The organism is Candidatus Accumulibacter phosphatis (assembly GCF_012939955.1).
GTDB lineage: Bacteria > Pseudomonadota > Gammaproteobacteria > Burkholderiales > Rhodocyclaceae > Accumulibacter > Accumulibacter delftensis.
The window spans coordinates 1-42,184 of sequence record NZ_SPMY01000042.1 but is presented as its reverse complement, the minus strand read 5'-3'; the positions used below and the strand labels follow the sequence as shown (position 1 = coordinate 42,184).

The window sequence follows — 42,184 nt, the reverse complement described above, 5'->3', positions numbered from 1 at the left end:
ATCGCGCACGCTGGGAAATCGAGATCCTCTTCCACATCCTCAAGAACGGCTGCCGCATTGAGGCTCTGCAACTGGGAACCATCGCTGGTCTGCAACGTGCCATCGCACTCTACCTCATGGTCTCCTGGCGGATTGCTGTGCTGATGCGATTCGGCCGAACCTGCCCCGAATTGCCCGCCGACTTGTTCTTCCACGAAGATGAATGGCATGCCGCCTACCTCCTTCACAAGAAGAAACCACCCGCTGACCTCCCAACTCTCAACCAGGTCCTGAGATTGGTCGCCATGCTCGGCGGCTTCCTTGCACGCAAAGGCGACGGAGAACCGGGCGTCAAAACCATCTGGCTCGGTTTGCAGCGTGTCATGGATTGCGCTATCGGCCTCCAGTTCATGCGTCAGGCAGATCCTGGGTAAGTTGTGTATAAGGCTATGGGTTGAACCCACGCGATCCAGGAGATCGCTGCAAACCCTCCGGAAGTGTGTCGCAGACCGCTCCATGCCTCGAATCCTGCAGCAACAACCGCCTTGGTAGCAGGTCTACAAGCCCGTATGACGAAATGCCCAGTTGCGAGGTTTGGCCCCCGAGGGCGGGTGGGGAAGTCCTCTCCGCCGGACGGGCGGGGGAGCTAGCCGTAACAGTGAACGGCCGCAATCAGCCCAAGGACCTTGCGGGTATGAGCGTTTCGGATGCCGTAAAAGCTTTGCTTCGCCGGGCTCCGCCCTTGACAGCGCCCTCGACGCTCACGGCGCTCCCCTTGCTGGATGGCGTGTGTTGGGGATGGTAGGGAAGTTTTTCTGGCGGTTTCTGACGCTTTCATGTCCTCAATCCGTGAAGTGATTGACCGCGGCGCCTTGCGTCGGTAATACTTGCCGGTGAAGCTGGCATGCGCGTCCATTCGCAGGTTCATTCAGACCGAAAAAAAAGAGGAATATCAACATGTACAAGACTATTCTGGTACCCATCGACATGGCGCACGTCGTCGAAGGTAAGGCCAACGTCGATCTTGCCGCGAGCCACTGCGCGCAGGGCTCGAAGGTCATTTTGCTGAATGTGGTGGAAGACATTCCGAACTGGGCAGCAATCGACCTGCCGGCAGGTCAGTTCGAGAAATCAGTCGAATTGACGACAACGGAACTGAAAGCGATAGCCAAAGCCAGCGGCATGCACATGGATGTTGATGTAAGAGTCGGCCATTCCTACGATACCATTCTCAAGGTGGCCAAGGAGAGAAATGTCGATTTGATCATCATCGCGTCACATCGACCCGGCTTCCAGGATTACTTTCTCGGCTCGACCGCGGCCAAGGTAGTGCGTCACGCGAACTGTTCGGTACTGGTGGTTCGCTAGACCCGTTTCCTGTCCTTGCGTCGCCCCCGGATCTCGAGAGCCGGCTCCCGACCTACTGAAATCCGGAGCCCGGTTTGCTGTCTTCGTCTCGCGGGGGGCAAACACATCAAAGCTAACAGTAACCTCCGAAGCTGCGCTTAGGCGATTGCCGGAAAGGAACCTACCAGATTGCGCCGGATTTTCGGTCGGCTTCAAGGCGCGACAACAGGCGCATAGTCGAACTATGTAACTGTTGTCGCAACACAGAAGGCGGGCGAAAAGACAAGCAAGATGGTAGGTTTTTTGACAGAAATCGCCTTGGCCCCCTGGCGGCTCAGGCGGAAGGTCGTAGCTACGACGGCTCAGGCAACAACCTGGCCAACCCGAGTTGGGGAGCTGCCGGGACCACGCTGGTGCGGGCGGTTGCCGCGGCCTATGACGATGGTCTCTCGGCTCCGCGCGGCAGCAGTGGCTCCGGCCTTCCCAATCCGAGGCTGATCAGCAACTTGGTCGTCGCCCAATTGACGATGCTGCCCAATACCCACCAGATGAGCGACTGGGTTTTTCAATGGGGGCAGTTCGTCGACCACGATCTCGATTTGAGCAACGCGGCTTCTCCGCCGGAGCCGTTCAACATCATCATCCCGGCCGGCGAGCCGATGTTCGATCCGCTTCCACGGGAACGCAGATCAAGCCTTTTCTGCGCTCGAATTACGATTCATCGACCGGCATCAGCAGCCCTCGCGAGCAGATCAACGAAATTACGTCGTATCTCGACGCGTCGATGATTTATGGTTCGGACGAAGCGCGCGCGCTGGCGCTGCGAACGCTCGGCGGCGCCGGAAAACTCAAGACCAGTTCGGGAAATCTTCTACCGCTCAATACCTTCGGCCTGGACAATGGCACCGGTGGGTCCGTTGATCCGACAAAGTTCTATGTCGCCGGCGACCTGCGCGCCAACGACGAGATCGGACTCACTGCCGTGCACACCTTGATGATGCGCGAGCATAACCGCCTGGCGGAACAAATCGCCATCGTCAACCCCAGTTGGGATGATGAGGCGATTTATCAACGAGCCCGTAAACTGGTTGCCGCCGAAATCCAGGTCATCACGTTCAACGAGTTCCTGCCGGCGCTCCTGGGCGATGCCGCACCGAGCATCACCGGCACCTACGATGCGAACAGCAGTGCGGCGATCCTCAGTGAGTTTTCGACGGCATTGTTCCGGGTCGGTCATACCATGCTCTCGCCGCAATTGATGCGTGTGCAGACCGACGGAACGACGGAACGGCAGCACCCGGTGGCCACGTGCTCTTGCGAGATGCCTTCTTCCAGATGGAAAACCTGAGTGGCGCGGGCGAACTCGAATTCTTTCGCAAAGGGCTGGCCTCCGACAAACAACAGGAAGTTGACATGCACGTGGTCGACGACGTCCGCGACTTTCTCTTCGGCGAACCCATCCCGGGCGGGTTCGACCTGGCATCTCTCCTGGCCGCTATGCGTCGTCGACGGCTGGACGGAAAAGGCTGAGCCGAGAAGGCTCCTGTTGACTGGCCAACGCCAGCCTGGTTTTGGCAAGGCAAGGCAAGGGCAAGTGGCCACTTTTTTGTGTGGGCTTGCGGCGTGAAAGCGGCGCGAGGCCGCTCAGCAGAGTATTCCTGGATGGACAAGGCGAGCCCGGCGCGGGGAGCCATCCGGCGGCTGTGCTATCATGCGTGGTTTACGATTTTGCGCTGCCTGGGCCTATCTTCTGCCGTGTTCAACTGCGATCTTCATTGCCATTCCACTTGCTCCGACGGCCTTCTGGCGCCAGCTGATGTCGCCGCGCGGGCGGCCGCCAACGGCGTCGACCTGCTGGCGCTGAGCGACCATGATTCGCTCGACGGTTTGCTGGCGGCGCGGTCGGCAGCAGCAGCGGCGGGAATGGGTTTCGTTAACGGCGTCGAGATTTCGATCGAGTGGCAGGCGCTGCAGATTCATATTCTTGGCTACGCCTTCGATAGTAGCCATCAGGCGCTCAACGCCGGCCTGGAAAGTATTCGCGCAGGGCGCGTGGATCGCGCACAGCAGATGTCGTCCGAACTCGAGAAAGTCGGCATTGCGGGCGCTTTCGACGGTGCGATGCGCTACGCGGCCAATCCCAGCCTGATCAGTCGTGCGCATTTCGGCCGCTTCCTGGTCGAGACCGGAGTGGCCAAGGATCTGCGCAGCGTCTTCGAGTCCTACCTGGTTCCCGGTCGACCGGGTTATGTCGATCACCGCTGGGCGACTCTCGCCGATTCTCTGGCCTGGGTCCATGCCGCCGGGGGGCTGGTGGCGGTGGCGCATCCCGGGCGCTACAAGCTTTCGCGCGCCGAAATGCGTCGCTTTCTGGCCGAATACAAGGATCTTGGCGGCGAGGCGATCGAGGTGGTATCCGGCAGCCACACCCAGGAGCACGTCGATACTTTCGGGCGTTACGCCAGGGAGTATGGCTTTCTGGCCTCGCGGGGCTCCGATTTCCATGGGCCGGGCGAGAGCTATTTTGATCTGGGGCAACTGGCCGCCTTGCCGGATGGGTTGAAACCCATCTGGAAAGCGTTCTGAGCCGGGGAGAGAGCGATGGCGCAGTACGTTTCGATACATCCCGATAACCCGCAACAGCGACACCTGAAGCGGGCGGCGGAGATCGTTCGCCAGGGCGGCGTCATCGCCTTGCCGACCGACTCCAGCTACGCCCTCGGTTGCCAACTCGGCGACAAGGCGGCGGTCGAGCGAATTCGCAGTATCCGTGGTGTCGATGAGCGCCATCTGCTGACGCTGATGTGCCGCGACCTGTCGCAGATTGGTCAGTTCGCACGCGTCGACAATGCCACCTATCGCTTGCTCAAGGCGACGACGCCGGGCAGCTACACCTTCATTCTCGAAGGAACGCGCGAGTTGCCACGGCGTGTCCTGCACCCGAAACGGAAGACCATCGGCCTGCGCGTGCCGGCGCATGCCGTCACCCTGGCATTGCTTGAAGCGCTTGGCGAGCCGCTGCTGACTTCGACGCTGATTATTGCCGGCGACGAGGGACCGCTGACCGAAGGCTGGGAAATCCAGGAACGGCTCGAAAGCCAGCTCGAATTCATCCTTGACAGCGGCAATTGCGGCATCGAGCCGACGACCGTTGTCGATCTGACCGCTGCGCTGCCGACGCTGGTCCGCGCCGGACTGGGGCCCTTGGCGCCTCTCGGCCTCGATTGAGGAAGGCGACTACATGCAAGAAATCATCCAGACTGTCGCCATCGCCGCCTTGCCGGTGATCCTGGCGATCACCCTGCACGAGGCGGCGCACGGCTACGCGGCGCGCTACTTCGGCGATCCGACGGCCTGGCAAGAGGGCCGCATCACCGCCAATCCGCTGAAGCACATCGACCCCGTCGGAACGATCCTGGTGCCAATCATCATTTTGGCGCTGTCGTGGTCTTCGGGCGCGGGCGGCATCCTGTTTGGCTGGGCCAAGCCGGTGCCGGTTAATTTCGGCCGCTTGCGCCACCCCAAGCAGGACATGCTGTGGGTCGCCGCCGCCGGGCCGGCCGCCAATCTGGCTATGCTATTGTTCTGGGCGATGCTGATGAAGCTGACCGTGACGCTGCCGATCCATTTCTTCAGCGTAGCGATGGCGCGAATGGCCGAAATCGGCATCCTGGTCAATCTGGCCTTGATGGTGCTCAACCTCTTTCCATTGCCACCGCTCGACGGTGGCCGTATCGCGGTCAGCCTGCTGCCGCCAAAAGCCGCCTGGCGCTTCGCGAAGCTCGAGCCCTTCGGCTTTCCGATCCTGCTGCTATTGTTGTTTACCGGCATCCTGAGCAAGCTCCTGATGCCGGTGATGAGTGCGGTGATGGGCATGATTTATTTCATTTTTCAATTTTCCGGCTGAACGTCCAGAGAGCGAACATGTACGCAGAACGAGTCCTCTCCGGTATGCGCCCGACCGGCAGCCTGCATCTTGGCCACTACCACGGCGTGCTCAAGAACTGGGTCGCGCTGCAGCACCAGCATCCCTGCCTGTTCTTCGTCGCCGACTGGCACGCGCTGACCACCCAGTACGACGATCCACAAGGCATCGTCGCCGCGTCCTGGGACATGGTCATCGACTGGCTGGCGGCCGGTGTCGATCCGCATCGAGCGACGCTGTTCATCCAGTCGCAGGTTCCCGAACACGCCGAATTGCATCTCTTGCTGTCGATGATGACGCCGCTCGGCTGGCTGGAACGGGTGCCGACCTACAAGGACCAGCAGGAAAAGCTGGAGAGCAAGGACCTGTCGACCTACGGTTTTCTCGGCTATCCGCTGCTGCAGTCGGCGGACATCCTGATCTATCGTGCCGACAAGGTGCCGGTGGGCGAGGATCAGGTGCCGCACATCGAGTTCTCGCGGGAGTTGGCGCGGCGCTTCAATCACCTCTACGGACGCGAAGCGGGCTTCGAGGACAAGGCCAGGGAGGCGGTCAAGAAGCTGGGGTCGAAGCGCGCCCGCTCCTATACGCAGCTACGCACCTATTTTCAGCAGAACGGTGACAAGACGGCCATCGAGCGTGCTCACGCGCTGCTCGACGAAGTTCCCGGCCTCGAGCACGCCGACCGTGAGCGGCTCTGTGGCTATCTCGAAGGCACCGGCAAAATGATTCTCGTCGAGCCCGGCGCGTTGCTTACCGCCGCGTCACGGATGCCCGGCCTCGACGGCCAGAAAATGTCGAAATCTTATGGCAACACGATCACTCTGCGCGAGGATGCGGCGTCGGTGACACACAAGGTCCGGCGCATGCCGACCGACCCGGCGCGCGTGCGTCGCGATGACCCGGGCGATCCGGACAAGTGTCCGGTCTGGCAATTGCATCAGGTGTATTCGGACGAGGCCTGCCAGGCCTGGGTGCAGCAGGGTTGTCGCAGCGCCGGTATTGGCTGTCTGGACTGCAAGCAGCCGGTGATCGATGGCATTCTCGCCGAGCAGGCACCGATGCGCGAGCGCGCGCAACCGTACCTGGACGACCCGCGCCTGGTGCAGGAGATCATCGCCGAAGGTAACCACAAGGCGCGCCAGCTCGCTCGCGAGACGATGCGCGACGTGCGCGACGCGATGGGCTTGAACTACAGCTGAGCACGGTTTCGAGGCGCACGGAAATGAGCGATAGCGCGACCATGGGCGCAGCAGAACAGCCGCCGCCTCCTGAAGTGGTGAGTCCGCTGGCCCGCATCTACGGCCAGCCGCTGACGCAGTTGCCGCTCGACCTGTATATCCCGCCAGATGCCATGGCGGTGATGCTCGACGCCTTCGAGGGGCCGCTCGACCTGCTGCTGTACCTGATTCGCAAGGCCAACGTGAATGTCCTCGACATTCCGATGGCGCCGCTGACTGCACAGTATCTGCTCTACGTCGAAGCGATGCGCACGCACAATCTCGAACTGGCTGCCGATTATCTGGTGATGGCGGCCATGCTGATCGAGATCAAGTCGCGCATGTTGTTGCCACGCCCAAAGATCGATGCCGATGATGAGGCCGACGATCCGCGCGCAGAACTGGTGCGCCGCCTGATTGAGTACGAGCAGATGAAATTGGCAGGGCATGGGCTCAATGAACTGCCACAGGCCGAGCGCGATTTCGAGTGGGTCGAGGTGTGGGTCGAGAAGACCTTGTTGCGGCGCCTGCCCGAGGTCAGCGTGCTGGATTTGCAGAATGCCTGGCGGGGCATTCTCCGCCAGGCCAGGCTGCACTCGCATCACCGGGTGCAGCGCGAGGAATTGTCGGTGCGCGAGCACATGACGATGATCCTGCGTCATCTGCGCGATGCCGGCGGCTTCGTCGAGTTCGTTGATCTCTTCGACCCGCAACAGGGGGCCCCGGTGCTGGTGGTGCACTTTCTGGCGCTGCTCGAACTGGCGCGCGAGCACCTGCTCGAAATGACGCAGGTCGAAGCCTTCGCGCCGATTTACCTGAGGTTGAGCGATGAGCGCCACGAATCTCGATAAGCCGCTGCGCGCTGAAGCGCTGCCGGGCACTCACGCCGATCTCAAGCGGGTGCTCGAGGCGGTGCTTTTGAGCACCCGTACGCCCTTGTCGATTTTTGAACTAGGCAAGGTATTCGACGAGCGGATTGGCGCCGACCTTCTGCGCGCCTTGCTCGACGAGTTGCGCCAGGAATGGAGCATGCGCCCCCTGGAGTTGCTGCAGGTGGCAAGTGGCTGGCGCTTTCGTACGCGCGCCGAGTTCATGCCCTATCTCGAGCGGCTGAACCCGGAAAAGCCACCGCGTTACTCGCGTGCAGTCCTCGAAACGCTGGCCATCATTGCCTATCGTCAGCCGGTGACGCGCGGCGACATCGAGGATATCCGCGGTGTCACCGTCGCCACGCAGGTCATCCGGCTGCTCGAGGAGCGTGGCTGGGTCGACGTCGTCGGTCATCGCGACACCCCGGGGCGGCCAGGATTACTGGCGACGACCCGTAAATTTCTCGACGACCTCGGCTTGCGCAGTCTGGCCGAGTTGCCGCCTCTGCAACAAATCAATTCAACCCTGGACCTCGCTGATGGCCAATAGCAAGCGCAGATTGCCTGCCGCCCCTTCTCGTTCCCCGCGCCCGGCGGCAGCCGGCGCCCCCCGGCGACGTCCGATCGATGCTCCTTCCCCCGAGCCTGCGGCCACGGAGGAGGGCGCTCGTCGCCGGGCTGCGCCGAGCCCGACCGTTGATCCGTCAAAACGTGGCCGGCACCAGGACGTTCCCAGCAAGCCTGAGCGCCTGCACAAGGCGTTGGCGCAAAGCGGCATCGGTTCGCGGCGGGAGATGGAAGAGCTGATCGTCGCCGGGCGGGTCAACGTCAATGGCCAGCCAGCGCACGTCGGGCAGACGGTCAGCCCCGGCGACCGGGTCAAGGTCAACGGCAGACTCGTAAGTCTGCGCTTTTCCAATCGTCTGCCGCGGGTGATCCTCTATCACAAGCCCGAAGGCGAAATCGTTTCGCGCAACGATCCCAATCATCGCCCGACGGTGTTCACCTCGATGCCACGCCTCTCGGCCGGACGCTGGGTGGCGGTTGGCCGGCTGGACTTCAACACCAGTGGTCTGCTGTTGCTGACCACCTCGGGAGAACTCGCCAACCGCCTGATGCATCCGCGCTATCAGTTGGTGCGCGAGTACGCGGTGCGCATTCTCGGCGAAATCACCGACGAGTCACGCCAGCGTTTGCTCGAGGGTGTCGAACTCGACGACGGGCCGGCACAGTTTGCCAGTTTTCAGGAGGCCGGCGGCGAAGGCGCCAACCGCTGGTATCGCGTCTCGCTCTTCGAAGGCCGCAACCGTGAGGTGCGGCGCATGTTCGAAGCCGTCGGCGCCTTCGTCAGTCGCCTGATGCGCGTTCGCTACGGTCCTGTTGCGCTGCCGCCGAACTTGAAGCGCGGGCAGGTCCTGGAGCTTGCCGAAGACGAGGTGAAGCGCTTGCTGGCGGGATTCGACATGGAGAACCCGGAAGGCGATCGCCCCCCGCGGCGCAGCCGCGAGCGATGAGCGCGCAGCGCGAGAGCTCTGTCAGCGCGCAGGCCGATTTACGTCGGCGACTATTTTCGCTATAATCCAGCGGTTTTCCGGTCGCCCCTTGTGGGCACAACTTTTCGGGGATGGGCGTTTCGCCCATTTTTTTATTTGCAGCCATGGATGTGCACGAAGTTCTTGAAAAAACGGTGTCCGGCCTCGGCTACGAGTTGGTCGATGTCGAGCGCAGTCCGCGTGGCCGCGTGCTGCGCGTCTTCATCGACAAGCCGGACAAGCCGCGCGGCGTCGATGTCGAAGACTGTGCGCTGGTCAGCAATCAGTTGTCGCGGGTATTGATGGTCGAGAACTTTGATTACGATTGTCTCGAGGTCTCCTCGCCGGGGATCGACAGGCCGTTGAAGAAAGAGGCTGATTTCGAGCGTTTCGCGGGGTCCGAGATCACTCTCAAGCTGCGCTTGCCGGCGAACGGCCAACGCAACTTCAAAGGTGTCCTGCAGGGTGTGCACGAAGGCAAGGTGCGCTTGCAGATCGATTCGGGCGAGGTGCTGTTCGACCTGGTCAATGTTGACAAGGCGCGTTTGGTGCCCAACTTCGACTTGGCAAAATCGACTGATAGGCTGGTTTAGGAGGTAATGAGCAAATGAGCCGCGAAATCTTGCTGCTGGTAGATGTCCTGGCACGTGAAAAGAACGTCACCAGAGACATCGTCTTCGGCGCGCTGGAAATGGCGCTGGCGTCGGCTACCAAGAAGCGCATCCACGACGACGCGAATGTTCGCGTGGTGGTCGACCGCGAAACCGGCGATTTCGAGACCTTCCGCCGCTGGGAGGTCGTTGCCGATCCTGACTTTCTTGACGAGGAGGAACAGCTCCCCTTGTCCGAAGCGCAGGTGCAGGATCCCGAGGTCGAGGTCGGTGACTTCCTGGAAGAGGCGCTGGAGCCGATCGATTTCGGTCGTATCGGCGCGCAAGCTGCCAAGCAGGTGATCCTGCAGAAGATCCGCGACGCCGAGCGCGAACAGATTCTCAATGATTTCCTGGCGCGCAAGGAACATCTGGTGATCGGTGCCATCAAGCGCATGGAGCGTGGCAACGCGATCATCGAAACCGGCAAGATCGAAGCCTTGCTGCCGCGTGACCAGATGATTCCACGCGAGAACCTGCGTGTCGGCGATCGCGTCAAGGCCTATCTGCTGCGTATTGATCGTGCTGCCCGCGGGCCGCAGTTGATTCTCTCGCGAACGGCGCCGGAGTTCATCATCAAGCTGTTCGCGCTGGAAGTTCCCGAAGTCGATGACGGCTTGCTGGAGATCAAGGCGGCTGCCCGTGACCCCGGCATGCGCGCCAAGATCGCGGTGAAATCCAATGATCAGCGTATCGATCCAATCGGCACCTGCGTCGGTATGCGTGGCATGCGGGTCACCGCGGTGACCAATGAACTGGCCGGCGAGCGCGTCGATATTGTCCTTTGGTCGCCAGATCCGGCACAGTTTGTCGTCGGTGCGCTGGCGCCGGCGGAAGTCAGTTCGATCGTCGTCGATGAGGAAAAGCATTGCATGGACGTGGTGGTCGACGAGCAGAACCTGGCGATTGCCATTGGTCGTGGCGGCCAGAACGTTCGTCTCGCTTCGGAAATGACCGGCTGGACGATCAATCTGATGACCGAAGACGAGGCGCAAACGATGGTCGAGGCCGAGGCGGCAGCGATTCGCGTCTTGTTCATGGAAAAGCTCGATGTCGACGAGGAAGTGGCCAATATCCTGATCGAGGAAGGATTCTCGACGCTCGAGGAAGTTGCCTATGTGCCGGTCCACGAAATGCTGGAAATCGAGTCCTTCGACGAGGCGACGGTTCAGGAGCTGCGCGAGCGTGCGCGAAATGTTCTACTTACCGAAGCGATTGCTACCGAAGAGAAGATCGAGGATGTCGCCGAGGATATGCTGAGCCTTGAAGGGATGGACAAGTCCCTGGCCGGAAAGCTGGCGGGAAGCGGTATCAAGACGCGCGACGATCTCGCCGATCTGGCGGTCGATGAACTGACCGAATTGACCGGCATGGATACCCAGCGGGCTAAACAACTGATCACCACGGCGCGTGCGCACTGGTTCGAGTAAGCGGGAAAAAGGAATTCATATGGCGCAAACGAGTGTTGCCCAATTTGCTACCCAACTGAAGATGCAGGCGGGTGCCCTGCTCGAGCAGCTGAATCGCGCCGGCGTTACCAAGAGCGAGGCGGATGATCTGCTTTCGGAGCAGGACAAGTCCAGGCTTCTGGAGTACCTGCGGCGGTCGCATGGTGGTGAGGCCAAGACCAAGATTACCTTGACGCGCAGAGAAACCAGCGAGATCCGCTCGCAGGATTCGCACGGAAAATCGCACACGGTCCAGGTCGAAGTGCGCAAGAAGCGCGTGCTCGTCAAGCGCGAGCCGACCGAGGCGCGAGGAGCCGCTGCCGCAGTGCCGCCGCCAGTGGCTGCCGTAGCTGCTGGAGCGGGTGAGGAAATGGCCGAGGCAGTCCTGGCGTCGGTGTTTGAGCCGGTGGTCGCGGACAATGCCACGCCGGAGCTTGTTGCCGCTGTCGAGCCGGTCGCCGAGCCGGCTGTCGAGGAAAAGGCCGAGCCAGTGCGCGAAGTGCCCGCCGAACTGCTCATCGAGACGCCGGTCGAAGCGGCGCTTGAAGTGAAGGCCGAAGCAGTGGTCGATGCGGCGGTCGAAGCGAAGCCCGAAGCGGTGGTCGAAGCGGCGCAAGAAGCGAAGGCCGAGCCAGTGGTCGCGGAAAATGCCAAGCCACCTGCCAAGAAAGCCAAGGTCGAAGCCGGCGGCAGAAAAGTGGTGACGCGGGCATCGATCATCGGCGAGGAGCAGCAGAAACTGCGCGCCGAGGAAGAGCGGCGTAACGCCGAGTTGCGTGCGCTGCAGGAAGCCGAGTTCAAGAACAAGCAGCAACGCGTTGTCGACCTGGCGCGGGCCAAGCAGGATGCCGAAGCCAAGGCCGTCGCGGCCAAGGCCGCCGGGGTTGCCAAGCAGGTCGCCGCACAAACCGCCAGCGAACGGCCGGCGGAAGACAAGACCTTGCACAAGCCGGTTGGCAAGCCTGCCAGCACCGACAAGAAAATACCGGAGAAGAAGGCCGCTCCCGACAAGAAGGGGCAGTGGAAGAACGAAGGTGCCAACAAGCGGGCGGGGCTGCGCACGCGCGGCGCAACCGGTGCTGCCGGCTGGCGGGACAACAAGCATGGCAAGCGCGGCGGTCGCGGTAGCACTGCCGATGAAGAACATTCCTTCCAGGCACCCCTCGAGCCGGTGATGCACGACGTTTCTGTCCCGGAGACCATCTCGGTCGCCGACCTTGCCCACAAAATGGCCGTCAAGGCCACCGAGGTGATCAAGGCGCTGATGAAGATGGGCTCGATGGTGACCATCAATCAGGTGCTCGATCAGGAAACGGCGATGATCATCGTCGAGGAAATGGGCCACAAGGCGTTTGCCGCCAAGCTCGACGATCCGGATGCCTTCCTCCTTGATGACGAAGGCGTCGACCACAAGGATGCACCGCTCGAACCGCGTGCGCCGGTGGTGACCGTCATGGGCCACGTCGACCACGGCAAGACTTCGCTACTCGACTACATTCGCCGTACTCGTGTTGCCAGCGGTGAAGCGGGTGGCATCACCCAGCACATTGGTGCCTATCACGTTGAAACAGCGCGCGGGATGGTGACTTTTCTCGATACGCCGGGTCACGAAGCGTTTACGGCGATGCGTGCCCGCGGCGCCAAGGCCACCGACCTGGTTATCCTGGTCGTTGCTGCTGACGATGGCGTCATGCCGCAGACGCGCGAGGCGATTCACCATGCCAAGGCCGCCGGCGTACCGCTGGTGGTCGCCGTGAACAAGATCGACAAGCCCGGCGCAGAACCTGAACGCGTGAAGCAGGAACTGGTTGCCGAACAGGTCGTACCCGAAGAGTATGGCGGCGACGTGCCGTTTATCCCGGTTTCGGCGAAGACCGGGCAGGGTATCGACGAGTTGCTCGAAAACGTCCTGCTGCAGGCCGACATGCTCGAACTCATGGCGCCGAAGGATTCGCCGGCCAAAGGTTTGATCATCGAAGCGCGGATCGACAAGGGTCGCGGACCGGTGGCAACGATGCTGGTCTTGTCCGGAACGCTGCGTCAGGGCGACGTCGTGCTGGCCGGCCAGGTCTTCGGTCGGGTGCGCGCCATGCTTGACGAAAACGGCAAGGTGATCAAGGAGGCCGGACCGTCGATCCCGGTCGAAATCCTGGGTCTCTCCGATGTCCCGACGGCCGGGCAAGAGGCCGTGGTGCTGGCCGACGAACGCAAGGTGCGCGAAATCGCGCTCTTCCGTCAGGGCAAGTACCGCGACGTCAAATTGGCGACCAAGCAGGCGGCCAACCTCGAGAGTATCCTCGATACGATGACCACCGCCGAAGCCAAGGTGTTGCCGTTGATCATCAAGGCCGACGTGCAGGGATCTCAGGAAGCGCTGGTGCAGTCGCTGCAAAAGTTGTCGACCGCGGAAGTCAAGGTCAACGTCATCCACGCAGCTGTCGGTGCCATCAGCGAGTCCGATGTCCATCTGGCGCAAGCATCGAATGCGGTGATTATTGGTTTCAATACTCGTGCCGACGCCGGTGCGCGCAAGGGAGCCGAGCATTCGGGTGTCGATATTCGCTACTACAACATCATCTACGATGCGGTAGACGAGGTGAAGAACGCGCTTTCCGGCATGCTGGCGCCCGAGAAGCGCGAACACATCACCGGCCTGGTCGAGATCAGACAGGTTTTCCATGCCACCCGAATTGGCACCATTGCCGGCTGCTACGTCCTCGAGGGGGTCGTCAAACGCAACTCGCGCGTCCGCCTGTTGCGCAACCATATTGTCGTTTGGGACGGCGAACTGGATGGCCTGAAGCGCTTCAAGGATGACGCCAAAGAAGTGCGTGGCGGTTTCGAATGCGGTCTGTCGCTGAAGAACTACAATGCCTATGAAGAGGGCGACCAGCTCGAAGCCTACGACGTTACCGAAGTTGCACGGACACTCTAGCCATGACCGCCGCCCTCTTCTCCTGGCCCTTCTCCCGCAAGGGGAGAAGGGAGTTTCGTGAGTCGCTTGCGCGACTGGCCAATTAAATGCCTGCCAACAAAGGTTTTTTGCGCCGGGACCGGATCTGCGAGCAGATCCGCCGCGAGCTCGCCGAAGTCATCCGAACCGAGCTGCGGGACCCGCGCGTGGGCATGATCAGTTTGACCGAGGTGCATATCAGCGCCGATTACGCGCATGCCAAGGTCTACTTCAGCAGCCTGGCCGGTAGCGAACATCTCGATTCGGTGATGCTCGGTCTGCAGAAGGCATCGGGTTTTCTGCGTAGCGAACTCGGCAAACGGATCAGCATTCACAGCACTCCGCAGCTGCACTTCATTTTCGACGAGTCCCTGGAGCGTGGCGAGAAAATGTCCAAGCTGATCAGCGAGGCAGCGGCGATCTCGGATCAAACCGATCCTCCAGAACAGGTTTGAGTATCCGCAAGAGCTGGCGACGCGTTGACGGCGTTTTGCTCCTCGACAAGCCGACGGGGATGACTTCCAACACGGCGCTGCAAGCTGCCCGGCGCCTGTTCTCAGCGGCCAAGGGTGGTCACACTGGCACTCTCGACCCAATGGCCAGCGGCCTGCTGCCGCTTTGTTTCGGCGACGCTACCAAGTTCGCGGTCGATCTGCTCGCCGCCGACAAGACCTACCAGGCGGATCTCCTGTTCGGCGTCACGACTGATACCGGTGACGCCGATGGCAGTGTCGTCGAGCGTCGCCCGGTCGCTTTTCAGCGCAACGAACTCGAGCCTGCTCTGGCCGGCTTGCGCGGGCCGATTCGCCAGATCCCACCGATGTACTCGGCCTTGAAGCGCGACGGAAAACCGCTTTACGAGCTGGCGCGCCAGGGCATTGAAGTCGAACGCGAGGCACGCGCGGTGACGATTCACGAGCTACGCTTGCTGGATTACAGTGGCGAGCGTTGCCGGTTGTTTGTCGCCTGCAGCAAAGGCACCTATATCCGCAGCCTGGCCGAGGATCTCGGTCGGGTGCTCGACTGCGGCGCGCATCTCACCGCTCTGCGTCGCGTCGCCGTCGGCGCACTCGCCGTTGCCGACGCCGTGACCCTTGATGAGTTGGCGGCACTCACTGAAGAGGGGCGTGAACGCTGGCTGTTGCCTCCCGACGCTTTACTGCAGAGTCTGCCAGCGGTCAGTCTCGACGACGAGGCCGCGCTGCGTTTCACGCACGGCAATCCGGTGGGCAGCGCTGCGGCGCCCGGAAAGTGCCGCGTCTATGGGCAGGGTCGGCTCCTCGGTCTCGGCGAAGTCGATGGCCAGGGCAATGTGCAGCCGCGCCGGGTGATTGGTTCGGCGTAGCGCGGGTCCGCGGGGCAGGATTCGGCGCCGCCGGTCCGCCGTGCACGCGGGCCGCTCACAGCGCAGGCGTGCTGTTCTGTTGAATTAGCCCGTCGACCAGGTGCAGCCGACGCCGGTCGGCCAGGGCAATCATGTCGCGATCATGGCAGGCAATGACCGCCGTGGTCTCTGGCCCGCAGAAGGCCTGCACCAGATCGATCGTCTGCTGGCGTGATTCGGCGTCGAGGTTGGCGGTGGGTTCGTCGAGCAATAGCACTTTCGGTGCCAACACCCAGGCCCGTGCCAGCGCCACGCGCTGCCTTTCGCCGCCCGACAGCTTCTGCGGCGGTGTCCGCAGGAGGTGGCCGAGGCGCGCCCAGGCAATTGCCGCGGCGACCCGGCGTTCGCGCTCGCCCGCTTCGACACCCCTGGCGCGCAGCCCGTAGGCGATATTCTCGACCACGCTGGTATGGAAAAGATAGGGCTGCTGATGGACGTAGATCACTTCCTGGCGCAGCCAGTTCGGATAGGGCGACCAGTCGAAATGGCGTTTGCCGAAGTGGCCGACACCGCTGTCCGGTGCATCGATGCCGGCCAGAATGCGCAGCAAGGTCGACTTGCCGCTGCCGTTTTCGCCGGTCAGAACGTAACGCTCGCCGGCGCTCAGGCTCAGTGCGTCGATCGCCAGCAAGCGTCGTTCGCGGAAGGATTTGCTCAGCGCAGTCACTGCCAGCAGGTTCATCGGCGCGATTCCCCTTGAAAGAAGGCGAAAGCCGAATTGACGCCGAGGGCGACCACCAGCAGCACAATGCCGAGGGCAATTCCCTGCGCAAAATCTCCCTTGCTGGTTTCCAGGGCAATCGCCGTCGGAATGTTGCGGGTCACCCCCGCGATGTTGCCGCCGACCATCAAGGAGCAGCCGATTTCCGAGACGATGCGACCGAAGGCATTGCACACCGCTGCCAGCAGCGCGAAACGTACCTCGACGAGCATCGTCCAGCCAACGCGTGTCGCCGACGCCCCGAGCGCCACGGCAGTTTCGCGTGCGCGCGGGTCAGCGCCCTGGATCGCCGCCAGTGAGAAGGCGATGAGTACGGGCAGGGCGATGAGCACCTGGCCGATGACCATTGCCGTCTGCGTAAACAACAAATTCAGTTGCCCGAAGACGCCCTGGCGTGAAAGCAGCAGGTAGAGCAGCAGACCGACGACCACCGTCGGTGAGGCCAGTAGTCCCTGGATGACCACGATCAGCGCACGCCGCCCCGGGAAGCGCAGGGTGGCCAGGAGATAGCCGCAACCAACCCCGACCGGCATGGCGATCAGCATGGCGCGCAGGGTCACCGATAGCGAGACGCCGACGATGGTCCACAGCTCAGCATCTCCGGAGAGCAGTAGCCGCAGTGCCGCGCGAGTGGCGTCGAGGAGGCCCAAAGAGTGGGCCGCTACTGCTTGCTGGCCGGCGCCACGAAGAACAACTGTTCTCCTTTTGGCTTGAAGGCGCCGATTGCCGCCCGCCCGGCGGCGCTGGTCAACCAGTCGATCAGCGCCAGCGCGTCGCTGAAGTTGATGTCCGGGTACTTGCTGCGGCTGACGGGCATGATTCCGTAGGGATTGAACATGCGCGGATCACCTTGCACCAGGATCTCCAGTCCGGTCTTTGCCTGATAGCTGGCAAAGGTGGCGCGATCGGAAAGGGTGTAAGCCTGCATTTCGCCAGCCATGGTCAGCACCTCGCCCATGCCGAGACCCGCCGATAGGTGCCATGGCCTTCCCCGGGCGGTGATGTCGAGTGCTCGCCAGTAGCTGTGCTCCATGCGCTCGGTTCCGGAATCGTCGCCGCGCGAGACGAAGCGCGCCTGCGTGGCGGCGATTTGCCGCAGCGCCGCCAGTACGTCGTCGCCACCGCGCACCCCGGCCGGATCGCTGTTCGGGCCGACGAGGACAAAGTCGTTGTACATCACGTCACGCCGTTCGCTGCCGTGGCCGGCGGCGACGAAGGCCTCTTCGGCCTCGCGGTCATGGACCAGAACGACGTCGACATCGCCGTTTTCCGCCAGCTTGAGGGCTTTGCCGGTACCTACCGAGATGACATGCACCTTGATCCCCCGTTGCCTTTCGAACTGCGGCAGGATGGCGCGCAGGAGACCCGAATTGTCGGTGCTGGTGGTCGTCGCCAGGCGCAGATCGCGCGCTTCGATGGCGCTCGAATGCACGACGAAGAGCAGGATGAATGCTGTTGCCAGGCGGTAGAGGCTAACGGTCATGATGGGACTCCATTTGTTTTTTTGTCCCCCGCTTGCCGCCGACAAGCGCTGGGCCGCGCTTTGTCGATGCCGGCACCACGGCCTTGGTCAGGAGCATGCCGCTGCCGTAGTCAAGCGACCCGAGAGGGCTGCTGGAAAGCGAGTTTATCGACAAACTCGAGCCCGACCAAGCCCTATTCGTGCTTCCGGCGACTGCCCCGGACGACCCGCCGCGCCTCCTGGCAATGACGCTGGCTGCGGGATGATGGATAGCGCTTGATTCCCGCTCGCCGCTGCACGCGCCGGATGCTGCCATGCGGTAAAATGCGGCGATGATCTATCCGCTGCTACGCAAATTTTTCTTCGCCCTCGACGCCGAGACTGCTCATGGCGTCGGAATGGCCGGTATCGACTTCGCCAAGGCCACTGGGATCGCGTGCTTGCTGGCGCGCCCGGTCGCTCCCGACCCGGTGACGGTGATGGGGCTGGAGTTCCCGAACCCGGTCGGCCTGGCTGCCGGTCTTGACAAGAACGGCGAGCACGTCGACGCACTGGCTGCGCAGGGCTTCGGTTTTATCGAGATCGGTACGGTGACGCCGCGTGCGCAGCCGGGAAATCCCAAACCTCGCCTCTTCCGCATCCCGGAAAAGCAGGCCATCATCAACCGCATGGGCTTCAACAATGACGGCGTCGAGAAACTGCTGAGCAACATCGCTGGCGCCAGGTTTGCGCGCGAGGGCGGCGTTCTTGGCATCAATATCGGCAAGAATTTCGATACGCCCATCGAGAAAGCAGCCGACGACTATCTGCTTTGCCTCGAGCGCGTCTATACCGCCGCGAGTTACGTGGCGGTGAATATTTCCAGTCCGAATACCAAGAACCTGCGCGAACTGCAGCGCGACGACGCGCTGGACGCCTTGCTCGGCAGCCTGAAAGCCGCGCAGGCCAGGCTTGCCGACCGCCACGGCCGCTACGTGCCGCTGGCGCTGAAGGTCGCCCCGGACCTCGAAGACGCGCAGATCCAGGCGATCGCGGCGCTGCTGCGCCAGCACCGTATGGACGGCGTCATCGCCACCAACACCACGCTGTCGCGAGCCGGCGTCGAGGGAATGCCGAATGCCGAGCAGGCGGGCGGCCTTTCCGGCGCACCGGTGCTGGCCCTGTCGACGGCCGTGATTGGCAAGCTGGCGGCAGCCCTGGGCGGCGAAGTGCCGATCGTCGGCGTCGGCGGGATCATGAACGGGGACGATGCCGCAGCCAAGATCGCCGCCGGCGCCAGTCTGGTTCAGTTCTACACCGGCTTTATCTACCGCGGCCCGGAACTGGTCGCCGAGGCCGCCGCCGCAATCGCCAAGCAGCGCACGCTGCACTCGCCGCGCACGGCCTGAGCCGGGAAGGCGCTACTGACAAGGTGGTTGTACGCACGCTTTCGACACGCGATAATCGCTGCGCCCCGGATTGCGCCGCCCACCGCCTACGCACATCATGACCCACTACCTGTTCATCATCATCGGCGCGGTCCTCGTCAATAACGTCGTGCTGGTGAAAATCCTCGGCCTTTGCCCGTTCATGGGCGTTTCCAAGAAACTGGAGACGGCTTTCGGCATGGGTGCGGCGACGACTTTCGTGCTCACCGTGGCCACCGGTGCCAGCTACATCATCGACCATTACCTGTTGATGCCTTTCGGCCTCGAATACCTGCGCACCCTGTCGTTCATCGTTACCATCGCCGCCGTTGTGCAGCTCACCGAAATGGTGATCCAGAAAACCAGTCCACTGCTGCATCAGGTGCTCGGCATTTATCTGCCGTTGATCACCACCAATTGTGCGGTTCTCGGAGTGCCCTTGCTGAACATTGCCAACAAGAATGACTTCGTCGAATCGCTGCTTTTCGGTTCCGGCAGCGCCGTTGGTTTTTCGCTGGTGCTGGTGCTCTTTGCCGGCATCCGCGAACGCGTCGAAGGCGCCGACGTTCCGGTCTACTTTCGGGGCACGGCGATTGCCATGGTCACGGCCGGGCTGATGAGCCTGGCGTTCATGGGTTTTGCCGGGCTGGACCGCTACCAGTGAGAGTGGACAGGCAATGATCACTGCCCTGGTAATCATGGCGCTCGGGGCCATCGTCCTCGGCGCGGCGCTCGGCTATGCGTCGATCAAGTTCAAGGTCGAGGGCGACCCGGTGGTTGACAAGATCGACGCCATCCTGCCGCAGACGCAGTGCGGGCAGTGTGGCTACCCGGGTTGCAAACCCTACGCGACGGCCATTTCGGCGGGCGAAGCCGACATCAACCTCTGTCCGCCGGGCGGTATGGATGGGGTGCGCAAACTCGCCGACCTGCTCGGCCGCGAAGTCAAACCACTGGACGCCGAGGAAAAGCCGAAACAGCTGGCGATCATCATCGAAGAGACCTGCATCGGCTGCACCCTGTGCATCCAGGCCTGCCCGGTCGACGCCATCGTTGGCGCCGCCAAGCAGATGCACACGGTCATCGAGTCCCTCTGCACCGGTTGCGAGCTGTGCGTCAAACCGTGCCCGGTCGAGTGCATCGAAATGCGGCCGATCACCGAAAACCTCGAGAACTGGAAATGGAAATACCCGGTGATCGAAATAAAGCCCGTCAAGCGTGCGGCCTGACGGTCATGAAAGTCATGACCGTCCCCCTCTTTCCCGACCCTTCTCCCGCAGCGCGGAGAAGGCCGATTCGTGAGTCGCGTACGCGACTTTCACGGTAAAGCGACGGCAATGCTGCAGCGACTGTTCAGCTTCAAGGGAGGCGTCAAACCGCAGACCCACAAGACGCCTTCGGTGCAGGAGCCGATCGCCGTGGCGCCGCTACCGTCGCGCCTCTACGTGCCGCTGCATCAGAGCATCGGGGGTGTGGCCAACCCGCTGGTCGAAGTCGGTGAGCGGGTACGCAAGGGGCAGGCGATAGGCGGTGCCGACGCCTGGCTGTCGGCGGCGGCACACGCCTCCACTTCCGGCACGGTCCTTGCCATCGAGGAGTATGTGGCCGCGCATCCCTCGGGTTTGCCGACGCTGAGCGTGGTCATCGAGCCCGACGGCCGCGACGAATGGGTGCAGCGGACGCCGCTCGATTACCGCAGTCTGCCGCCCGAGCAGGTCCGCGAGGCGCTCCGTGACGCCGGCGTCGTTGGCCTCGGCGGGGCGGTTTTTCCGAGTCACGCCAAGCTCACGGCGGCCGCAGGCGTGGCCGTGGAAGAACTGGTCATCAACGGCGCCGAGTGCGAGCCCTACATGAGCTGCGACGACGTCCTGATGCGCGAGCGCGCCGAGGAAATCGTCCGCGGCATTGCCATCTTCCGCGATCTGCTGGCGGCGCGGCGGGTGCTGATCGGTATCGAGGACAACAAGCCGGAAGCCGTCGCCGCCATGCAGCAAGCGGTGCAGGACGTTGGCGAAGACTATCAGGTCGTCGCCGTCCCGACCCGCTATCCGGCTGGCGGCGCCAAGCAGTTGATTCGCGTTCTGACCGGCAAGGAAGTCCCGGCCAGCAAGCGCTCGACCGAACTCGGCGTGCAGTGCTTCAACGTTGGCACGGTGTACTCGGCGTATCGCGCACTGGCCTTCGGTGAGCCGGTGATCTCGCGCATCGTCACCCTGGCCGGCAATATCGAGCGACCGCGCAATTGGGAAGTGCGACTCGGCACGCCGCTGCGCGATCTGGTCGCGCTCGGCGGGCCGAAAGCCGACACTGATCGCTACCTGATGGGCGGGCCGATGATGGGCTTCGCCTTGCCGAGCCTGGACGCGCCGGTGGTCAAGGCGAGCAACTGCATCATCGCCGCGTCGCCGACGCTGTTCGCGCCGAGCCCGCCGGAGATGCCGTGCATTCGTTGCGGCGCCTGTGCCGAAGTCTGTCCGCATGAGCTGCAACCTTTCGAGTTGTACTGGTTCTCGCGGGCGCGCAACTTCGGCAAGACGCAGGAATACCACCTCTTCGACTGTATCGAGTGCGGCTGCTGCAGCTATGTCTGCCCTTCGCATATCCCCCTGGTGCAGTATTTTCGTTTCGCCAAGAGCGAGATCTGGTCGCGCGAGCGGGAAAAGAAAGGCGCCGACGCCGCCAAGGCGCGCTTCGAACTGCGCAACGCGCGCGAGGAGCGCGAACAGGCGGAGAAAGCGGCACGGCTGGCCAAAGGCGCTGCCGCGCGCGCAGCCGAGAAGCAGGCGCGCGCGGTAGCGGCGGTCGAGCCTGCGGTCGCTGACTCGGCTTTTAGTGTCGCCAGTCCGCAGCTGAAACCGGCCGACGCGCCTGCAGCAGTGGCCTCGACCGCGCTCGCCAGCCCTGCGCCTCCCGAAGCTCCCGAGCTTGATGCCGAAGCGATCAAGAAAGCAACCATCGTCGCGGCGATGGAGCGTGCGCGCGCCCAGCGCGCGGCGGTGCAACCGAGAAACACCGATCAACTGACTTTCGAGCAGAAGCGCCAGCTGGCTGCCGTCGATGCGAGGCGGGCCGCGTTGCAGGCAGAAGAGCGAGAAGGGGCGGCAGAGGCGGGCGCGGCGAGGGCATCCGTCGAAACGCCTAACGGTCATGACATGTTGAGACACCCCTGATCATGAAAGTCATGACCGCCCCCTCTTCCCCCGGCCCTTCTCCCGCGAGGGAGAAGGGAGTTTCGTGAGTCGCATACGCGACTTTCACATTAAACAGGTCGAAAAACAAGGGCCGATGGCCGAATGATGGATTTCAGTACGCCCCCCTATCTGTTGCAGGAGCGCATCAGCGTGCGCCGCGTCATGGTGCAGGTGTTGCTGGCCCTGTTACCCGGTGTTGCCGCCTACGTCTGGCTGATCGGCCCGGGCATCGTCGTGCAACTGGTGATCGCGACGCTGACGGCACTCGCCGGCGAGGCTTTGATGCTTGGCCTGCGGCGCAAGCCCCTGGCCCTGTTCCTGAGCGATGGCAGCGCCATCGTCAGCGCCTGGCTGATTGCCTTGAGCTTCCCGCCGCTGGCGCCGTGGTGGTTGATCGTCGTCGCTACGCTGTTGGCCATCGTCGTCGCCAAGCATCTCTATGGCGGCCTGGGCCAGAATCCGTTCAACCCGGCGATGGTCGCCTTTGCCGCCTGCATCGTCTCCTTTCCGGCGCTGATGTCGCAATGGCCGGCGCTCGGCCTGAAGCTTGGTTTTCTCGAGCAGTTGCAGATCATTGCCGGCCTGGCGCCACGCATCGACGTGATGAGCGGCGCGACGCCGCTCGATGCGCTCAAGACGGCGCTGAAGCTCTCCGATGGCAGCATTGATGTGCCGATGCTGCTGGCGACGCAGGAGGTTTTCGGCAATTTCGCCGGTCGTGGCTGGGAGTGGGTGGCCACCGGCTATCTGCTCGGCGGCCTGTGGTTATGGCAGCGCAAGCTGATCAGCTGGCACGCGCCCTTCGGTTTTATCCTCGGCTTGAGCTTGCTGGCGGCTGCGCTCTGGGCGTGGAACCCGCAGCAGTTCGCCAGTCCGGTCTTCCATCTCTTCTCCGGTGGCGCGTTGCTCGGCGCTTTCTTCATCGTCACTGACCCGGTTTCCGGTTGCACGACGCCGAAAGGCAAGCTCATCTTCGGTCTGCTCGCCGGCCTGCTGGCGTACATCATCCGCGTCTTCGGCGGTTTTCCGGATGGCGTCGCTTTTGCCGTATTGCTGATGAATCTTTGTGTGCCGCTGATCGACATGTATTCGCAGCCGCCGGTCTTCGGTCTGAAGAACGAGCCATGACGCCGCCACTCAAGACGCTCAGCGCCGCATCGATGGCCGTGCGCACGGCCATCGTCCTGTTCATTTTCGTCGTCGTCTTTACCGGCCTGCTGGCAGCCGCTTACCAGGCGACCGAGCCGGCCATCGGAGCCGCGGCAGCGGCCGAGAAAATGAAACTGATCGGCGAAGTTCTGCCGCGCGAGTTCTACGACAACGACCTGCTCAACGACCAGCGGCAGCTGCCGGCAAACGCCGGGCTCGGCCTCGACGAGCCGTCGACGGCGTATCTGGGGCGCAAGAGCGGCAGCGCCAGCGCGCTGATCTTCGAAGCCGTCGCTGCGGATGGCTATTCCGGAAAGATTCGCCTGCTGCTGGCGGTGGCCGCCGACGGCAGGCTGCTTGGCGTGCGCGTCACGCAGCACAAGGAGACGCCCGGCCTCGGCGACTACATCGACCCGCGCAAGGACAAGAACAAGGAGCGGCCGTGGATCACCCAGTTCAACGATCTCTCTTTGGCGACCGTTTCCGAGCGCGAATGGGCGGTCAGGAAAGATCACGGTCGTTTCGACTCGCTCGCCGGCGCGACCGTCACGCCGCGCGCGGTGATCAAGGCAGTGCACAAGGCAATGCAGTACGTCGCCGAAAACCGCCAGCAGCTCTTTGCCAACCCTGAAGTGCCTGTACCCCCCTCAGCCAGCCCAGGAGGAAGCAAGTGATCGATCGCGAACAATTCCGCCAGATCGTGGACAACGGCGTCTGGCACCAGAACGCCAGCCTGATACAGCTGCTCGGACTATGCCCGCTGCTGGCGGTGACCACGACCCTGGTCAATGGGGTGATGCTCTCGCTGGCGACGATCATGGTCATGGCCGTGGCCAATGTCGCCGTTGCTGCACTGCGCAATCTGATCCCGCACGAGATTCGCATTCCTGTCTTCATCCTGGTCGTGGCCGCGCTGGTGACCGTCGTCGACCTGCTCTTCAACGCCTATTTCCACGAGCTGTATCTGGTTCTCGGTATCTTCATCCCGCTGATCGTCACCAACTGCATCGTCCTGGCGCGGGTCGAAGCTTTTGCCAACAAGAATCCGCCTCTGCAATCGCTGCTCGACGGCATCTTCATGGGCGTCGGCCTGCTATGGACCCTGGCCCTGCTCGGCGGCCTGCGCGAACTGATCGGCGGCGGCACGCTGTTTTCGGGGATCGACATGGTTTTCCCCGGCGCGCAGGGGCTGCAACTACTGCCGGCCGACTATCCCGGATTCCTGCTCGCCATTCTGCCGCCAGGTGCTTTCATTCTTCTCGGCTTCCTGATCGCCTGGAAGAACTGGGTCGAAGCGCGCGCCGCGGCGCGCAAGCCCGATTCCGGATCGGACCAGGCGTCGCCGCTGCCTCTTGCCGACGGCGCCTGAGCGCCAGCGAATCGTGCGCGGATGAATATCCAGCAGCGGCAACAACTCTTCGCGCGCCTACGCGCGGCCAATCCCGAGCCGACTACCGAGCTTGAGTACGGCACGACTTTCCAGTTACTGATTGCCGTCATCCTGTCGGCGCAGGCCACCGACAAGAGCGTCAACCTGGCGACGCGCAAGCTTTTCGCCGACGCGCCGACGCCGCAGGCGATGCTGGCGCTCGGCGAGGCGGGCCTGGCCGCGTACATCAATCGCATTGGTCTCTATCCGGGCAAGGCCAGAAACGTCACTGCCACCTGTCGGCAGCTGATCGAGCTACACGGCGGCGAAGTGCCGTCCGCGCGGGCGGCGCTCGAAGCTCTGCCGGGAGTTGGTCGCAAGACGGCCAACGTGGTCCTCAATACGGCTTTCGGCGAAGCGACGATTGCCGTCGATACGCATATTTTCCGGGTCGCCAACCGCAGCGGGCTGGCGCCTGGCAAAACGCCGCTGGCGGTTGAACGACAGTTGCTCAAGCGAGTTCCCGAGGAATTCCTGCAATCGGCACATCACTGGCTGATCCTGCACGGACGCTACGTGTGCAAGGCGCGCAAACCCGAATGCTGGCGTTGCGACATCGCCGATCTCTGCGCCTGGCCCGCGAAGACCGACCCCTTCGGAGCGCAGCTGCGATGAGCGTTGCCAGCGCGCTGGTCGCCGGCAACGATCCGCGGCCCGCTCTGGCGGAAGAAGCCTTGGCGCAGGCGCTGGCCAGGACCGGTGCCTGCCACGCCACGGGTGTGCTGTTGTTTCTGACGCCGGACTTTGCCCGGCACGCGCAGCAGACGGTCAGCGCAGTGGCCCGGGCAGCCCAGTGCACCGAGGTGGCCGGGGGCATCGCGGCGGGGGTCTTCAGTGAGTACGGCTGGGTACTCGACCGACCCGCGGCGGCGGTGATGGTCTTTGCGGGCGATCTTTCGCTGCATCATGGCCAAGGCGGCCTTGCCCTTGGCCACGCGGATCGGCAGGCCGTCCTGAGCTATGCCGGCGGCAGCTTCCCCTACCCGTGGGGCGACGCGACGAACAAGCGTTTCGGCGGCAGCTTCGCGGGTAGCGGCGGCGGCAGCGCTCCGACCGCCTGGCAGCACAGCCGTCTGGCGCCGAGCTGCAGCGTGCACCTGTGCGGCGCACAGGTCGACGTCGCTGTATCGAGCGGCTGGAGCCTGCTCGCCGAGGCACGGCCGATCGAGCGCAGCCGCGCCTATGACTTGCTGCAACTGGGTGGCGAAACTGCGCTCGACAGCCTCCTCGCCGCCTTGCCCGCAGACCTGCGCGAGCAGTCACCGCTGCCACTTGGCGCCCTGTCGGCCGTGCTCTTTGACGAGGACGGTGCGGGCAGCGCTGGCGCGGTCGCCAGCCTTGGCAGCACGCTCGCCAGTGAGGACGCTTTCGCGGCGGGTGCCTGGCATTCGACCGCCATTCTCTCCGCCAACGCGGCTGATCGCTCGGTGAGCCTGGCCGAAGGAAGCAAGCCGGGGCAGCGGCTGGCGTGGGCGATTCGCCGGCCGCAGTCGGCCGTAGACGATATGCGCCGCAGTGTCGGGCAACTGGCCGCTGTGGTTGCGAAACCCCTTGCCGGCCTGGTTTTCTCGTGTTTCGGTCGCGGCCCCTATTTTCATGGGGGCGACGACCGCGAGCTCGACTGCCTGCGGCAAAGCTTTCCCGGTCTGCCGCTGCTCGGTGTTTACGGAACCGGGCAGATCGCAGCCTGCGTCGCGGGTGGCAACCGTTCGCTGCACAACGCCGTGGTCACTGCCCTGATCAGTCACCCACCCCGGAGGCCCAATGTTCAATCCCAGTCGTGAGCAGGTACGGCAGTTCTTCTGTGGCGCCTGGCGCAAGCATCGCGAGCGCGCCGTCCTTGAAGGTGCAGAAGTGACTGCCGCCGATCTGATCGTCGAACACCCCGAATATCACGCGCTGCTCGAAAACCCGGAGCTGGCGGTGGCGCAGGATTTCACGCCGGAAAGCGGGCAGATGAATCCCTTCCTGCACCTCTCCCTGCACCTGGCCGTCGCCGAGCAGATCAGCATCGACCAGCCGCCGGGCATCCGTGCCGCCTACCAGGTGCTGCGCGGACGCCTCGAAGTCCATGCCGCCGAACATGCCATCCTCGAGTGTCTCGGTGAGGCGCTGTGGCGTTCGCAACGTGACGGCAGCGCCATCGATGGCATCGCCTACCTGGATTGTGTGCGGCGTGCCGCGGGCGCCTGAGGTCTGCCACGGCGGGCGCGCAAAGCGCGGCAGCAAACCCCGCTCAACGCTTTGCGGGTAGAATCGGCCAGTTGCTTCGCGAGGAACATCCCCCATGCGCTTTTCCGGCTCCGACAAATACGTCACCACCGGTGACCTGACGCTGGCGGTCAATGCCGCCGTTACCCTGCAGCGGCCGCTGCTGATCAAGGGGGAGCCGGGTACCGGAAAGACAATGCTCGCCGAAGAGGTCGCCGCCGCGCTCGGGCGGCCACTCTTCCAGTGGCACATCAAATCGACGACCAAGGCGCAGCAGGGCCTTTACGAATACGACGCCGTTTCGCGCCTGCGCGACTCGCAGCTCGGCGAGGCCAAGGTCGCCGATATCGGCAGTTACATTCTCAAAGGCGTGTTGTGGCAGGCCTTCGAATGTGAAACGCCGTCGGTGGTGCTGATCGACGAAATCGACAAGGCCGACATCGAGTTCCCCAACGATCTGCTGCGCGAACTCGACCGCATGGAGTTCTTTGTCTACGAGACGCGTCAGAACGTTCGTGCCCGCCACCGGCCGGCGGTGTTCATCACCTCGAACAATGAAAAGGAACTTCCCGACGCTTTCCTGCGCCGCTGCTTCTTCCACTACATCAAGTTCCCCGACAGGGAGACCATGAAGCGCATTGTCGACGTCCATTTCCCGGGCCTGAAGCCCGCCTTGCTGCGTGAAGCGCTGGAAGTGTTCTTCGAACTGCGTGAAATCCCCGGCCTGAAGAAGAAGCCTTCGACCTCGGAATTGCTCGACTGGCTGAAGTTGCTGCTCGCCGAGGACATCCCGCCGGAAGCCTTGCACAGCAAGGACAACAAGAGCGCCATCCCGCCGCTGCACGGGGCACTGCTCAAGAACGAGCAGGACGTGCATCTCTTCGAACGCCTGATTTTCATGGCCCGCCAGAACCGCTAAGTGGCGATGCGCGAATGCAATAGGCGCTAGCGACGATGCTGATCGATTTCTTTCTTCACCTCAAGGAGAATCGCCTGCCGGTGTCGATCAAGGAGTTCCTGGCCTTGCTCGAAGCGCTGCAGCAGCACGTCATCGAGCACAGCCTCGATGACTTCTACGTCCTCTCGCGCGCGATTCTGGTCAAGGACGAGACGCACTTCGACAAGTTCGATCGCGCCTTCGGTGAGTACTTCAAGGGCGTCGAAGCGCTGCCCGGGATGGAGGCACTGATTCCCGAAGAGTGGTTGCGGCAGGCGGTGAAGAAACACCTCAGCGACGCCGAACGCGCCAAACTCGAGAAACTCGGCTGGGACAAGCTGATGGAGACGTTCAAGAAGCGTCTCGCCGAGCAGAAGGAACGTCATTCAGGCGGCAGCAAGTGGATCGGCACAGGTGGCACTTCGCCCTTCGGGCACGGCGGCACGCATCCCGAGGGCATCCGTGTTGGCGGCAAGAGCGAGAACCGCTCGGCAGTCAAGGTCTGGGAAAAGCGCGAGTATCGCAACCTCGACGACAGCGTCGAGATTGGTACGCGCAATATCAAGATTGCCCTGCGTCGCCTGCGCCGCTTTGCTCGCCAGGGTGCGCCCGAGGAACTGGACCTGGAAGGCACCATCGCCGGTACCGCGCGCAACGCCGGCTGGCTCGACCTGCGCCTGCGGCCCGAGCGCCACAACGCCGTCAAGGTGCTGCTGTTTCTCGATATCGGCGGCTCGATGGACGATCACATCCGCGTCTGCGAGGAACTCTTCTCGGCCTGCCATAGCGAGTTCAAGCACCTTGAGTACTACTACTTCCACAACTGCGTCTACGAATACCTGTGGAAGGACAATCGCCGCCGTCACAGTGAGCGCATCGCCACCCGCGACGTGTTGCACAGGTACGGCAATGACTACAAGCTGATTTTTGTTGGCGATGCAGCGATGAGTCCCTACGAGATCCTGCAGCCCTGGGGTAGCGTCGAATACAACAACGCCGAACCCGGCGCCACCTGGCTGCGCCGCTTGACCGACACCTGGCCGCACGCCATCTGGCTCAACCCGGAATCGGAACACGCCTGGCAGTACCGGCAATCGACCTCGCTGATCCACAACCTGATGGGCGGGCGCATGTTCCCGCTGACGCTCGACGGGCTGGAGCGCGGGATGCGTCTGCTCAGCAAGTAGGCGCGGCGACGGCGTCCTCGACGGCGTTTGTCGCGCCTGCGGGAGGAGGCCTGATGGTCGGCCCAAGGCGATCGACTCCCTCTGCGCTCGCCTTTTCCTTGCCTGCCTGCAACGGCGGCTGCCGTTCTTACGCGCCTATTGGCGGCGCTGCGCCTTTCCTTCCGACCCCTACCAATCGCCACCTTGTGTCGCCTTGAAGTGCGCTGTGTTCAATGTTTTTTCGCATGATTTGCGTTTCCGGAAAAGTCGAAACGTGGGCTCAACGATGCAGGCTTCCCGTGACTGCCGCAGAACGTTCCAATGTCATGATTCTTGAATAATCTGCGAGAAATCGCGGGCATCGGGCAGATCTCTGGGAATGGCCTGTAAGCCCATGAACAAGAAGCTTTAGATATCCGTAGTGACGATTAAATAGAGTCCGTTTCGTGGCCGCGGCACTGCTTCCCGTGCGGAAAGCGTTCTGGCCGCGGCCTGCCGTTTACAGTATTTTGTCAGTTAAAGTAGTTAATCAGATGTGGGATGAGCTGCTCCTCATTTATTGTATTTTGTAAATGATCATAACATTTGTGTAGTTACGAAAAAATATTGTGTCAAAACAATGCGGTAGATGTTTATAACTGCATATGAAGATATTCTGTCCGCAGCATAAAATGCGCTGAGCATTAATCTTTCGCCGCTGCTGCTTGCAGCAGGCTGGCCAATTTTTTATTATTATTTGCTGCCTCTAGGGGGCTTGTCAGATCGAATTTTTTCTGATAATTTTTCGTCGCGCAAATGCTTCGCGTCACCTCTGAAGTCTTTGATCTGCATCGAAAGACTTCAAAAAAATTTCCCACCCTTGGAGAGTCCCAAATGACTTCGAAATCGATGTTTTTTGAGCGTCAGTCTTGCCGTCGCCGCTGCCCTGGCGTCAGGTGCCGTTTCTGCACGAACCGAGATCCAGAACAAGGGCTCGGACACCCTGGTCAACGTGGCCCAGTCGTGGGCCGAGCAATACGGCAAGATCAATCCGGATGTGGCCGTCGCGGTTTCCGGCGGCGGGTCGGGTACCGGCATCGCAGCCATGATCAACGGCACCGTGGACATCGCCAACTCCAGCCGCAAGATGAAAGACAAGGAAATTGCCGAGGCCAAGGCCAAAGGTCACGATCCGGTCGAGCACGTGGTCGGCTACGATGCCCTGGCTATCTTCGTACACAAGAACTTTCCGCTCAATACCTTGAGCGTCCCGGAACTGGCCAAGATCTACGGACGTGACGGTGGGGCGACCAAGTGGAGCGATCTGGGGATCACCATTCCAGGCTGCAAGGACGAGATCGTCGTCGTCAGCCGGCAGAACAACTCGGGCACCTACGCCTACTTCCAGGAGGCCGTTCTCGGTGAGAAGGGCAAGTTCCGCCAGGGGACGCTGGACATGCACGGCTCCAAGGATGTCGCCGACCTGGTTGAGAAGACGCCTTGCGCGATTGGTTACAGCGGCCTCGCCTACGCTACCGATCACCTGAAGGCATTGTGCATCGCGCCCGAGAAAGGCAAGCCCTGCGTCATGCCGACCGAGGATACCGCTTTCGACGGCACCTATCCGATCGCCCGTCCGCTGTTCATGTACACCGATGGTCAGCCGAAAGCCGACACCAAGAAATACATGGACTGGATCAAGAGCGACGTTGGCCAATGCATCGTTGCCAAGGAAGGCTACGCGCCAATCAAGAAAGTCAGCTGCAAGTAAGTCATACGCCATCGCGGGCGCGGGGACGGGGAGTCCTTCGCGCCCGCTCTGAAATCTGTGTTCCGTTAGCGCTGTGGGGAGCCGCAAGCAATGAGCCATTACGAAGAACGTCTCGAGAGAGACCTGTCCCTGATCAAACAACAAGCGACCCTGCTGGCCAAGCGCGTCGACGCTGCCCTCGCTGCTGCGGTACGTGCCCTGCTGAGCGGTGATGACAAGCTCGCCTATGCGACAGTCCTGGGAGATCAGCGGATCAACGCGGAAAATCGCAAGCTGGACAAGATGTGCCACGCGTTCATCGGCGTGCACCTGCCGAGCGCCGGGCATTTGCGCCTGATGACGGCGATGATTCACGCCAACGTCGCGCTGGAGCGCGTCGGCGACTACGCGGTGACCATCGCCCGCGAATCGGTGCATCTCGCCAAGCGCCCCGACGCGTTGATCAAGCGCGAGGTCGAATTGCTCGCCGGCGAGTCGCGGCAGATGTTCAAGCAGGCGATGTGCGGCTTCATCGACGGCAATGCCGAGAAGGCCAGGGCGACGATGATCATGGCCGATCAGGTCGAGCGCACTTTTGATGTGGTTTTTGCCGACCTGGTCAATGAGGGGGGGAACTTCAGCATCGAGGATCTCTTTGCCTACCTCGGCGTTTTCAATTCGCTCGAACGGGTGTCGGATCAGGCGAAGAACATCTGCGAGGAAACGGTGTTTGCGGTTACCGGCCAGACCAAGGCGGCCAAGGCTTTCCGGATCCTCTTCCTTGACGAGGACAACACCCTGCTCGGACCGATCGCCGAGACCGTTGCTGGCAAGATTGCTTCCGGAGGTGGTGAGTTCCGCAGCCTGGGCCGTCAGGCTGGCGCGATGCTGCCGGAGGTGGTCGGCTTGCTCCAGGAGTCGGGGGTCGACCTGGCTCGCCACCGACCAAAGGCGATGAATCTGAGCCTTCAGGATCTCGCCGATTTCCACGTCATCGTCAGCCTGCAGGGGCCAGTCAAGTCATACGTGGACAACGTGCCCTTCCACACCGCGGCGCTGGAGTGGGATGTCGGCGGCGTGGTTGCGGCGGAACTTCCCGAGGATCAGCGACGCGAGCGCTACGCAGCGCTGAGTCGCGAGATCGCCGTGCAGGTGAGCAATTTGATGACCACCCTGCGGGGCGAGGAGGCCGACTGAGATGGCCAACAGCAACACTGTACCCGGCGCCGCAATGGCCGCCGGCGGGGCTGGCACGTTCGATCGTCGCGATCTCGACTGGTATGTAGACAAGGCCGTCCAGGCCATCGTCTTCCTCTGCGGTATCTCGGCGATCGTCTTCGTCCTGGGAATCTTCATCTTCGTCTTCAAGGAAGGCATCGGCTTCATCCTCCACCACATGAACGTCCGGGAGTTCTTTCTCACGCCGTACTGGTTCCCGAGCGACGCCGACGCCCCCGAGTACGGGATCCTGGCGCTGATGGCCGGTACCGCCAGCGTCACCGGTCTGGCGATGCTGGTCGCCGTGCCGTTTTCGCTCGGCGCGGCCATCTACATTGCCGAGTTTGCCAGTGGCAAGACCCGTGAAACCTTGAAAGTGCTGGTCGAGTTGCTGGCGGCCATTCCGTCGGTGGTCTGGGGCTTCATCGGCCTGGTGATCATGAACCCCTTGATCATCAAGTGGTTCGACGTGCCGGTGGGTCTCTGCGTGCTCAACGCCGGCATCATCCTTGGTTTGATGGCTGCGCCGATCATGACCTCGATCGCCGAAGATGCGCTCAAGGCGGTTCCCGATCGCTACCGTGAAGCCGCCGAGGCGATGGGCGCGACGCGCTGGCAGGTGACCTACAAGGTGGTGCTGCCGGCGGCCAAGAACGGCCTGCTCGGTGGCGTGCTGCTCGGGGTCGGACGGGGCTTCGGAGAAACGATGGCCGTGCTGATGGCTACCGGACACGCGGTCAATATTCCCGACAGCGTCTTCGACTCGGTGCGCGCGCTGACCGCCACCATCGCCGCTGAGTTGGGTGAAACGGTGGTCGGCGGCGAGCATTATCAGGCGCTGTTCACCATCGGCATTCTGCTTTTCCTGGTTACCTTCACCGTCAACCTGACCGCCGATCTGATCGTGCGCGGCATTCGCAAGGGATAGAAAATGACAACTGCCAATGCAGCCATGTTCCAGGCGAGCAGCCTGAACCACCGCAATGCCAGGGTTCAGAGCCTCTATAGAATGCTCTTCGGCTTGATGACCCTGATGTTGATTGCGCCGGTACTGATCATTCTCGGAACCCTGATTCACAAGGGTGGCGGGGCGATCTCCTGGGAGTTTCTGTTCACCGCGCCAACCGACGGCATGCGTACCGGCGGCGTCCTGCCGGCGCTGCTGGGCACCGTCTGGCTGGTGACGGTGGCGCTTCTGCTGTCGGTCCCGATCGGCATCTTCGCGGCGATCTACCTCAGCGAGTACGCCGGCGACAACTGGTTCACGCGGGTGATCAATCTGGCGATCATCAACCTGGCCGGCGTGCCGTCGATCGTGCATGCCCTGTTCGGGCTCGGCGCCTTCGTCATCTTTTTCAAGTTCGGGACGAGTATCCTGGCGGCCAGTCTGACCCTGGCGGTGATGACCATGCCGGTGGTCATCGTTGCTACCCGAGAATCGCTGCAGTCGGTACCGCCGGCGTTTCGCGAGGCTTGCTGGAACATGGGTGCGACGCGCTGGCAGACCATTCGCAAGGTGGTGCTGCCGAACTCGATCACCGGCATTCTGACCGGCGTGATCCTCGAGGTTTCGCGTACCGCTGGCGAGACCGCGCCGATCATGTTTACCGGGGCGGTGTTCTTCACGCCATTCCTGCCGCAAAGCGTTTTCGACCAGACCATGGCCTTGTCGTTGCACCTGTTTGTTGCCGCGACCCAGGTTCCGGGGATCGCCGAAGAGGTTCCGTTCGGTATCGCTCTGGTACTCATCGGACTGGTGTTGTTGATGAACAGCGCGTCGATCGCGTTTCGCATGTGGCTCAGGGGGAAGAAGAAATGGTAAGTCAAGGCGCGCAAAGCGCTCTCGAACGGGCCCCGGTGGCTGCTGGCCAAACCAACGCCGCTTCCGGTGAGCCGCGGATCAAGTTGGCGGTCAAGGATCTGACTATCAGTTACGGCAAGGCGGTGGCCCTGAAGGACGTCAACCTGGAGATACGCGAGCACGAAATTTTCGGCATCATTGGCCCCGCCAACGCCGGCAAGACCTCCTTCCTCAAGGCGGTCAACCGCATGGACATGTTCACTACAGGGATGCGCGTGGCCGGCGAGATCCAGTTCAACGGTCTGGATACCCGCCACCTGAAGAACGTCTATGCGCTACGTAGCCGGATTGGCGTCGTCTTTCCCTTGCCGGTCGGTCTGCCGATGACCGTCTATGACAACGTTGCCCTGTCGCCGCGCCTGCGCGGGATCAAGGAAAGAGCCGAGCTGGACGTAATCGTGCAACGCTGCCTGACCCGTGCGGCCCTCTGGGACGAAGTCAAGGATCGTCTGAGTGCGCTTGGCAGCCTGCTCTCCGGCGGCCAACAGCAGCGGCTGACGATTGCCAGGGCCTTGTCGCAGGAGCCAGACCTGTTGATGCTCGACGAGTTCTCGATCGCCGTCGACCCGGTCACCACGATGCGCATCGAAGATGTGCTCAAGGAGCTGCGCAAGGAAGTGACCATCATCCTGGTTACCAACCTGGTGCAGCAGGCGCGGCGTTTGGCCGACCGCACCGCGTTCTTCCTGAACAGCGAGTGCGTCGAGATCGGGGTCACCGAGGATTTGTTCACCGGCGAGGTGAAGGACCAGCGGACGCGTGATTACGTAGAGGGACGCTTCGGCTGAGCCCAATACCGCGCCACGCTGCTTGCCACTGTATTGACTGAATGCCAACGAAGGACACAACGAGATGACCGCCGTTCAAGCCGCTGCTTTGCAGCAGCCAGCTCCAGAATACGCCATTGATACCAAAAAACTGAACCTCTGGTACGGGACTTTCCAGGCCCTGTACGATGTCGACCTGCGCATCCGCCAGGGCATGATCACCTCGATGATCGGGCCTTCGGGATGCGGCAAGAGCACCTATCTGCGCAGCGTCAACCGCATCAATGAGCGCCTCGGCTACGTGCGCATCGAAGGTAGCATCGATGTCATGGGCCAGAACATCTACGACCCCGGCGTCGAGTTGATACAGGTGCGCAAACAGGTGGGGATGGTCTTTCAGCGCCCCAATCCGCTACCCGTTTCGATTCGCGACAATATCCTCTTCAGTCACCGTCTGCACGCCAAGGGTGGTGGTGACGTACACCAGGGCACTCCCGACGAAATCGTCGAGGAGTCGCTGCGCACCGTGCTGTTGTGGGACAAGGTCAAGGATCGGCTCAAGCGCAAGGCTACCGAGTTGTCGCTCGAAGAGCAGCAAAAGCTCTGCATCGCGCGTTTGTTGCCGGTGAAGCCGAAGTTGCTGCTGATGGACGAGCCGTGCTCGGCGCTCGACCCCAAGGGTACCGAAGCGGTCGAGGAACTGCTCTGGGAGCTGCGTGGCCAATACACGATTCTCATCGTCACCCACAACATGGCGCAGGCGCGCCGCGCCAGCGAGGAATGCATCTTCATGCTGATGGGCAAGGTCGTCGAGCACACGCTGACCGAGGAGATGTTCGTGACCCCGATCCACAAGGAGACTTCCGACTACATCGAAGGCCGTTACGGCTGAGCGCGCAGGCCCGGCACCCATTATGACAACGCCCGCTCTGCCGGGCGTTGTGCCGTTGGGGCTCACCGCTGGCAAGCCCCTGCTTGCCAAGTCCGGGGAAACTGCTAGACTCGAGGCGGTTTACAGACCATCGTCAAACAGCCGTCAAGTCACTTTCCGGCGCCAGACGGCGCCAACCTACCGGAGGAAACCGCATGGGCCTATTCGATTTCGTCAAGGAAGCAGGCGAGAAGCTTTTTCGCTCCGGAGACGCGCAAGCTGCGTTGGACGCGGTGAGCAATGCGCCGGATGACAATGCGGCGAAAGAAAAGCTGGACGTTATGAACCGTGCCGCCGGTGATGCGATCGAGGCTTACATCAACAGCCAGGGCTTGACGGTCACCGGGCTGACCGTGACTTTCGATGGCGCAGCAGGTGCGGCAAGCGTTTTCGGGGTCGCCGGCGATCAGAGCAGCAAGGAGAAGATCCTGCTCTGCTGTGGCAATGTGAATGGCGTTACCCGGGTCAACGACATGCTGTCTGTTGACCAGAGCGCGCCGGAAGCGCTCTTCTATACCGTCGTCGCCGGCGACAACCTGTCGAGAATTGCAAAGCTGCACTACGACGATCCGAACAAATACATGGTCATTTTCGAGGCCAACAAACCGATGCTCGGTCATCCGGACAAGATCTATCCCGGTCAGATGCTGCGCATTCCTCCCCTCTGACTTGAGCGAATTGCGCGCTGGCGGCTAGGGCAGGCGTCCTGCCGCAGCGTCTGCCTGCGCCTGGCGGGGGGCGGCCAGGCGCTCGAGCATGGCGCGCACCGCTTTGATCTGCACGCCGCCCTGCGTGGCGTAGTCGCTGCCCGCATAGCCCCACCAGTCCCAGCAGCCAAAGGGATTGTTCAGCCACCGCCAGGAGCCTATGGTCAGGCCATAGCGCGCTTGTACCTGCGGGTAGAGGACGACGATCCGATTGCTGTCTGCCCAGCGGTTGTAGCCGGCGCCATCGACGAAGCGTCGGCCGATCTGCGCCGCCGTCTGACGACAACCATGAAAGACGACATGTACCCGGCAGGCGCTACCGAGGCAGGCCTGCGGCACATAAAGGTAAGCCTCGTCGGCCAGTCCCGCGTCGATCGGCTTGCCTTCTACAAACGGGCTCTGGTCGAAGCGTAGCGGCTCGCCTTTGGCGGTCGCCGCTGGCGACTGCAAGGGGCCAAGCAGGTGCTGGAGAATTTCGCCGGCCGCGTCGAGCTCGCCGCAGCGATTGATGAACGGTGTTTGCTCGCTGCTGCAGGCATTGGCCTGGGGGTCGGCGACCGAGATCATGGCGTGCCCGGCGTCTGGCAGCTGGACGAAGCGAATCGCCGTCGGAGCGAGCCACTGGCCGTAGAAAGCGGCCAGCCGCTCCATCACCGCGCTGTCGACGACCGTGTCCTTGCCTCCTGAAAACAGCCACACGCGGTCGTCGCGCAAGCCGTCCAGCGGATCGATGCGGCCCGCCTTGGCGAGCGCTTCCGCCTGGGCGCGCAGTTCGGCTACGGAAGGAGCTGCGGCCCACCAGGAGGGCGACATGCAAGCCGTGAGTGCCCGCCGGATCGATCCTTCGGCACAGTTATAGGGGCCGCCAGCAAGCACGCCGGCGCCGCGCACCAGCTTCGAGTGAGCGACCTGGAACTGCACCGCCATGTAGGCACCCGAGGAGATGCCGGAGACGGTGAGCTCGCTCAATTCGGCGCCCAGCGCTGGCAGTGGCTGCACTGCTGGCTGGGGTTCGGCTGCGCGGGCGTTTCCGGTGCTCAGCAAGAAAACGAGAGCCGCGCCGGCGAGGCTGCACAAGACGGATTTTGCTGTGGTCATGGTGGCGGCCCGACGATGACGATCGGAGCGATAATGAACAATGGGGTGAATGCTAGCAGCTCGTCTTGCCGAGGACCAGACGGGCGGGCGGGCAACGCCTGCTCTTCTCGGCTGCGTGGCTGCATGCTTGCCGATTCGCGGGATTCGCAGCAGCCTTGTTTGAACGCCGGGGCGCCCCTAAACTAGGCGCTTGCTCACTCTCCACCGCGCTTGTCGCGGATCGCCATGCGCCAATCCTCAGTCGCCATCGACTCCAAGCTTCCCTGGGTCGGGACCACCATCTTCACGGTGATGTCGAAGCTCGCCGCCGACTGCGGTGCAATCAATCTGTCGCAGGGCTTTCCTGATTTTCAGGCCGAGCCGGCACTCTTTGAAGCCACTTCACGGGCCATGCATGCCGGTCGTAACCAGTACCCGCCGATGGCCGGCGTGGCCGAACTGCGCGTGGCCATCGCCGACAAGGTGGCCGCGCTCTATGGCGCGGACTACGACGTCGAAGACGAGATCACGGTCACCGCCGGTGCCACGCAGGCCATCTTCACGGCGATTGCCGCCTTCGTGCGCAGCGCCGACGAGGTGGTCGTGTTCGAGCCGGTCTATGACAGCTACGTGCCGGCGATCGAAACGGTGGGTGGCAAAGCCGTTTACGCGGCGCTGCGCTCGCCGGACTACCGGCCCGATTGGCAGCAGCTGCGCTCCCTGCTCAGTCCGCGCACGCGGATGATCATCATCAATTCGCCGCACAACCCGAGCGGCAGCCTGTTCGACGCCGACGATCTGGCGGCACTGGCCGAACTGACGCGCGACACTCCTATCGTCGTACTCGCCGACGAAGTTTACGAACACATCGTTTTCGACGGTGCGCAGCATCAAAGCGTCGCTGCGCATCCCGAACTGGCCGCACGCAGCATCGTTGTTTCGTCCTTCGGCAAGACCTATCACATCACTGGCTGGAAGGTCGGCTACGTGCTGGGGCCTCGCGAACTGATGCGCGAGTTTCGCAAGGTTCATCAGTTCAACGTGTTTACGGTCAATACGCCGTGCCAGCTGGGGATTGCCGAGTACATGCGCGACGCCTCGCGACATCTCGGTCTGGCGGCGTTCTACGAAGGGAAGCGGGAGTTCTTTCGCCGCCAGCTGGCTGCGTCACGCTTCGAACTGCTCCCCTGCCGCGGCACCTACTTCCAACTGGCGCGTTACAGCGCCATTGCCGACCTGCCTGACCAGGAGTTTGCTCGCTGGCTGACCAGGGAGGTCGGTGTGGCGGTGATTCCGGTGTCGGTATTCAACCACGATGGCTGTGACGAACGCGTCGTACGCTTCTGTTTCGCCAAGCAGGAAGCAACCCTGGCCGCCGCCGGTGAAAAACTGCGCGGCATATGACCGGCGCCACGATGACTTCACCGTGGCACGGGAGCCGGTGTCCTTCGGGTCAAACACCAAGGAGAAATGATGAGCATGATGCAGGAGTTCAAAGAGTTCGCCATGAAGGGCAACGTGATGGATCTTGCCGTTGGCGTGATCATCGGCGGTGCCTTTGGCAAGATTGTTGAATCCGTCGTCGCCGATTTGATCATGCCGGTGGTCGCCTTCATCATGGGCGGCAAGTTTGATTTCTCGGGCCTGTTCCTGGTGCTGGGCACGGTGCCCGAAGGGACGGCGAAGACGCTGGATGCGCTCAGGAAGGCGCAGGTTCCCGTTTTCGCCTATGGCAGTTTCCTGACCATCCTGGTCAACTTCATCATTCTTGCCTTTATCATCTTCATGATGATCAAGCAGGTGAATCGTCTGAAGCGGAGCGAGCCGCCGGCAGCACTTGCCGCGCCGCCCGAGGATGTGCTGCTCTTGCGCGAGATTCGCGACAGCCTGAAGAAGTAGTCAGCGGCCCGGGGGCCAGGACGGCGCGTCATGGCCAATCCCTGGCCAGCCGCGTATCGCCGACAGGGCTGCCGTGACGAATCGCCCACTCTGCAGTTCGCCAGGATGCGCGGCAGTTACCGCCATCGTCAGTTCGCGTTTCCCTTGCTGGCGTCGCCGGCGACGACCAGGGTCAGCTGCTCGGGGTCGATGTATTTGCGGAAAGCGGCGTTGACCTGTTCCGGGGTCAGCGCCATGACTCGCGTCTCGAAGTTCTTCGAGTACAGCCAGTCCTGACCGAGGTCGAGCAGGGAGATCCAGCGCGCGGCAACGGCGCTGTCCTGTGAGCGAGCGACGGCGCGTGCTTCGAGGATTCCCTTCTTGGCCTCGGCAACCTCTTCAGCCGTGAAGCCGTCGCGGCGCGCGCGCGTCAGCTCCTCGAGGAAGGCCTGCTCGGCGCGATCCAGGTTCTGCGGTGCTGCCATAGCGGCAAAGGACCAGCTCGACAGATCTTTGCGCATACCCATCGACAAGGACGAAGACGCGCTGTAGCTGAGGCCGTCTTTCTGGCGCAGGCGATCCATAAGGCGGCTCGACAGTCCGCTACTGCCGCCAAAAATACTGTTCGCCACGTACAGGGCAGGTGTGTCGTCGTCGTCGAAACTCAGCTTCAGATCGACACGCGCGCGCAGGAAGGCGTTCTCCTTGTCGGGGGTGTCGATGACGATGCGTTGCGGCGTCACGGCGCGATACTCGCGATCAACGCGGGCGTACGGCGATCGCGAGACGTAATCGGGAAAGAGTTGCTTGAGCTCGGCGCTGATCGCCGCTTCATCGAAATCGCCAACGATGGCTATTTCGCCACGCGCCGTGCCCATCAGCTCGCGGTGATAGGCGACAAGCTGCTCGAGCGTCGTCGCCTGGATCTGGGCGAGGCGTTCGGCGAGTTGCGCATGGTAGCGCGGGTCACCGGGCGGGTAGGTGTTGAAGTGCGAGGCCAGAGCGTCACTGGAGAGCGTCTGCGGGTTGTCGAGCTGGGCCTGCAGCGCAGTCAGCGTCTGTCGTTTCAGTTCGTCGAATTCGCTCGCCGGGAAGCTCGGCTCTTTGAGCAACCGGGCGACCAGCCTGAGCGCTTCCGGTAGCTGCTCACGGGTGGTTTCAAACTGCGTCAGGTCGCCGCGGATTTTCAGGCGAGTGAATTCGTCGGCGATCTGCTGGCGGTTCAGTTGGCCACTGCCGCGGCTGAGCATGGCCATCGTCAGTGTGCCGGCCATATCCCGATTGCGCAGCGAGTCTTCATCCCCCCAGCGGAAGCTCATGGCCACGTTGACTGTCTGGCCGCGGTTCTTTTTCGCGAGCAGCGCCACTTGCAAGTCGCCGACGCTCGGCCGTTGCGAGCGTTGGTTGATGTTCTCATGCGACGCTTCGAAGGTTTCACCGGCGTCTCCCTTTTCACTGCCCTTGAAGTTCGCCAGTAGTTCCACCGCGGTCGGGGCGGGCGGAATCTCGGCGCGCTGCGGTGAATCTTCGGGAATGAAACTGCCGAGAACGCGGTTGTCACGCACAAAATACTTCGCCGCGGCGGCGTCGACCTGCGCCGGCTTGATCTGGTCGAGCTGATCACGGGCATAGAAGAACAGCCGCCAGTCACCGAGCGCGATGTACTCGGAAAGCATGACGGCGAACACTTCCGGGTTGGCCAGCGCACGTTCGTAGGCGGTGCGCGCCTGTTCGACGACGCGGCCGAGCTCGTTGGCGGTCGCCGTCTGGCGAGCGAAACCGCCTTCAATGACTTCGATCATCTTGTCGCGCACGCGCTCCAGCGATTCGCCCTTGTTCACCATCGCGCCAAAAACCACGAAGCCGGGTTCGCGGGCGTCGATGGCATAGGCAAAGACCTGTGCTGCCAGACCGGGTTGGACCAGCTCCTGGTAGAGGCGACCATTCGGAGTGTCGCCAAGTATCTCGCTGGCCATGCTCACGGCTTCGGAGTCGGCGTGCAGGCTGGATGGTGTGCGATAGGCGAGGGTCAGCAGTTGCACCTCGCCCTTGCGGCGAACGACGAAGCTGCGCTCGCCGTCGGCCGTCGGCTCGACGGTCCATTGTTTCGCCAGCTGGCGCGTCGGCTTCGCCAGCTGGCCGAAGCTGGCGGCAATCCATTGCAGCGTTTGTTGCTCATCGAACTTGCCGGCGACCGTCAGCACCGCATTGTCGGGCTGATAGAAATTCCGATAGAAGGCCTGCAGATTCTCGATTTTGACGTTTTCGATATCGCTGCGCGCGCCGATGGTGTTGTTGCCGTAATTGTGCCAGTCAAAGAGCAGCGACTGCAGGCGCTTCATCATGACCCGGCTCGGGCTGTTTTCCCCCATCTCGAATTCGTTGCGTACGACGCTCATCTCGCTATCGAGGTCCTTCCGGGCGATGAAGGAGTTCACCATGGCGTCGGCGCTCCAGCCAAGTGCCCACTTGAGGTTGGCGTCGCTGGCCGGAAACGTGACGTAGTAATTGGTGCGGTCGAGCCAGGTTGTACCGTTGATCCGGAATCCGCGCGTCTTGAACTCTCTGGTCGGGTCGGGAAAGCTCTTCGATCCCTTGAAGATCAGGTGTTCGAGCAGGTGGGCCATGCCGGTCTCGCCGTAGTTCTCGTCGCGCGAACCGACCAGATAGGTCACGTTGACCGTGGTCGTTGGTTTGGCGGCGTCGGGAAAGAGGATGAAGCGCAGACCGTTGGCCAGTCGATACTCGCTGATGCCTTCAACGGTACCCAGCTTTTCGACACCCGCCGGCAGTTTCTCTGCGGTGGCTGGTCGGGCGGCGGCGCTTGCCGGTGTGACGCTCAGCAGCGACCACAGCAGGCATACGACTACGCTTGTCCATCGGTTCATCATCATCACTCCACGAGGTTAATGTGAAAGTCGCGCCAGCGACTCACGAAACTCCCTTCTCCTCTGCGGGGAGAAGGGGGCAGGGGGAAGAGGGAAANCGGTCATGACTTTCATGATTTGGGGTGTCTCCACGTGTCCATGACCGTTAA

General features: G+C 62.4%; 41 protein-coding genes and 1 pseudogene. 37 read left to right on the top strand and 5 right to left on the bottom strand.

The window, feature by feature from the left end; translation table 11 throughout:
- The 16 genes and pseudogenes from E4Q23_RS14830 to truB all read left to right on the top strand — a co-directional run.
- A partial coding sequence (locus tag E4Q23_RS14830; RefSeq protein ID WP_272873689.1) for an IS4 family transposase occupies positions 1 to 413 on the top strand: 413 nt, incomplete at its 5' end.
- A 523-nt stretch (positions 414 to 936) separates the two neighbouring features.
- On the top strand, positions 937 to 1,347 hold the full coding sequence (locus E4Q23_RS14825; RefSeq protein WP_169067354.1) for a universal stress protein: 411 nt from the start codon (positions 937 to 939) through the stop codon (positions 1,345 to 1,347).
- Between the two features lie 131 nt (positions 1,348 to 1,478).
- Positions 1,479 to 2,674: pseudogene (locus E4Q23_RS25270) on the top strand (peroxidase family protein).
- Positions 2,662 to 2,856: a hypothetical protein gene (locus E4Q23_RS14810; RefSeq protein ID WP_291998037.1), complete on the top strand. Its 195-nt coding sequence runs from the start codon at positions 2,662 to 2,664 to the stop codon at positions 2,854 to 2,856. Before E4Q23_RS25270 ends, E4Q23_RS14810 begins: the two are co-directional and overlap by 13 nt.
- A gap of 225 nt (positions 2,857 to 3,081) precedes the next feature.
- Complete coding sequence (locus tag E4Q23_RS14805) at positions 3,082 to 3,912, top strand: 3',5'-nucleoside bisphosphate phosphatase (protein WP_336511701.1); 831 nt, start codon at positions 3,082 to 3,084, stop codon at positions 3,910 to 3,912.
- 15 nt (positions 3,913 to 3,927) lie between these two features.
- Positions 3,928 to 4,554, top strand: a complete 627-nt coding sequence (locus tag E4Q23_RS14800) for an L-threonylcarbamoyladenylate synthase (protein ID WP_169067350.1) — start codon at positions 3,928 to 3,930, stop codon at positions 4,552 to 4,554.
- A 13-nt stretch (positions 4,555 to 4,567) separates the two neighbouring features.
- A complete protein-coding gene (locus tag E4Q23_RS14795) occupies positions 4,568 to 5,233 on the top strand; it encodes a site-2 protease family protein (protein ID WP_169067349.1) in 666 nt (221 codons plus the stop codon).
- 17 nt (positions 5,234 to 5,250) lie between these two features.
- Positions 5,251 to 6,453, top strand: coding sequence for a tryptophan--tRNA ligase (locus E4Q23_RS14790; protein WP_169067348.1), 1,203 nt, complete (start codon positions 5,251 to 5,253; stop codon positions 6,451 to 6,453).
- A gap of 23 nt (positions 6,454 to 6,476) precedes the next feature.
- Complete coding sequence (locus E4Q23_RS14785) at positions 6,477 to 7,322, top strand: segregation and condensation protein A (protein ID WP_169067347.1); 846 nt, start codon at positions 6,477 to 6,479, stop codon at positions 7,320 to 7,322.
- Positions 7,300 to 7,890 (top strand): SMC-Scp complex subunit ScpB, encoded by a 591-nt coding sequence (scpB, locus tag E4Q23_RS14780; protein WP_169067346.1) that lies wholly within the window; start codon positions 7,300 to 7,302, stop codon positions 7,888 to 7,890. The genes E4Q23_RS14785 and scpB overlap by 23 nt, the downstream gene beginning before the upstream one ends.
- A gap of 244 nt (positions 7,891 to 8,134) precedes the next feature.
- Positions 8,135 to 8,854, top strand: coding sequence for a pseudouridine synthase (locus tag E4Q23_RS14775; RefSeq protein WP_336511700.1), 720 nt, complete (start codon positions 8,135 to 8,137; stop codon positions 8,852 to 8,854).
- Between the two features lie 143 nt (positions 8,855 to 8,997).
- A complete protein-coding gene (gene rimP, locus E4Q23_RS14770) occupies positions 8,998 to 9,465 on the top strand; it encodes a ribosome maturation factor RimP (RefSeq protein WP_169067344.1) in 468 nt (155 codons plus the stop codon).
- A 14-nt stretch (positions 9,466 to 9,479) separates the two neighbouring features.
- Positions 9,480 to 10,952 (top strand): transcription termination factor NusA, encoded by a 1,473-nt coding sequence (nusA, locus tag E4Q23_RS14765; protein ID WP_169067343.1) that lies wholly within the window; start codon positions 9,480 to 9,482, stop codon positions 10,950 to 10,952.
- 19 nt (positions 10,953 to 10,971) lie between these two features.
- The gene (gene infB / locus E4Q23_RS14760; protein ID WP_169067342.1) at positions 10,972 to 13,905 is read left to right on the top strand and encodes a translation initiation factor IF-2; all 2,934 of its coding nucleotides are present in this window, start codon (positions 10,972 to 10,974) and stop codon (positions 13,903 to 13,905) included.
- 86 nt (positions 13,906 to 13,991) lie between these two features.
- Positions 13,992 to 14,378: a 30S ribosome-binding factor RbfA gene (rbfA, locus tag E4Q23_RS14755; RefSeq protein WP_169067341.1), complete on the top strand. Its 387-nt coding sequence runs from the start codon at positions 13,992 to 13,994 to the stop codon at positions 14,376 to 14,378.
- The gene (gene truB, locus E4Q23_RS14750) at positions 14,375 to 15,268 is read left to right on the top strand and encodes a tRNA pseudouridine(55) synthase TruB (RefSeq protein ID WP_169067340.1); all 894 of its coding nucleotides are present in this window, start codon (positions 14,375 to 14,377) and stop codon (positions 15,266 to 15,268) included. The genes rbfA and truB overlap by 4 nt, the downstream gene beginning before the upstream one ends.
- 55 nt (positions 15,269 to 15,323) lie before the next feature.
- Here the strand turns inward: truB and E4Q23_RS14745 are convergent, their stop codons facing one another.
- From E4Q23_RS14745 to E4Q23_RS14735, 3 genes are read right to left on the bottom strand one after another with little or no spacing between them, the layout of a single operon-like run.
- The gene (locus E4Q23_RS14745; RefSeq protein ID WP_169067339.1) at positions 15,324 to 15,989 is read right to left on the bottom strand and encodes an energy-coupling factor ABC transporter ATP-binding protein; all 666 of its coding nucleotides are present in this window, start codon (positions 15,987 to 15,989) and stop codon (positions 15,324 to 15,326) included.
- The gene (locus E4Q23_RS14740) at positions 15,986 to 16,678 is read right to left on the bottom strand and encodes an ABC transporter permease (protein ID WP_169067338.1); all 693 of its coding nucleotides are present in this window, start codon (positions 16,676 to 16,678) and stop codon (positions 15,986 to 15,988) included. The genes E4Q23_RS14745 and E4Q23_RS14740 overlap by 4 nt, the downstream gene beginning before the upstream one ends.
- A gap of 11 nt (positions 16,679 to 16,689) precedes the next feature.
- On the bottom strand, positions 16,690 to 17,511 hold the full coding sequence (locus E4Q23_RS14735) for a substrate-binding domain-containing protein (RefSeq protein ID WP_169067337.1): 822 nt from the start codon (positions 17,509 to 17,511) through the stop codon (positions 16,690 to 16,692).
- 311 nt (positions 17,512 to 17,822) lie between these two features.
- Here E4Q23_RS14735 and E4Q23_RS14730 point away from each other — a divergent pair, with 311 nt between their 5' ends.
- From E4Q23_RS14730 to lysM, 19 genes are all read left to right on the top strand, one after another.
- Positions 17,823 to 18,878, top strand: coding sequence for a quinone-dependent dihydroorotate dehydrogenase (locus E4Q23_RS14730; protein ID WP_169067336.1), 1,056 nt, complete (start codon positions 17,823 to 17,825; stop codon positions 18,876 to 18,878).
- A 97-nt stretch (positions 18,879 to 18,975) separates the two neighbouring features.
- A complete protein-coding gene (rsxA, locus tag E4Q23_RS14725) occupies positions 18,976 to 19,560 on the top strand; it encodes an electron transport complex subunit RsxA (protein ID WP_169067335.1) in 585 nt (194 codons plus the stop codon).
- 13 nt (positions 19,561 to 19,573) lie between these two features.
- A complete protein-coding gene (rsxB, locus tag E4Q23_RS14720) occupies positions 19,574 to 20,125 on the top strand; it encodes an electron transport complex subunit RsxB (RefSeq protein ID WP_169067334.1) in 552 nt (183 codons plus the stop codon).
- A 108-nt stretch (positions 20,126 to 20,233) separates the two neighbouring features.
- Positions 20,234 to 22,066: an electron transport complex subunit RsxC gene (rsxC, locus tag E4Q23_RS14715; RefSeq protein WP_169067357.1), complete on the top strand. Its 1,833-nt coding sequence runs from the start codon at positions 20,234 to 20,236 to the stop codon at positions 22,064 to 22,066.
- A gap of 123 nt (positions 22,067 to 22,189) precedes the next feature.
- The gene (locus tag E4Q23_RS14710; protein ID WP_169067333.1) at positions 22,190 to 23,215 is read left to right on the top strand and encodes an RnfABCDGE type electron transport complex subunit D; all 1,026 of its coding nucleotides are present in this window, start codon (positions 22,190 to 22,192) and stop codon (positions 23,213 to 23,215) included.
- Positions 23,212 to 23,910 carry an electron transport complex subunit RsxG gene (gene rsxG, locus E4Q23_RS14705; protein WP_169067332.1) on the top strand — a complete coding sequence of 233 codons (699 nt, stop codon included), beginning with the start codon at positions 23,212 to 23,214 and terminating at the stop codon, positions 23,908 to 23,910. Before E4Q23_RS14710 ends, rsxG begins: the two co-directional genes overlap by 4 nt.
- Positions 23,910 to 24,605 carry an electron transport complex subunit E gene (locus E4Q23_RS14700; RefSeq protein ID WP_169067356.1) on the top strand — a complete coding sequence of 232 codons (696 nt, stop codon included), beginning with the start codon at positions 23,910 to 23,912 and terminating at the stop codon, positions 24,603 to 24,605. The genes rsxG and E4Q23_RS14700 overlap by 1 nt, the downstream gene beginning before the upstream one ends.
- A 21-nt stretch (positions 24,606 to 24,626) precedes the next feature.
- Entirely contained in the window at positions 24,627 to 25,280 is a 654-nt protein-coding gene (nth, locus tag E4Q23_RS14695; RefSeq protein ID WP_169067331.1) for an endonuclease III, read from the top strand.
- A complete protein-coding gene (locus E4Q23_RS14690) occupies positions 25,277 to 26,449 on the top strand; it encodes an FIST C-terminal domain-containing protein (RefSeq protein ID WP_169067330.1) in 1,173 nt (390 codons plus the stop codon). Before nth ends, E4Q23_RS14690 begins: the two co-directional genes overlap by 4 nt.
- Entirely contained in the window at positions 26,430 to 26,858 is a 429-nt protein-coding gene (locus tag E4Q23_RS14685) for a DUF1841 family protein (protein ID WP_169067329.1), read from the top strand. The genes E4Q23_RS14690 and E4Q23_RS14685 overlap by 20 nt, the downstream gene beginning before the upstream one ends.
- Before the next feature lie 94 nt (positions 26,859 to 26,952).
- Complete coding sequence (locus tag E4Q23_RS14680) at positions 26,953 to 27,795, top strand: AAA family ATPase (protein ID WP_169067328.1); 843 nt, start codon at positions 26,953 to 26,955, stop codon at positions 27,793 to 27,795.
- A gap of 35 nt (positions 27,796 to 27,830) precedes the next feature.
- Positions 27,831 to 29,000: a vWA domain-containing protein gene (locus tag E4Q23_RS14675; RefSeq protein WP_169067327.1), complete on the top strand. Its 1,170-nt coding sequence runs from the start codon at positions 27,831 to 27,833 to the stop codon at positions 28,998 to 29,000.
- Between the two features lie 874 nt (positions 29,001 to 29,874).
- Entirely contained in the window at positions 29,875 to 30,729 is an 855-nt protein-coding gene (locus E4Q23_RS14670) for a phosphate ABC transporter substrate-binding protein (RefSeq protein WP_169067326.1), read from the top strand.
- Positions 30,730 to 30,819: 90 nt separating this feature from the next.
- Positions 30,820 to 31,905, top strand: coding sequence for a PhoU domain-containing protein (locus tag E4Q23_RS14665; RefSeq protein WP_169067325.1), 1,086 nt, complete (start codon positions 30,820 to 30,822; stop codon positions 31,903 to 31,905).
- Between the two features lies 1 nt (position 31,906).
- Complete coding sequence (gene pstC, locus E4Q23_RS14660) at positions 31,907 to 32,854, top strand: phosphate ABC transporter permease subunit PstC (protein WP_169067324.1); 948 nt, start codon at positions 31,907 to 31,909, stop codon at positions 32,852 to 32,854.
- Between the two features lie 3 nt (positions 32,855 to 32,857).
- Positions 32,858 to 33,748, top strand: a complete 891-nt coding sequence (pstA, locus tag E4Q23_RS14655) for a phosphate ABC transporter permease PstA (RefSeq protein WP_169067323.1) — start codon at positions 32,858 to 32,860, stop codon at positions 33,746 to 33,748.
- A complete protein-coding gene (locus tag E4Q23_RS14650) occupies positions 33,742 to 34,575 on the top strand; it encodes a phosphate ABC transporter ATP-binding protein (protein ID WP_169067322.1) in 834 nt (277 codons plus the stop codon). Before pstA ends, E4Q23_RS14650 begins: the two co-directional genes overlap by 7 nt.
- Before the next feature lie 64 nt (positions 34,576 to 34,639).
- On the top strand, positions 34,640 to 35,446 hold the full coding sequence (locus E4Q23_RS14645; RefSeq protein WP_169067321.1) for a phosphate ABC transporter ATP-binding protein: 807 nt from the start codon (positions 34,640 to 34,642) through the stop codon (positions 35,444 to 35,446).
- 194 nt (positions 35,447 to 35,640) lie between these two features.
- Positions 35,641 to 36,153 carry a peptidoglycan-binding protein LysM gene (gene lysM / locus E4Q23_RS14640; protein WP_169067320.1) on the top strand — a complete coding sequence of 171 codons (513 nt, stop codon included), beginning with the start codon at positions 35,641 to 35,643 and terminating at the stop codon, positions 36,151 to 36,153.
- Between the two features lie 24 nt (positions 36,154 to 36,177).
- Here lysM and E4Q23_RS14635 read toward each other — a convergent pair whose 3' ends face one another.
- Positions 36,178 to 37,290: a PHB depolymerase family esterase gene (locus E4Q23_RS14635; protein WP_248595464.1), complete on the bottom strand. Its 1,113-nt coding sequence runs from the start codon at positions 37,288 to 37,290 to the stop codon at positions 36,178 to 36,180.
- Positions 37,291 to 37,515: 225 nt separating this feature from the next.
- Between E4Q23_RS14635 and E4Q23_RS14630 the strand changes: the two genes are divergently transcribed.
- Both E4Q23_RS14630 and mscL read left to right on the top strand, forming a co-directional pair.
- Positions 37,516 to 38,673, top strand: coding sequence for a pyridoxal phosphate-dependent aminotransferase (locus E4Q23_RS14630; protein WP_169067319.1), 1,158 nt, complete (start codon positions 37,516 to 37,518; stop codon positions 38,671 to 38,673).
- A 69-nt stretch (positions 38,674 to 38,742) separates the two neighbouring features.
- Positions 38,743 to 39,168 carry a large conductance mechanosensitive channel protein MscL gene (mscL, locus tag E4Q23_RS14625; protein ID WP_169067318.1) on the top strand — a complete coding sequence of 142 codons (426 nt, stop codon included), beginning with the start codon at positions 38,743 to 38,745 and terminating at the stop codon, positions 39,166 to 39,168.
- A gap of 128 nt (positions 39,169 to 39,296) precedes the next feature.
- Here mscL and E4Q23_RS14620 read toward each other — a convergent pair whose 3' ends face one another.
- Positions 39,297 to 42,035 (bottom strand): M16 family metallopeptidase, encoded by a 2,739-nt coding sequence (locus tag E4Q23_RS14620; RefSeq protein WP_248595463.1) that lies wholly within the window; start codon positions 42,033 to 42,035, stop codon positions 39,297 to 39,299.
- Positions 42,036 to 42,184 lie beyond the last annotated feature (149 nt).

Bases quoted from the DNA above. Each gene is read 5' to 3' on its own strand.
- rsxA (WP_169067335.1), top strand. From the start codon at position 18,976: ATGACCCACTACCTGTTCATCATCATCGGCGCGGTCCTCGTCAATAAC.
- scpB (WP_169067346.1), top strand. From the start codon at position 7,300: ATGAGCGCCACGAATCTCGATAAGCCGCTGCGCGCTGAAGCGCTGCCG.
- E4Q23_RS14825 (WP_169067354.1), top strand. From the start codon at position 937: ATGTACAAGACTATTCTGGTACCCATCGACATGGCGCACGTCGTCGAA.
- pstA (WP_169067323.1), top strand. From the start codon at position 32,858: ATGACAACTGCCAATGCAGCCATGTTCCAGGCGAGCAGCCTGAACCAC.
- E4Q23_RS14785 (WP_169067347.1), top strand. From the start codon at position 6,477: ATGAGCGATAGCGCGACCATGGGCGCAGCAGAACAGCCGCCGCCTCCT.
- rsxC (WP_169067357.1), top strand. From the start codon at position 20,234: ATGCTGCAGCGACTGTTCAGCTTCAAGGGAGGCGTCAAACCGCAGACC.
- rsxB (WP_169067334.1), top strand. From the start codon at position 19,574: ATGATCACTGCCCTGGTAATCATGGCGCTCGGGGCCATCGTCCTCGGC.
- rimP (WP_169067344.1), top strand. From the start codon at position 8,998: ATGGATGTGCACGAAGTTCTTGAAAAAACGGTGTCCGGCCTCGGCTAC.
- E4Q23_RS14685 (WP_169067329.1), top strand. From the start codon at position 26,430: ATGTTCAATCCCAGTCGTGAGCAGGTACGGCAGTTCTTCTGTGGCGCC.
- nth (WP_169067331.1), top strand. From the start codon at position 24,627: ATGAATATCCAGCAGCGGCAACAACTCTTCGCGCGCCTACGCGCGGCC.
- E4Q23_RS14790 (WP_169067348.1), top strand. From the start codon at position 5,251: ATGTACGCAGAACGAGTCCTCTCCGGTATGCGCCCGACCGGCAGCCTG.
- E4Q23_RS14665 (WP_169067325.1), top strand. From the start codon at position 30,820: ATGAGCCATTACGAAGAACGTCTCGAGAGAGACCTGTCCCTGATCAAA.
- E4Q23_RS14735 (WP_169067337.1), bottom strand. From the start codon at position 17,511: ATGACCGTTAGCCTCTACCGCCTGGCAACAGCATTCATCCTGCTCTTC.
- E4Q23_RS14710 (WP_169067333.1), top strand. From the start codon at position 22,190: ATGATGGATTTCAGTACGCCCCCCTATCTGTTGCAGGAGCGCATCAGC.
- pstC (WP_169067324.1), top strand. From the start codon at position 31,907: ATGGCCAACAGCAACACTGTACCCGGCGCCGCAATGGCCGCCGGCGGG.
- infB (WP_169067342.1), top strand. From the start codon at position 10,972: ATGGCGCAAACGAGTGTTGCCCAATTTGCTACCCAACTGAAGATGCAG.
- E4Q23_RS14745 (WP_169067339.1), bottom strand. From the start codon at position 15,989: ATGAACCTGCTGGCAGTGACTGCGCTGAGCAAATCCTTCCGCGAACGA.
- E4Q23_RS14650 (WP_169067322.1), top strand. From the start codon at position 33,742: ATGGTAAGTCAAGGCGCGCAAAGCGCTCTCGAACGGGCCCCGGTGGCT.
- rbfA (WP_169067341.1), top strand. From the start codon at position 13,992: ATGCCTGCCAACAAAGGTTTTTTGCGCCGGGACCGGATCTGCGAGCAG.
- rsxG (WP_169067332.1), top strand. From the start codon at position 23,212: ATGACGCCGCCACTCAAGACGCTCAGCGCCGCATCGATGGCCGTGCGC.
- mscL (WP_169067318.1), top strand. From the start codon at position 38,743: ATGAGCATGATGCAGGAGTTCAAAGAGTTCGCCATGAAGGGCAACGTG.
- E4Q23_RS14690 (WP_169067330.1), top strand. From the start codon at position 25,277: ATGAGCGTTGCCAGCGCGCTGGTCGCCGGCAACGATCCGCGGCCCGCT.
- lysM (WP_169067320.1), top strand. From the start codon at position 35,641: ATGGGCCTATTCGATTTCGTCAAGGAAGCAGGCGAGAAGCTTTTTCGC.
- E4Q23_RS14645 (WP_169067321.1), top strand. From the start codon at position 34,640: ATGACCGCCGTTCAAGCCGCTGCTTTGCAGCAGCCAGCTCCAGAATAC.
- E4Q23_RS14635 (WP_248595464.1), bottom strand. From the start codon at position 37,290: ATGACCACAGCAAAATCCGTCTTGTGCAGCCTCGCCGGCGCGGCTCTC.
- E4Q23_RS14630 (WP_169067319.1), top strand. From the start codon at position 37,516: ATGCGCCAATCCTCAGTCGCCATCGACTCCAAGCTTCCCTGGGTCGGG.
- E4Q23_RS14620 (WP_248595463.1), bottom strand. From the start codon at position 42,035: ATGAACCGATGGACAAGCGTAGTCGTATGCCTGCTGTGGTCGCTGCTG.
- E4Q23_RS14795 (WP_169067349.1), top strand. From the start codon at position 4,568: ATGCAAGAAATCATCCAGACTGTCGCCATCGCCGCCTTGCCGGTGATC.
- E4Q23_RS14730 (WP_169067336.1), top strand. From the start codon at position 17,823: ATGATCTATCCGCTGCTACGCAAATTTTTCTTCGCCCTCGACGCCGAG.
- nusA (WP_169067343.1), top strand. From the start codon at position 9,480: ATGAGCCGCGAAATCTTGCTGCTGGTAGATGTCCTGGCACGTGAAAAG.
- E4Q23_RS14680 (WP_169067328.1), top strand. From the start codon at position 26,953: ATGCGCTTTTCCGGCTCCGACAAATACGTCACCACCGGTGACCTGACG.
- E4Q23_RS14810 (WP_291998037.1), top strand. From the start codon at position 2,662: ATGGAAAACCTGAGTGGCGCGGGCGAACTCGAATTCTTTCGCAAAGGG.
- E4Q23_RS14775 (WP_336511700.1), top strand. From the start codon at position 8,135: ATGGAAGAGCTGATCGTCGCCGGGCGGGTCAACGTCAATGGCCAGCCA.
- E4Q23_RS14800 (WP_169067350.1), top strand. From the start codon at position 3,928: ATGGCGCAGTACGTTTCGATACATCCCGATAACCCGCAACAGCGACAC.
- E4Q23_RS14675 (WP_169067327.1), top strand. From the start codon at position 27,831: ATGCTGATCGATTTCTTTCTTCACCTCAAGGAGAATCGCCTGCCGGTG.